Genomic DNA, 46,026 nt, shown 5'->3' on the forward strand with positions numbered 1-46,026 from the left:
TATCTCGACGGCGTTCCCGACGAACTCTAAGCGCGCGGTGAGCTCGTCAGATTGCTTAAGACATAAGGTCTGTTGACCTGTATTTGGTCCGGTCAGTTTCGGCCGCCACTTGCGCTGGGGGCGCGCCAACCAGCTGCTCGTAGAGGCTGGGATCGGTCGCGCCCTCGGTATTAACTAGGAATACCCGTGCATCTTGACCAAGGCCAATCCTGCCACGCAATGTGCGGTCCGAAGCAACCCTGCAAGACCAACACCGCCACTTTCTCCTGCAACAATAGCGGGGTCTCCATCTCTGGGGTTTGCAAGGCGCTTCATAACATTTATTGCGTCCTCCTCGTCGACAGTCATGAAGGCGTCCGCTGCACGCGAAAGGATGCGCCAAGCGACGAGCGAAGGTTCATAGCACTCGAGCATCGCCATCACCGTCGGCCGCTCATGAGGCACCTTGACCAGACGGCCAGCTCGAGCGCTCTCGAAGAGGCACGCTGCACGCGAGGGATCGACAACCGTAAAGAACGGGCGGTTGTTGCCGAATAGAACCGAAAGATGTCCCGCTACGGCTGCGGCGATTCCGCCAACCCCGGCCTGGACGAAGACATGGGTCGGGATTTTGGCGAGCTGGCGCAGTGCTTCACTCAAGAGTGCGGTATATCCCTGCATTACAAATCCGGGGATACGCTTATAGCCCTGCCAGGACGTATCAGAGACCGTGATCCAACCCTTTTCTGCGCCAACTCGGGATGCTTCTGCGACCGAGTCGTCATAGTTGCCGTTGACCCGGATCATCTGCGCACCAAAACGGGCGATTGCGTTGATACGTTGGTCGCTGACGCCCGAGTGAACGAATATGGCACATTTCGCGCCAACGAGTCGGGCGCCTTGCGCGACTGACCTGCCATGATTTCCATCCGTGGCGCAGGATACCGTCATCTCCCGAGCCACGGCCATCACGTCAGGTGTCTGAAGCTCAGAGACGTCAACAGCTCGGCCGAGCCGCCGAGTTGCTTCCTCCAAGACCAGCCGGATCACGGCATAGGATCCACCCAAGGCTTTGAAACTGCCAAGACCGAGCCGATGGCCCTCGTCTTTTATGTGGATCGAGGCCACGCCGATCTCACAAGCAAGACCCGGCAGAGAGACGAGTGGAGTCTCTTTGTGACCAGCGCGATGCCGGAGAAACCGCTCCACTTCGCGAGCGGCTTCGACGCTCAATATTTCTGCATCCGATGCAGCCAACGAGGTGCGGTGTTCAGTGTGCTGATTGAGAAGCAACATGGTTCGACTTTCTTGCTCGCTCGCACCATATCTGCCTTCAGGTTGTCCACTGGGAAATGCCGATGCCCGGCAGCATGATGCGCTGCTGCTACCGGGTCTGGCCGTAGTGCCGATACTCGGACTAGCCCTAAGGAGATTCGACGACGGCCTCAGCAGGTCAACCGTCTCCTGCAGCTCCGCGGCTTCCTGTGCTCGCAAGTGCAGGCGGCCACGAGTGCAGTAAATCGATTTGCAAACAAGCTCTACATGTTCTCAGCGTCCAGTTCGGAGAGGTCGGAGAGAGCCTTGCTGCGTTTCTTGTCCCGCACGCATTTATAGGCAAACAGGTCTCTCCCTGATCCTGCGATGACGGCCCACCGTTGTGTAATTCATGTTACCTCGTTCTAGAAGTGAGATCTGGAACGGACGCGAAACGTGCAGGATATCCACTGCCTGCTGCGTGTTCAGCATCTCATGCAGGGGCCCAAGCGTCACCATCGCCACGCGGGATATGCCGCAAGGATTCCATCAGCATGCCCGATAGGCCTTGGGGCAGGGTGATCTCAGTAGACTTCTTGTGCTCGTCCTTGAGCACGCGCAGCTTGACGCCGCCATCAGCATGGACGCCAGGATCTGACGAAGCTGGTTGGCGGCCGCCTTCTCGCTGGCGGAGGCAGCCGGTCCACCCCTTCTTCCTGGGTATAGGCTCGCATTGGGCGGTATCGAAGCACCATTCGAAGCAGACGCAATAAGCGCAATAAGCGAAAATATTTGTCCCTCGAGGGGGCCGAGGGGCTGTTGTTTCAACACCTGGCTTGCACGTTCGATTGAACTGTTGAAACTATTGATATTTAAGGATAAATACAGTTTCAACAGTGAGGTCTAAAATCAATTGGGGTCGTCGAAACCACGGATTTTCAAGAGCTTAACAATGACCAGCGCCGAGAGGTGATCAATAGTCAGCAACGGTTCCAGGCCCTACGGGACGCAAAGGAGGCCTACAATGCTCATCGGGGTTCCCTGACTTGGGCGGAGTCGAAAGGCCGCCAGTACCTCGTCCGGAGCTACTACAACAACGCAGGCATCCGGAAGCAGGCCTCGCTGGGCGCGCGTTCCCCCGAAACTGAAAAGACGAAGGCGGACTTCGAAGCGCAACGTGCTGCTGCAGAAGACAGGGTGAAGAATTTGCGCGATACCCTGGAACGGCAAGCCGCGGTCAATCGTGCGCTCGGCTTGGGCCGCGTGCCGTTGTTGGGAGCTCGGATCATGCGCGCTCTCGGCGGCTTCGGAATTCTGGGTTCCGGAATTAGGATTCTTGGGACGAACGCGATCTACGGTTATGAGGCCTCTTCCGGCGTCAGACTCGATCCAGGCTTGGCTACGACGGAAGACCTCGATCTGCTGTTCGATGCACGCGGCGGCCTTACGTTCGTCGCAGACGACGACGTCTCTGAATCATCGCTCATGAAGATACTCAAGCGAGTGGACACCAGCTTCGAACGTGCCAAGCAGACGTTCCGTGCCGTAAACCGGGATGGCTATCTCGTCGATTTGATCAAGCCAATGCAGAGCCCATCTTGGAAGAAGGCTCCAGACAAGATCGGCCTAGACCCGGAAGATTTAGCCGCTGTGCAGATCGAAGGCCTCGATTGGCTGCAGAATGCCCCCGCGTTCGAGGCGGTGGCGATCGACGAAAAGGGCGAACCGGTGCGTATCGTGGCTCCCGACCCGCGGGTTTGGGCCGCCCATAAACCATGGCTGTCGCGTCGGCCGGATAGGGAGGCGCTAAAGCGCCAACGAGATGCAGCGCAGGCTGGAGCCGTAGGCGCTCTGGTGGCAAACTATCTCACTCTCCTCCCGTTCGACGCAGAGCAGTTGAGGATGCTTCCGAAAGAGGTGCTCGACAGCGCGGCGCCTCTGTTCGCCAAAAAAGATAGCTCTGCCCGAGCCTAGCAGCCAGGTCGGCAGCAATGGTACCGGTATATCCCGCGCATCATCAGCAGCACCATGATGCTCAGCATGTTGCTGCTCATTGCATGCCCGTGATGATGATGCCGGCAGATTTTTGGTGGGCAGGCCCCGGAAGTGGGGCCGCATCCGATCTGCGAACGTACGAGCGAGCTTCAAGGACGTGGGCCTGGGCGGTGCGGTCGCAAGATAGATCTGCGCATCCGCTGCGTTGAGATGGGGGAAAGTTTAAATGAAGACGCAACGCAGCGCGGCAGTTCTTGGGTTCCCGTTCGGGTCAACCTCTGCCGTATGATAACCGTTCCTGCCGGGCCCTATAACATCGGTTCGAACTGGCAGTGCACGAGCATCTCGGAGACCGACGCATTGTTCGGCATCATGAGCGCAGTTTCCACCAAGCGTGCGATGTCGCCCGGCTGGCTCATCTCGTGGCGCGGAATCTCGTCGTCATTCAGCGTCATGTCCGTGGCAACGTAACCCGGGCAGACGACCGTCGCCCGAATTCCCGCCGCGCGTCCTTCGCGGCGAATGCCGTGGGTGAGTGCAACCACGGCGAACTTGGTCATCGCGTAACCAACGTTGCTTCCGACGCGCTTGCCAGCTAGCGATCCCAGATTGACGACCCGGCCATGACCGCACACGGCCAGATGGGGGAGGGTGGCTCTGACGAGGCGCAGGGGACCCTTGACGTTCACGCGCCACATCTCATCCAGCTCGTTCTCGCCCTCATCAGAGACACGGACCTTCGGATTGATGCCGGCCGCGTTGACCATGGCATCGACGCCGCCCCACCGCGCGACCGTTGCGTTGACCCAGGAGATCGGGCTCTTGGCGTCTTCGGCGTCATAGCAGTGCGTCATGAGCCTCTCGCTCTCGACGAGGCGGCTCGGATCGCGAAGCCCCGCCGATACGCGAAAGCCCGACTCCAGCAGCCGGTCGACGACGGCGCGTCCGATGCCGCGCGAAGCCCCGGAGACCATGACGATCCGATTGCCGACTTCCAACACTAGTCCGTCTCCCATGAGTGAGCGAAGCGCATCGCAAAATGTAAGGGGATGGGCGCGGCGACGAGTAAGAGAAATTCACGCTGCCTGCATTGGGTGTGCTTATGGCTCGCGCGCCGGACTTTCGGCCGGGGATATTGGATGTCCTTATGAGGGCAGAACAAATCCGCTGTATGCGGGTGCCAATCCCTGCACGTAGCTTCCGCCGCTCTGGCTGACGGCAAGCGAGCCTTGCGAATGGGATTTTCAAACTACCGAACGGCGTTGGTGACGGGCGCGTCCTCCGGTATCGGGGCTGCGACGGTTCGTCGCCTCCGCGCCGAGGGGCTCGAGGTCCACGCACTGGCGCGTGACGTTCGCCGGTTGGCCAGCCTGTCAGCTGAGACCGGATGTCACGCGTGCGCGGTGGATGTCAACGATCTCGACGCTTTGACGCGCCTTGCGAGCGCGGCCGAATTCGATGTTCTCGTCAACAATGCCGGCCAGTCGCGGCGCGGCACCATCCTGGATACTGCGCCTGACGATGTCGACAAGCTGGTCGACGTCAATCTGCGCGCGGTTTTGCACCTGACGCGGATGATCGCACCAAGTATGGCGCGGCGCAACCGCGTCCACGTGGTCAATGTCTCGTCGATCGCCGGCCACTATGCCTTCGGCGAGAACGCTACGACATTCAACTCATCTGTGGCCTATCACGCGACGAAGGCCGGCGTTCATTCGCTATCGCAGCAATTGCGCGTCGATCTCTACGGCACCTGCGTTCGTGTCACCGAAGTCTCACCCGGGCGTGTGGCGACGAGCATCTTCCAGAACCAGAACGATGCCGACAATCCGGATGCCCGCTTCGTCGGGGCGTTCGAAACACTTCAATCCGAAGACATCGCCGATGCCATTGCGTTCGCGGTCGGATCGCCGGCGCGGATGAACGTCGCGACGATCGAGGTCGTACCCACGTTCCAGGTCGTCGGCGAATTGCGATTTGCGAGCCGATCCGAGGCCGCACGTTTGAAAGAGATGAGAAGTGGAGCTGACAATGCCTGAACTCGCAACCCGCCTCAAGACTGTGAAGGTGTCGGCCTCGGCGGCGATGACGGACAAGGCGCGCGAGCTCCGGGACGCCGGTGTCAAGATCGTGGGCCTGTCGTCCGGCGAGCCCGATTTTCCGACGCCGCCGCACGCGATCGAGGCGGCACACCGGGCCGCCCTTGCAGGCGATACCAAGTATCCGGCGCAGCCGGGAACCGTCGCGCTGCGGACCGCGGTCCAGCGCAAGTTCAAACGCGAGAACAAGCTCGACTACGCCCTCGACGAGATCCTGATCGCCAACGGCGGCAAACAGATCATCTTCAATGCGTTGTTTGCGACCTGCAATCCCGGCGACGAGGTGGTCATTCCCGCACCGGGCTGGATCACCTATGCCGATATCGTTCTCCTTGCGGAGGCGGCACCCGTCGCGGTGCCTTGCCCGGAGAACAACCAGTTCAAGCTCCGCCCCGCGGATCTGGAGGCGGCCATCACGCCTAAAACGAAGTGGTTGATCCTGAATTTTCCCAACAACCCGACCGGGGCTGCCTGCACGCGCGAAGAGATGCGCGCGATCGCCGACGTCATGCTGAAGCACCCCGATGTCTGGATTCTCACCGACGACATCTATGAGCATCTCACCTATGATGGTTTCGAGTTCTGCACCATCGCAGAGGTCGAGCCGAAGCTGAAGAATCGCGTCGTGACAGTGAACGGCGCGTCCAAGGTCTACGCCATGACCGGCTGGCGGGTCGGCTATTGTGGCGGTCCCAAGGACCTGATTGCGGCGATGAACAACGTCCACGGTCAGGCGACCGGTGGAATCTGCACGGTGAGCCAGGCGGCGGCCGTCGCGGTCCTGGACGGACCGCAGGACTACCTGAAGGACCGCGCTGACATCTATCGCGACCGGCGTGATCTGGTGGTCAAGCTGCTCAATCAGATTTCGGGTATCACCTGCCACAAGCCGCAAGGCGCCTTCTACGTGTTTCCGAACATCGCGGGCTGCATCGGCAAGACCACGAAGGCCGGCCGACGGCTGGATACCGATGCCGACTTCATTGCGGCTCTGCTGGAAGAACATCATGTCGCGGCTGTCCCGGGCAGCGCCTATGGCATGAGCCCGTACTTCCGGATTTCGTACGCGACCGATACCGAATCACTCAAGGAGGGCTGCCGACGCATCGCCAGTTTTTGCGAAAGCCTGCGCTGACCGCGCATCGGGATGGCGGCTCGCCTGGTGCACTGCGAAAGATGCATCACGCGGCATTCATCGGCCAAGATCGGAGCAGTATGCCGAACCAATTGTCATAATCCATCCTGATGCCCCTAAACGAAGATGTTCTTGGTCCTGTAGGATGCCGACGCATAAGCTTTGTGCAGCAGAGGGGTATGCCTTGGTATCGCGCAGTCGAGGACGGCCAGCGATGACCACCAGCAACGATGCGGTGGCAGTCTTAGGTGTTCAAGCTCCACCGGCAAGCGGGCGGGCATCGCGGTGGCGTCTGGCTCTGCCGGTCGGGCTTCTCGCCATCCCGATGCTGGCGTTCCTCACGTACTTCTTCTTCTATCCGGCGCTAGGGCTGCTGCTCTCAAGCATCCAGAGCCAGGACAGCCGCGGTATCATCGGCCGTCCGTTCACGCTCGCGCACTACGCCCGTCTGGTCAACGTCGAGCTCTACGCGCGCGTCCTCTGGACGACGCTGCGTATCAGCATCATCACCTCGTTGCTTGCGACGGTGCTCGCCTATCCCGTCGCCCTCGTGATGGTCAAGAGCCGTCCGATGGTCACCCGCATCATCACCCTGATCGTCATCGCGCCCCTGATCGTCAGCGTAGTCGTGCGCGGATACGGCTGGCAATTGGTGCTTCAGAACGGTCCGAAGGGCATGTTGAACTGGATCCTGATGACGCTGCACGTCGTCGACGCACCGATATCGGTCCTCTACACCGAGGCCGCCGTCGTCATCGGATCGCTGCACGTGTTCTTCCCGATGATGGTTCTGCCGCTGGCCTCGGCGCTCGGCAAGATCGATCCCAACCTCGAAGATGCAGCCCGGATGCTGGGCGCGCCATGGTGGAAGGTGTTCCTCCGCGTGACGCTGCCGCTGAGCATGCCCGGTTTCGTCGCGGGCTTTACCCTGGTCTTTTCACTCACCGCCGGCTCCTTCGTCATTCCGGCGATCCTGGGCGGCGCCTCGGCGGTCATGCTCGGCAATCTGATCGAGCAGCAGATCTTCGTCGTTTACGACTGGCCGTTCGGGGCTGCGATCGCCGTCGTTCTCGTCGGCCTGGTCCTCGCGGTGAACGGCGTCTCGATGTGGCTTCTGGAAGGCCGGCGTCTCAGGAGGGCCGAGTGATGGACGAGCGGTTTTCCGGCTTCGGCGCCTTTATTCTCTACACCATCACCGCCGGCATGATGCTGTTCATCCTGGCGCCGCTGCTCCTCGTCATGGCGGTGTCAGTCTCTGATTCCTATTTCGTGACGTTCCCGCCGCAGGGCTTCACGCTGAAATGGTATGCCAAGGTTCTCCAGGACCGCGACTTCCTCGAGGCGATGAGGCTGAGCATCCTGCTTGCGCTCGGCACGACGGCGGGCTCGCTGCTGCTGGGCGTGCCGGCGTCCTTCGCGCTGGTGCGCGGCAAGTTCTTTGGTCTGGCCGCGATCAAGGGGTTCTTGCTGTCGCCGCTGATCTTCCCGGCCTTGGTCACCGGCCTGGCGCTGCTTCAGGTCCTCACCAGGCTCGGCTCGCAGGATGCGCGCCTCAACCTCCTGATCGGCCATGTGGTCGTGACGTCGCCATATGTCATCCGTACCGTGGTCACCAGCCTCCAGCTCGTGGATGAGAACCTGGAGGACGCCGCGCGCACCCTCGGCGCGAACCGGCTGACCACCTTCTGGCGCGTGACGCTGCCGCAGATCGCCTCGGGCGTCGCCGCCGGCGGGCTGTTCGCCTTCATGGTGTCCTTCGACAATTACCCGGTCACGATGTGGCTGGCGAACTCCGAATACTCGCCCGTGCCGCTCGTCCTGATGCGGCAACTGGTCAACGTCTTTGACCCTTCCGTGCCGGCGATGTCGACGATCATCATCCTGATGGCGATCGTCGGCGTGCTGCTGCTGGAGAAACTGGTCGGCCTTCGCCGCGCGCTGGCTGCCTGATGTGCATTGGTTAGATGGAGATTGGACCCATGAAGCTGACACGCAGGACTCTCATTAAGGCCGGTGCATCCGCGGTTGCTTTCCCGACGATCATCAGCCGGTCGTGGGCGCAGGACGCCAAGCAACTGCACGTCGGCGTCTACAACTCCGCGCTGGGCAAGCTTATCCAGAAGGAGGTCATTCCGAAGTTCGAGGCCGAGTTCAAGTGCCGCGTCTTCACGATCGAAGGCGCGACGCTCTCCAACATCGCCGCTCTGCGCGCGACCCGCGACACGCCGCGCTTCAGCATGATGATGATGGACGATGTCGGCATCCCCCAGGCCAAGCAGGAAGGGCTGATCGACAAGCTCGATGCCGGGAAAATTCCCAACCTCGAGAAGGTCTATAAGCGCTACCTGTTCGAGGATGGCTACGGCGTCGGCTTCTCGATCTCGAGCGCGGCCATGTTCATCAATCCGCAGGTGACGAAGCCCCTCGAGAGCTATGAGCAGATCTTCGACGCGAAATATCGCAAGCAGATCCTTTTGAACACGCCCAAGAACACCCAGAGCGTGTTGATGCTCATCGTGGCGACGGCGCTCACGACAGGCAAGCCGCTGCAGGAAGCGCAGTACCTGGTCGACAGCGGCTGGGACAAGCTCGCCGCTCTCAAGCCCAATGTCCTGACGATCTACGACAGCGAGGCACAGGTGCTCCAGGTGGCCCAGGGCCAGGCGACGGTCGGCGGCATCGAATATTCGAAGGCGATCTATCCGCACACGGCCAAGGGCATGCCGATCGACATGACCTTCCCGAAGGAAGGCGCCTTCACCGGCATCAACAGCATGACTCTGGTCAAGAATGCGCCCGAGCCCGAGCTCGCCTGTGCCCTGATCAACCGCATTCTGGAGCCCTCGGTCGCCAAGATGCTGTCCGAGCAGACGCTCAGCGCGCCCTCGGTCGGCGGCATCGACTTCAAGCCGGAGACGGCCAAGTTCCTGGCCTATCCCGACACCAAGGCGACCGATCTCGGACTGTTCACGCCGGATTGGAAGTTCATCGTTCCGCGCCGCGGCCCATGGCTGGAGCGCTATAATCAGGTGTTTACGAGCTAGGACAGGTGCCATGAGGTCTTCCGAAGTCAGGCTTGACCGCCTCAGCAAGGAATATAACCGCACCGTTGCGGTCGAGGACGTCTCGCTCATGATCGAGCCCGGCCATATGGTCGCGCTGCTCGGTCCGAGCGGGTGCGGCAAGACGACCTGCCTGCGCATGATCGCGGGGCTGATCCGCCCGACATCCGGCGACGTCTTCGTGAACGACAAGAGGATAACGGATGTTCCCGTGCATCGACGAAACCTCGGAATGCTGTTCCAGAACTACGCGCTGTTTCCTCATCTGACCGTCGAGGAGAACATCGCCTTCGGCCTCGAGATGCGCGGCATATCCAGGGCCGACGCCGCAAGGAAGGTGGGTGAAGCCCTCAATCTGGTCCAGCTTTCCAGCTTCGGGAAGCGCTATCCGGCGCAGCTCTCCGGTGGCCAACAACAGCGCGTCGCGTTGGGGCGGGCCCTGGTGATCGAGCCGGCGATGCTGCTGCTCGACGAACCACTCGGCGCGCTCGACAAGGGGCTGCGCGAGAGCATGCAGGTCGAGCTGCGCGCCCTTCAGCGCAGGCTCGGCCTGACCACAATCATGGTGACCCACGACCAGGACGAGGCCCTGACGATGGCCGACAAGATCGTGGTGATGCGCGACGGCAAGCTCGAACAGGTCGGCTCGGCGACGGAAATCTACCAGCGTCCGGCCTCGAAATTCGTCGCGCAGTTCATCGGCGCGTCAAATCTGTTTCATGGGCCGGTCGAGCAGCGCAACGGGAGCGGGGCGGTTGTTCGCGTCTCGCCCGAACTCAGCCTTCAGGTTGATCAGATCCCGTCGTCGGCCAGCGACGTGATGGTTTCGATCAGGCCCGAGGCGATCGTGGTCGAGCGCGTTGGCCAGAGCCTGGCGGCGCAACGCGCCAATAGCGTGACGGCGCGCGTCGACCAGGCCATCTATCGGGGATTCGTCAGTCACTACTATCTCAAGACACCGAGTGGCGGCCAGATTATCGTATTCGAGCAGAACCAGTCGCAGCAGGCTGGACTCCGATACGCCGTGGGCGAGGAGGTCGTGGCGCGGTGGGAGTCGCCCAGCAATCATGTCATTCCGCGTCACTGAAATCGGAGACGGGCGCGACGTCTTGCCGGCAATCGACATCCCTTATGCCCGCAGACGAACATCGTCTTGGATCGGCTTGCGCCGCTTGGCTAAATTTGAGGGTGGCAGCGCCACGGGCGTTCGACCAGGCGAGGCCCTTTTGTCGCTTAATCAGCCCAAAGCTCCTTTTGTCGGCGCGATCGAGAAAAGCCCAAAGATCAGCCTGATCGGCACGCTTGCGATGCTGGTCGAGGCGCCGGGTGATTTCGACCTGATGCAGCAGGGCCGCATCTGGGCCCTTGCGGATGCGGTTTCCACCTGGCCGAACGTCCAGGAGGCCGTCATTGGCGTCACCAATGTGATGCTCGTCTTCGAGCAGCCGCCGTCGGATATCGGTATGCTCAGTGCTTCGATCGTCGAGCTGTGGCATCGTTTGCCGGGCCGCAAGGCCGACGGCAAGCTCATCGAGATTCCCGTGGTTTATGGCGGCGAACTCGGCTTCGATTTGCCGGCAGTTGCGAGCCGCGCCGGACTGTCCGAGCGCGACGTCATCAGGATCCACAGCGAAGGCGAATACACCGTCTGTGCGGTCGCGAGCTCGCCGGGGTTCGGCTATCTCCACGGCCTCGATCCGCGCATCTACATGCCGCGCAAATCCGTGCCCTCGCTCAACATGCGGGCAGGCTCGGTGACCATCGGCGGGATGCAGACAGGCGTCGCGGTGCTGACAAGTCCGAATGGATGGAATGCCATCGGCTGGGCCTCGATCGCCATGTTCGATCCGCTGTCCGAACAGCCCTCGCTCATGCTTCCGGGCGACCGTGTCAAATTCAGGATCGATCGGATCGAGCTGTGATCGAGATCCTGACCAGCCCCGCCTTCAACACCATCCAGGACCTGGGCCGCCACGGCGCGCGTCGTTTTGGGGTCAGCGCGTCGGGCGCCATGGATCCCGTCGCGCTCGCCGCCGGCAATGCGCTGCTCGGCAACGACGACAATGCGGCCGGCATCGAGATCCAGACCTTTCCGTTCCGCCTGCGCTTTTCGGCCGACACCGCATTTGCGCTCACCGGCGCCGATCACGACGCGACGCTGGCGGGATCGGCCGTCCGGCCGTGGTGGTGCATGCAGGCGAAGGCGGGCGACGTTCTCGCGATCACCGCGCCGCGGCGCGGCGCGCGGGTCTACACGACGTTCGGCGGCGGCATCGACGTTCCGCGCGTGCTGGGCTCGCGCAGCACGCATGTACGCGGCGGCTTCGGCGGGCTCGAGGGCCGTACCTTGCAGGCGGGCGACGTCGTGCCGATCGGGAGTTCGTCGCGCAGCAGCGAGGGCCGCTGCGACTTCGGCGTCGCGCCGCCGGATGTCGCGATCACCGGCGCCGCGCCAGCGGATGACCGTGTGCTGCGGATACGCGTCATGCGGGCCCGCGAGTACGACCTGTTTTCGAAGGCGATGCAGGCGACGTTCTGGTCCACGACATGGAAGATCAGCGCCCAGAGCGACCGGGGCGGCTACCGTCTCGCCGGCGGCAAGCTGACATTGGATGCGCCGGTCGAGATGCGCTCGCATGGCGTCGTGGCCGGCGTCGTGCAGGTGCCGCCGGCCGGCGAGCCGATCATCCAGATGAGCGATGCCAATACGGCCGGTGGCTATCCGAAGATGGCGGCCGTGATCCAGGCCGATCTCTGGCGTCTCGGCCAGGCGACGCCGGGATCGGTCATCGCCTTCAGTGAGGTGAGCTATCAGGACGCGGTCGCGGCCATGGCTCCCGTCAACGACTACCTCGTGAAGTTGCGTGCGACCGCGGACCTCTATCGCGCGCTTTGAGTGGACGTCAACAATAACAAGAGCAGGGTACGAACATGAAAATCGGCATCAATTCGGACATGGGCGAAGGCTTCGGCAATTATCGCATCTGCGACGACGAGGCGCTGATGGGCATCATCTCGTCGGCCAATGTGGCGTGCGGTTTTCACGCCGGCGATCCCATCATCATGGATCGCATGGTTCGCCTGGCGAAGCAGAAGGGGGTCGAGGTCGGCGCTCATCCGGGCCTGCCTGACCTTCTCGGATTTGGACGCCGCGTGATCCAGATGGACGCCGCCGAGCTCGAGAAGCACATGGTCTATCAGATCGGCGCGTTGCAGGCGATCGCGGCCAACGTGGGCCACCGCGTGACCCATGTCAGCTTCCACGCCGCGATGGGTAACATGGTCAATGCCGATCCCGACATGGCCGATGTCGTCGCCCGTGCGATTGCGACCATCAACCGCGACTTCATCGTGTTCTCGCAGCCTGACGCCGAGATCGTGCGCGCCGCGCGCAAGGTGGGCCTGCGCATCCTGACGCTGTTCCTCGCTGATCGCGCCTATGACGAGCACGGCCACCTGGTGTCCCGCAAGCTTCCCAACTCGGTCATCACCTCGACCGAGGCGGTGGCCGAGCGGGTCAAGCGCTTCCTCGACAGCGGCACTGTGCAGACGATCGAGGGCAAGTCGATCAAGGTCGAAGCGCGCTCGATCCTGATCCACAGCGACACGCCCGGATCGGTCAATCTTGCCGCTACCGTGCGCCGCGTGATCGAGCGGGGCGGCGGCGAAGTCACGCCCGCAACCGTTCTCCTCAATTGAGCGGACGGATGCGCACAACCGGTGTGCCGTAGCCGACCGTTGCCCCGGGCTCCGCGATCACGGCGTCGACGGTGCCGGCGGCCGGCGCCACGATGGGCGCATACAACAGCCCGATCTTGACGAGGCCGACGAGCGCGCCGGCCTCGATGCGCTGGCCCGGTGTGACGAACGGCTTGTCCCGCCAGGGGTGAGCCGCAAGGAAATGCCCTGCGACATCGGCTTTAGCGATGACGGAGTGGTCCTCTGCGGGAGTGGTAAGCGTCGGTGCCGCAGCCATTCGCGCGCTCGTGTCGACGACGAGTTTCAGGGACTGGCCGGGTTCCTCGATTTCGACCGTGTCGACGCCGGACGTTTCGAGGATCCGCGCCAGACGCGCGATGTCGGTCAGCTCGATCGGCATGTTCTGGGCTCCTCGACAAGGCGCACATTGGTCCTGAGCCGCTCGAGATAGGCCGACATCTCGGCTTCGGCTGCCAGCGCATCGGTATAGGCGGTTTGCTCGAATCGCAGCTCGCTGCCGAGCCGCGCCTGCCCGACGCGCCACAGATCGGCACCGATCACGGTTGCAATCTTCGGGTAGCCGCCGGACGTCTGCGCGTCGCGCATTTGGATGATCGGCTGTCCGTTCGGCGGAATCTGGATGACGCCCGGGACGATGCCGTGCGAGCGCTTCTCGATCGGCGCCTTCGGCTTCACCGCGGGGCCTTGCAGGCGGTAGCCGTAACGGTTGCTCTGCGGCGTGATCTTCCAGCTGCTGGACCAGAACAGCGCCTGCGTGGCGGCGTCGAACCCGTCGTACTCGCCGGCAATCACGACCCTGACGATGGTCTCGTCCGCGGCGGCGTTCGGCCGTGCCAGCGTGATCTCCGCCGGCTCGACCCCGAGCTCCCCGATCCTCGCGCTCGAGGCGGCGCAGGGCAGGACGTCGCCCACCTGAAGCGGCCGTCCATGCCAGCCGCCGAACTCGCCGCGAAACTGCGTGCTGCGCGAGCCCAGCACCATCGGCACATCGATGCCCCCGCCAACGGTCAGGTAGAGTCGTGCACCGCGGGACATTGCCCTGATGGTCAAGATATCGCCGGCCCGCGCGTGCGAACGCCACCATGGTGGAATCACGCGTCCTGCGATCTCGGCGACGACATCTGCGCCGGTGGTCGCAAAAACTATGTCGCGGTCGAAACGAAGCTTGAACGGCAGCATCGGGATTTCGATGCCGGCGGCATTCTCGTCGTTGCCGAGAAGGATGTTGCCGGCGCGCAGCGCGACATCGTCCATCGCACCAGACGTGCCGACCCCGAAGCGATACTGGTCGAAGCGGCCGAGATCCTGGACGCTGGCCGGCCCCGTGACGGACAGGATCTCGATCACCGGATCACCCGTTCGATCTGGAATCGGATCGTATCGCCCGGTGCGAGCGCGGCAGGCGTCGGCCAGGACGGATCGAAGAAGGTCCAGCTCGTGTGTCCGATGGCGTGCCAGCCGCTAGGGCCGGGCGATGCGGAGACGCCGGTCTGCGATCCGCCGATCGACACCGAGCCGCTTGCGGAGCGTTGCAGCGGCTTCTGCCGGCGCGGCATGGTGATGCGCGGGTCCATGCCTCCCAGATAGCAATAGCCGGGATGGCTGCCGAGTGCGAACACGGTGTAGAGCGGGGCGGCATGGATCGAGACCACATCGTCGACCGACAGGCCGCAATGATCGGCGACGGATTGCAGCTGCGACCCGATCTCGCCGCCGTAGGTGACAGGCAGCCTGATCTCGCGGCCGCCGATCGCGAGCCCCTCCGCCGTGTCCCAGCCGTCGTTGAGCGCGCCGATCAGGGGGGCAAGCTCGCGAGGAGGAGACTCGAATGTCAGCATCAAATTGGTGATGCCGGGAATGGCCTCGCGGATTCCCGGCCATTTCGATGCCATCGCGGCCAGTGCCCAGATACGCCGCTGGTGCGGCAGGTCGAATGCCCCTGGGGCCTCGAACAGCAGAGCCGATGTGCCGAGCAGGCTGATCCGCGGCCGGTCGGACGCCGTCATTGCGCGGCCACCTTCGCGTTCATCCAGTGCTCGAGATGGTGGATGTCGTAGCCGCCCCGGCAGAAGGTCGGATCGGTGAGAATCGCCTGATGCAGCGGCACATTGGTTCGGATGCCTTCGGCGCGCAGCTCAGACAAGGCGACGCGCGCACGCGCCATGGCCTCGTCGCGGGTGACGCCGTGGGCGATCAGCTTGCCAATCAGTGAGTCATAGTGCCGGGGAACGGTGGCGCCGGCGGTGATATGCGAATCGACGCGGATGCCGATGCCGCCGGGAACATCCCAGCGCGTCACCGTGCCGGGCGAGGGCGCGAAAGTGGCGGGGTCCTCGGCATTGATGCGGAATTCAATGGCATGGCCGAGACGGGCGATGTCGCCTTGTGCGATGCCCAAGACTTCGCCTTGCGCGATCCGGATCTGCGCCTTGACGATATCGATGCCCGTCGTCATCTCGGTGACGGGATGCTCCACCTGGACGCGCGTGTTCATCTCGATGAAGAAGAACTGGCCGTCTTCGTAGAGGAATTCGAAGGTGCCGGCGCCGCGATAGCCGATCCGCCGGCAGGCTTCGACGCAGCTTGCACCCACCCGCTCGATCAGCGCGCGATCGATACCGGGCGCGGGAGCTTCCTCGACTACTTTTTGGTTCCTGCGCTGGAGCGAGCAGTCGCGGTCGCCGAGCCAGAGATGGTTGTCGTGCTGGTCGCACAGCACCTGGATCTCGATATGGCGCGGCTTTTCAAGGAATTTCTCGATATAGACCGCAGCGTTTTTGAAGACCTTGCTGGCTTCCGCACGGGTCAGCGCCAACGCCTCGTCCAGCGCGGCCTCGCTGCGCATGATCCGCATGCCGCGTCCGCCGCCGCCGCCGGCGGCCTTGATGATGACGGGGTATCCAATGTCGCGCGCGATCGCGCGCACCTCGGCCGGATCATCCGGCAGGGCGCTGTCCGGCCCGGGCACGCAAGGCACGCCCGCCAGCCGCATCGCGCGCTTGGCCGCGACCTTGTCGCCCATGATCCGGATACAATCGGCCGGCGGACCGATGAAGGTGAGGCCGGCGCGCGCGACCCGATCGGCGAACTCTGCACTCTCCGAGAGGAATCCGTAGCCAGGGTGGATCGCCTCGGCCCCGCTGGCCTCGGCTGCGAGCAGGATCGCCGCCATGTTGAGATACGTGTTGCTTGCCGGTGCGGGCCCGATGCAAAGTGCCTCATCGGCGAGCGCGACATAGCGCGCGTCCCGGTCCGCCTCCGAATGAATGACGACCGTCTTGAGCCCAATCGCCCGACAGGCGCGCTGGATACGAAGCGCGATCTCGCCGCGATTGGCGATCAGGACCTTGTCGAACATCAGGATGAACCCGCAGGACCGATCCGGAAGAGGGCCTGCCCCGCCGCGATCTCCTCACCGTTCTCTGCGAGGACCGCAAGCACCACGCCGGGTGCCTCGGCCGCGATGTCAATGAAGGTCTTCATCGCCTCGATGATGCAAATCTTCTGCCCGGCCTCGATCCGCGCGCCGACCTCGACCAGCGGCGGCTCGTCCGGCGCCGCAGCTCGGTAGAAGATGCCATGCATCGGTGCGGGCACGACGACGTCGGTGACAGCATCGGGAGCAGGGCTTGCCTGGTGATTGAGCGCGGGAGTCTCAACGCTGATCACGCTCGCAGGCGGCGCCGGGAGCGCAGATGCTCCTGCAGACACGCGCTTGAGGATGCGGATGCGGGTGCCCTCCTGCGTGAGGTCCAGCTCCGCGATCGAGGAGCGCGTAACGAGATCGACGAGTTGTTCGATTTTGGCGAGGTCCACAGTCACGTTCCGCGTTCACGGCCTGTCGAGTTCGGGTGTTCAAGCGTCACTCCGCAGGCGGCCGGCTCTTCTGTGCAAAATTGAGGCCGCCGACGACCTGCTGGGTCGGCAGGACTTCCATGAAGGCGACATTCATGCGGGCCGGCGATCCAACCGCGAATGCGATCGAATTGGCGATGTCCTCGGGCTGAAGCGAGTCATAGTCATCGAAGAAGCGCCGCTTGGCTTCGGCGAGGTCACCGAGCAGCCGGCCGAAAACCTCGGTCTCGACCCGCGCGGGCGATATTTCGGTGACGCGAACCTTGGTTCCGTAAAGATCGACACGCAGTTGCTGCGACAGCGAGTGAATGCCGGCCTTCGTGGCGTGATACACGGTGTTGCCGCCGCCGAATGCGTAGTGGCCGGCGATCGAGGAGATGTTGACGACGTGGCCGCGGTCGCGGCGCGCCATGCCGGGCACGATCAGCCGCGTCAGATGCAGGACCGCGCGCAGATTGACGTCGATCAGGGCATCGACATCCTCGGGCGTAGTGTCCAGGATATTGCCGCGCCGGGATTGGCCGGCACTGTTGACCAGGACGTCGAACTCGGCCGACTTCGCCAAGGCCGCAAGCGCGTCGAGGTCGCTGATGTCGACGGAGCAGGGGCGGCATCCGGTCTCTGCCGACAGGGCGCTCAGGCGAGTGGAGTCGCGGGCGACGGCGTAGACTTGAAGCCCTTCCGCACTCAGGCGGCGAACCGTCGCAGCCCCTATTCCGGAGGATGCGCCCGTGACCAGGGCCGTCCGATAGTCCGAAAATCCCATCCGCGAGGGCTCCTCTGCTACGTCCAACCCGCTGGTGGCGTCGGCTGCAACGCGAGCGGCGGACGAGTTCAGCACTAGCTATAGGCCCGTCAGGTTCCCAGTGGTAAGAACAATTCCTTCTGATCCCATAGCTTCAGCCTATTGCTGCTGCGTTGCTCCCTGACTGCATATCCGGAGACGCCGTATTGGATACGAAACGTTTGGAGGCCTTTATCAAGGTCGTGGATCTCGGCAGCATGACGAGCGCCGCGAAAGTGCTGAATGTCGCACAGCCGGCCCTGAGTCAGCACATTGCGAGCCTGGAGGCGGATTTCAAGTGCAAGCTGCTCGACCGCAGCGCCCGTGGGGTCAAGCCCACTGAGGCCGGACGAATCCTCTACCGCTACGCCAAGTCGATCCAGCGGCAGATCGAAGAAGCCAGGCGCACCATTCTGAACAACAAGCCGGAGCTGACCGGCAACGTCACGATCGGTCTGGCCCCGCTCAGCTCAGCGGCATTGCTGGCGACCCCGCTGCTCAAGCAGATACGCGAACGCTACCCCGGCATCGTGCCGCACATCTACGACAGCTCCGGGGTCATGCTCAGCGAGATGATGCTGAAGGGGAGCATGGATATGGCCGTCCTCTACGGCGAACGCCCCGTGACCGGTCTCGATTACAAGCCGCTGATGCGCGAGTACTTCTATCTCGTCGCGCCCCGCAGCATGTATCCGGAGCAGGTGCCTTCGGAGGACGTTTCGGCCGCGGAGGTCGCGCAATTCGACCTCCTTCTGCCATATCGGGAATCCTTCCTGCGGCAGACGGTGGAACGGGTCTGCGCCGAGGTCGGGCTCCGGCCGCGCATCGTCGCCGAGATCCATTCCCAATCGACCCTTTCTTCGGCGATTGCCGCCGGAGTGGGGGCGGCAGTGCTGCCCATGTCGATCGCACGGGAGTTGCCGAACCTCGACGAACTCTGCATCCGGCGGATCAACGCGCCGTCGGCCTCGCAGCAGATGTCGCTCTGCATCTCCGACAGCGCCCCGCTGTCCGACGCAGCATTCGCCGTCTACAAGATCCTGCTCGAGATCATCGTCAAGGCCTGGGGGCCGTTCGATGCCCAGCCCGGCTCGGCTGCGATTGCCACGGGTGGCCCGACGCCGCCTCTGGACGCGCCGAAGGACGAGCCATAACGAAACACGATGTGGCAATCCCAAATTCTGAATTTGCCGCCTCAAGGCCGTTGGTTATGGAGGTGTAACGGAGATCGCGCTCGTAAGGAGGTTTTCATGGTGCATGTGATCAGGACATTCGATCGGCCCGCCGCCGAGCTTGTCGAGCGCATCAAGAAGTTTCCTTCGCCCACCCTGCACGAGGCTCAGGGGCGATCGGGCGCGCTGACCTCCCGCATCAAGCCGATCTATTCCGGCATGCGCGCCTGCGGACCGGCGCTGACGGTGAGCTGCCACCCCGGCGACAACATAATGCTGATCACAGCGATTTCGCTGGCCAAGCCAGGCGACGTGCTCGTGGTCAGCGCGGGCGATCATCCCGAGCAGGGTGGCTTCGGCGAGGTGCTGGCGACGGCCTGCGTCGCCAGGGGCATCGTCGGCCTGGTCACGGATGCCGGCGTTCGCGACGGCCTTGCGGTGCGTGACACCGGCTTCAACGTCTTCTCCTACGGCCTCTGCATGAAGGGCACCGTCAAGGAGACCCTCGGCACCATCAATCAGCCGATCGTCATCGGCGGCATCGCCGTCCGCCCCGGCGACATCGTCAGCGCCGATGACGACGGCGTCGTGATCGTGCCGAAGGAGAACATCGCCGATGTCTGCGTCAAGTCGGCGGCGCGCGAGGACAAGGAAGCCGGCGTGATGAAGGCCCTCAAGGCCGGTGGCGATATCCTCGAGCTCTCCGGCATCGGAAAGGTGCTCGAATCCAAGGGCTGCACCTTCGCCTGAGCGAGCAAGCGCCGCAGCACGCAGTTATGGGAAATCAGGTGTTAGCCATTCTCGGCTCGGGCGAGCATCGCTATCGCGTCATCGACAATTGGGCGAAGCTGCCGGACGGCTGGCAGCTCACCGATGTCGCCTCTGTCGCGGTTGACAGCAAGGATCGCATCTACGTCTTCAACCGCGGTGCCCATCCGATGGTGGTGTTCGACCGCAACGGCAATTTCCTGCGCGGCTGGGGCGAGGGGCTTTTCTCCCGCGCCCACGGCCTGCATATCGATGCCGACGACAAGCTCTATTGCACCGACGACGGCGACCACACCGTGCGCAAATGCACCACCGATGGCAAGGTGCTGCTGACGATCGGCATTCCCAAGAAGCCCGCACCGTTCATGAGCGGTGATCCCTTCCATCGCTGCACGCACACGGCTTTGTCGCCGAAGGGCGAGATCTACGTCTCCGACGGCTATGGCAACGCCCGCATCCACAAATTCACGCCGGATGGCAAGCTGATCAGAAGCTGGGGCGCGCCCGGCACCGATCCCGGCCAGTTCAACATCGTGCACAATATCGCCGCTGATGCCGATGGCTGGGTCTATGTCGCCGACCGCGAGAACCATCGCGTGCAGGTGTTCGACGGCAACGGCAAATACGAGGCGCAGTGGAATAACCTCCACCGGCCGTGTGCGCTGTGCCGCTGCGGCGGGGCTAAGAACCCGACCTTCGTCATCGGCGAACTCGGTCCCGCCATGCCGGTCAACCGCAAAGTGCCCAATCTCGGCCCGCGGCTGTCGATCGTGGACGCCAAGGGCAAGCGCATCGCGCGGCTCGGCGGCGAGGATGGCCCCGGTCTTGCGAGCGGCAAGTTCCTCGCGCCGCATGGGATCGCGCTAGACTCCAGAGGCGACATGTATGTTGGCGAGGTCGGCGTCACCGACTGGAAGACGAACTTCCCGGACGAGGAGATGCCGGCCGTGGTCCGGACTTCGCGTTGCCTGCAGAAGCTGGAGAAAGTGACCGACGTTCCGCGCTAGATCGTGTCACTATCCGATATCGCGTGCTGAATCGTCAACGCTTAGAGCTTCAGATCGATCGTTGCTCCACTTGGGTAACGGTTCGCACCATATCCTGCCTCCTACCGGAAATCGCGCCGATTCGCGCGCCGGTACGCACCTCTCCCGAGCCAACCTGCAATTCGTGATCTTGAGCAATCGTTGCGGAACTCGCGATTAAGATGAACGAATCCGACCCGCTGACTTTCGTCGATACTGGTTCGGCCTTCATGGCTAGAGAATAAGGCGGCGGAATGGTAGCAAATACCATGACCATTACCAAGCTCGTGAACCAGTCCAAGAAGGCCGGGCAGCCGCTAAAGATGATCATGGTGCTGCAGCCGATCGGATTCGGCATGAAGTAGGGCGATCCGGCGCTGCTCGAGAAGATCAACGAGATCCTACTCGCGATGCACCAGGCCGGCGAGATCAACCAACTTTTGGACAAGTGGCTCTGTTCGAGCACCGAGTTTAAGATGACGTGCACCGACAAGGTCTCGCCCCTCAGCGAGTTCACGCCGCTCCCATGATTTTTGAGTTGGTGCCATTCACATCGATAGGAGCAGGCTCTATCCCGAGCTAGGGCCCGTCGCTGCTCTTTCGCCGGCGTGTGTACTATCGAACGTGGTGCGAAGAACTTCAGCGCCGGGGAATGGTATTTTCGCCTTCGAGTTGCGCCATGACCCAATCTGCAAAGGCCCGCACTGCCGATCTCTGGCGGCTAGCGCGCGGGTAGATCAGACGGTGACCGATATATCGGATATCGTTAGCGCGTCCAGCCAGCGGTGCAACTAATCGCCCGCTCGCCAGTTCACGTTCGGCCAGTAGCGTTGATTCTAGCGCGACTCCCAATCCCTCCGCTGCGGTTGCGATCGCCAGAAAGCTGCGATCAAACCTCATGCCGTGGAGGGCAGGGGCTTCCAATCCGTTCGCCGTGAACCATTGGTGCCACTGAACCTGCTTCACGTCAGAGCGGATTAGTGTCTGATCGAGGAGATCAGCGGGCTTTCTGATCCCTTTGGCGAGAACAGGGGAGCACAGCGGGGTGACCGTCTCCTCCGGCAGGGGAATAACCTCCACGCCCTCCGCGCGCGGCGGACCGTAGACGATGTCGATATCAAAATCATCGTTGCTGAAGCGCGCATAGTCCGTACTCGCAGCGAGCCGAACTTCGAGCTTCGGATAAGCGGCGAGAAACTGTGCAAGCCGTGGTGCAAGCCACTGCGCGGCAAAACTGGGTGCCGAATGGACGCGCACCAATTGCGGTCCGCGCGCGGCGACTTCCTCAAGGCCACGGCGAAGCTGATCAAATGCCGCTCCCGTGTGTCGCATCAGATTTTCGCCGGCTGGCGTGAGCCGCACCGATCGCGCGCTGCGCTCGAACAGAACGGTGCGAAGCGTGTCCTCCAGCTTGCGGATGGCATGACTGACCGCACTCGGCGTCAGGTGAAGCTCATTCGCCGCATCGCGGAATGATCCCGTGCGAGCAGCGGCTTCAAAGGCGCGAATTGCCGATATCGGGACATTAGACAGCATTCCATAAGTGAACCAGATTCATCGATCCGTGACAACTGTGCGTTTGTCTGTTGCGCGTCCCGGGTGCATTCCTAGCCTTGCCGAGAAAAGACAATCTAGGGGAGGAACTGATGCTGCTCAGCGGCAAGACGGCCATCATTTCGGGCGCGGCATCGCCGCGCGGCATCGGGCTTGCCACGGCACGGCGGTTCGCCGCCGAGGGCGCCCGGGTCGGCATTCTCGACATTGACGCCGGCGCGGCGGCGGACGCCGCGGCATCGCTTGGCAAGTCCCACATTGGGCTGCAATGCGATGTCGCCGACAAATCATCCTGCGAGCAGGCCGTCGCTCGCGTGATCGAATCCTTCGCAAGCATCGATATTCTCATCAACAACGCCGGCATCACCCAGCCGGTCAAGTTCCTGGATATCTCGCCGGCTGATTGGGATCGCATTCAGGACGTCAATCTGAAGGGCATTCTGTTCCTCTCCCAGGCGGTGATCCCGCACATGCGCGCGCGCAAGTCCGGATCGATCGCCTGCATGTCGTCGGTTTCGGCCCAGCGCGGCGGCGGAATTTTTGGCGGTCCGCACTATTCGGCCGCGAAGGCTGGCGTGCTCGGTCTCGCCAAGGCGATGGCCCGTGAGTTCGGACCGGACGGCATCCGCGTCAATTGCGTGACGCCCGGCCTGATCGGCACCGATATCACCGCGGGCAAGCTGACCGACGAGATGAGGACGAAGATCCTGGAAGGCATTCCGCTCAATCGTCTCGGCACGGCGGAAGATGTCGCCGGCATCTACACCTTCCTGGCCTCGGATCTCTCCGCCTACGTCACCGGCGCCGTGATCGACGTCAACGGCGGCATGCTCATCCACTGAACCAGCAAGACAAGGTCTACATCGATGGAAGCGCCGACCAACACGCTTAGCAACGCGCCCAAGCTGGCAGACCGCGCCTACAACATTCGCCGCAATGCGCTGCGCATGGGCGAGGTTCAGGGCCAAGGCTATATCGCACAGGCGCTGGACATCTCCGATGTCCTCGCCGTGGCCTATTTTCATGCGATGCGCTACCGGCCGGAAGATCCCTCCTGGGAAGACCGCGATCGCTTCCTGCTCTCGAACGGGCACTACGCCATCGCGCTTTATGCGGCTTTGATCGAGGCGGGGATCGTTCCCGAAGACGAGCTCGAAACCTATGGCAGCGACGAAAGCCGCCTGCCGATGTCGGGCATGGCCTCCTACACGCCTGGAATGGAAATGTCGGGCGGCTCGCTCGGGCTTGGGCTCAGCATCGCCGTCGGCATGGGCTTGGGGCTGAAGCGCAAGAACTCCGAGGTGCGGGTGTACACGTTGTTCTCCGACGGCGAGCTCGATGAGGGCTCGGTCTGGGAGGCCATCCAGTCGGCGGGCCATTACAAGCTCGACAATCTGATCGGCATTGTCGACGTCAACAATCAGCAGGCGGATGGTCCCTCGACACAGGTGATGGCGTTCGAGCCGCTGGTCGACAAGCTTCAGGCTTTCGGCTGGTTCGTGCAGCGGATCGACGGCAATGATCTCAAGGCCGTTGTTGCCGCGTTCGATGCCGCCAAGTCTCATCCCGCGCCCAAGCCGCGGATGATCGTCGCCGACACGCTGATGGGCAAGGGCGTTCCCTTCTTGGAGCAGCGTGAGAAGAACCATTTCATCCGCGTCGAGCAGCACGAATGGCAGCTCGCGCTGGCCGCGCTGGACGCCGGGAGGCAGGCATGAAAACTGTCAGATCAGCACCACAGCCGGGCAAGCCGCGCCTGACCACCTCGGCCATGATCGCCTCGATCGCGTCTGAGGGACAGAAAACGAAACCGGCGCCGTTTGGACACGCGCTCGTCGATCTCGCGCGCAGCCGTCCCGATGTGGTCGGCATGACGGCCGATCTTGGCAAATACACCGACCTGCACATCTTTGCGAAGGAGTTTCCGGACCGTTACTATCAGATGGGCATGGCCGAGCAGCTTCTGTTCGGCGCCGCTTCGGGCCTCGCCGCGGAAGGCTTCATGCCGTTCGCGACCACCTATGCCGTGTTCGCCTCACGGCGCGCCTACGACTTCATTCACCAGACGATCGCGGAGGAAGACCGCAACGTGAAGATTGTCTGCGCACTGCCGGGCCTGACTTCGGGCTATGGCCCAAGCCATCAGGCCGCCGAGGACCTCGCACTGTTTCGCGCCATGCCGAACATGACCGTCATCGATCCCTGCGATGCGCATGAAATCGAGCAGCTGGTGCCCGCGATCGCGGCGCATCATGGGCCGGTCTACATGCGCCTGCTGCGTGGCCAGGTGCCGGTCGTGCTGGACGAATACGACTACAAGTTCGAGCTCGGCAAGGCCAAGCTGATCCGCGACGGGAAGGATGTCCTGATCGTCTCGTCCGGCATCATGACGATGCGTGCGCTCGAGGCTGTGCAAGTTCTTAAAAACGATGGCGTCGATGCTGCAGTGCTCCACGTTCCGACCATCAAGCCGCTCGATGCCGAGACAATACTGCGCGAAGCCGGCAAGTCAGGCCGCTTGGTCGTCGTTGCCGAAAACCATACGACGATTGGCGGTCTCGGCGAGGCCGTCGCCGCACTCCTGATGCGTTCAGGCGTCCATCCGCCTTTCCGCCAGATTGCATTGCCGGACGAATTTCTTGACGCCGGCGCACTACCGACACTGCACGACCGCTACGGCATCTCCACCGCCGAGGTCGCAAGGCAGATCAAGCGGTGGCTTTAGCGCACCGGCACTAAGCGTCCGTCAGGCCAAATCCGAGTGAAGAGTTCCACCCGCTGCATGTTGCGGCGGGCGAGCGAAGGCTGTTGCCTGAGTGCGGGCGGTCGAAGAGCCGGACAGCTGAAAACAGCGCAGGCTCATGCAGCCGGCACAACGTCAATACAGGACCAGGAGGAAAACATGACTGTCTCGAAGCCCGGACGCATCAGCCGCCGTTCGCTATTAATCGCGGCGAGCGCGGTACCTCTCTGCGGGATTCTGACCCGTCCAGCGTCTGCCGCCGAGTTCGTCCACAAGTTCGCAACCGGACAGGATCCGACCCATCCGGTGAACATCCGCGCGCAAGAGGCGATCGACCGCATCCGCGAAGCGACCAGCGGACGGCTGGAGATCAGGCTGTTCCCGGCCAATCAGCTCGGCTCCGACACCGAGCTGCTGACCCAGGTTCGCAGCGGCGGCGTCGAGTTCTTTAACCAATCCTCCTCGATCCTTGCCACCCTGGTGCCAAGCGCCGGCATCGTGAACACCGGCTTCGCATTCACCGATTACGACAGCGTGTGGAAGGCGATGGACGGCGACCTCGGCACCTACATCCGTGCGCAGATCGCCAAGACACCGATCATGGCGGTGTCAAAAGCCTGGGACAACGGCTTTCGCCAGGTGACCTCGTCCGGCCGCGAGGTGCGGACGCCGGATGATCTGAAGAATTTCCAGATCCGCGTTCCGCCCGCGCCGCTGCTGACCTCGCTCTTCAAGGCGCTGGGCGCCGGGCCGACGCCGATCAACTTCAACGAGGTCTATTCCGCGCTGCAGACCAAGGTCGTCGACGGCCAGGAGAATCCGTTGCCCATCATTGCGACCGCCCGTCTCTATGAAGTGCAGAGCACGTGCAGCCTGACGGGGCACGTCTGGGACGGCTACTGGATCCTCGGCAACAAGCGCGCTTTCGAGCGCCTGCCGAAGGACGTGCAGGCGATCGTGACGCGAGAGCTCGACCGCTCGGCGGTCGATCAGCGCGCCGACATCGCGAAGCTCAGCCAGTCACTGCGCGCCGATCTTTCGGCCAAGGGCCTCAAATTCATCGACGTCGATCGCGCCGCCTTCCGCCAGGCCTTGTCCAAAACCAGCTTCTACGCCGACTGGAAAGCCAAGTTTGGCGAGGAGGCATGGTCGCAGCTCGAAAAAGCCGCAGGCCAGTTATCATGACCAGCGTGAGCCATCCGCCCCACGTCGATGCCGGTGTGGCGGCCAGCGCTCCGCAGGCGGGCCGGCGCAGTTGGGTGATAACGGCGAACACGGTGCTTGGCCATGTCGTGGCGATCCCGGCAGCACTGCTCGTGCTGGCGGAGATTGCGGTGCTGTCTGCCGGCATCGTGGGTCGATACGTGTTCCGCTCGCCAATTATCTGGTCCGACGAGCTTGCCGGCATTCTCTTCCTATGGCTCGCCATGTTCGGTTCCGTGATCGCGTTCCAGCGCGGCGAACACATGCGGATGACGGCTATCGTTGGCGTTCTCAGCGCGGAGCTTCGCGCGTTCCTGGATGTCGTCGCGGCCGCAGCATCGCTGGCATTTCTTGCGCTCGTTGTCTGGCCGGCCTATGAATTTGCGGCCGACGAGGCCTTCATCACGACACCGGCGCTCGAGATCGTCAACAGCTGGCGCGCGGCGGCGTTGCCGATCGGCATCAGCTTGATGCTGACCGCAGCGGTCCTCCGGCTGATCCGGATCGCGAGCCTGCGCAGCCTGCTGGGTTCGGTCGCGATGGTTGCAGGCATCATTGCGGCGTTCATTCTGCTCGCCCCCGTCTTGAAGCCGCTCGGCAACGTGAATCTGCTGATCTTCTTCGTTTTCGTTGTGGGGGCGATGGTCTTCGCGGCCGTGCCGATCGCGTTCGCATTTGGTCTTGCCACGGTCGGCTATCTCGCCCTGACCACCAGCACGCCCGACGTGGTGATGATCGGACGAATGGACGAGGGCATGAGCCACCTGATCCTGCTCGCCGTGCCGCTCTTCGTCTTTCTCGGCCTTCTGATCGAGATGACGGGCATGGCGCGCGCCATGGTCAGCTTCCTGGCGAGCCTCCTGGGCCACGTGCGCGGCGGATTGCACTACGTGCTGGTCGGGGCGATGTATCTGGTCTCGGGCATTTCCGGTTCCAAGGCGGCGGACATGGCTGCGGTGGCTCCTGTCCTGTTTCCGGAGATGCGGCAGCGCGGGGCCAAACCGGGCGACCTCGTTGCGCTTCTGGCGGCGACCGGCGCGCAGACCGAGACGATTCCGCCCTCGCTGGTCCTGATCACGATCGGCTCGGTGACCGGCGTGTCGATCTCGGCGCTCTTCACTGGCGGGTTGCTCCCGGGCGTGGTGCTCGCGGTCATGCTCGCAGCCGTCGTCTGGTGGCGATACCGCCGGGAAGACCTGTCTCACGTCAAGCGGGCTAGCGGCCGGCAAATCGGGCGGGCCTTCGTGATCGCGATACCTGCTATCGCACTGCCGTTCGTGATCCGCACGGCGGTCGTCGAGGGCGTTGCGACGGCAACGGAAGTCTCGACGATCGGCATCCTGTACTCGGTCTGCGCGGGTCTGTTCATCTACCGCCAGTTCGACTGGCGTCGCATCTACCCGATGCTGGTTGAGACAGCCTCCCTATCAGGGGCGATTCTGCTTATCATCGGCGCGGCGACAGGCATGGCCTGGGCGCTGACCCAGTCGGGATTTTCGGCCTCTCTCGCCAAGTTCATGACCAGCCTTCCGGGCGGGGTACCGGTCTTCCTAGCGGTGACGATCGTGACGTTCGTGATCCTCGGCAGCGTGCTGGAGGGAATCCCGGCCATCGTCCTGTTCGGTCCGCTGCTGTTCCCGATCGCGCGGCAGGTTGGGGTGCACGATGTCCACTACGCGATGGTGGTCGTCCTCGCCATGGGCATTGGCCTGTTCGCGCCGCCGTTCGGCGTCGGTTACTACGCGGCCTGCGCGATCAGCCGCATCAATCCGGACGAGGGCATGAAGCCGATCGTGGGCTATATGATCGCGCTTCTCATCGGCACGGTGATCGTTGCCGCCGTGCCCTGGTTGTCGATCGGCTTCCTTTGACGAGCTTGGCAGGAGCCTCGCGGAAACCCGAGTCTCCTGCTCAGGCGAATTTCGGCAGATGCAGCGGGAGGCCTTCGCAAGGCATGTCGATCTCCTCGACCCGGCCCTTGCCGACCTCCGTCACCCGGAGCTTCTTGCCTCCGAGCGTGAAGGCACAATTCGTCGGCTGAGGCCCATCAAGGATCAGCCGATCGACCACTTCGCCCCGCCGGTCTAGCACCGTAACGTTCTTCTGGTTGTAGACCGTGCAGTAAAGCCGACCGTCCGTTCCGAAAGCCATCCCGTCCGGCCCTTTGAAATCCGGATTGGAATCCGGCTGCAGCACGTTGCCGAAGACGATGCGTTTCGGGGCTGGCTCGGCGAGCACGTCATATCGGTAGATCTCGCCGGTGAACGATGCGTTGGCGTAGAGGTGGTTGTCGGGACCGAAGGCAATGCCGTTGGTGAAGCGGATCTTGCGATCGATCACACGGAGCACCTTCATGGCTGCCGGATCGATCTCATACACACGGCCGTCCCAGTCGAGGTCCATATAACCGTCGACAAAGGCCTGGCCGTTGATGAAATCCTCGGCGGCCATCCCGGAATCGGTCATGTACAGCAATCCGTTCGGACCGAAGCAGAGGTCGTTTGGAAATAGAAACCGGTCCGCGCCTTCGCCCTGCATGCGCCGGATCTCGTTTCCGCCCTCGTCGATGCAGATCAGCGCCCGCAAACCAGCTTCCGCGATCCAGATGCGGCCGTGGCCGTCGGTCGTCAGTCCATTTGGACGGCCGCCCGTCGCTCGGATCACGCGGCGGTTGCCGCGGGGATCGAGCCGCGTGACACAAAGGGTCGACGCGGACATCTCCGTGACATACATCGAGCCATCAGGTAGGCACACCGGCCCCTCCGGCGCGCCAATTCCCCTTGCAAACAATGTCGACGCCATTCATCCCTCCCGTTTTCGAATGTTGCTCTCGTTATGCGATAACCAGGCCGCTGGCCGGGTCGATCAGCACCACGCGATTGAGGTCGATGGCGAGATCAATTCGCTCGCCATGGCTGCTGACGTCATGGGCCTGCAGTTCGGCAACGGCATCGGTGCCGCCGATCTTGATGGTGGTGAAGGTGCGTGTCCCCGTCGGCTGAATGAGATCGGCAATGGCCGAATAGGGCACCACGCCTTCGCGCAACGGCCCGCCGGCTCGACTGAAGTGCTGGGGCCGAATGCCGACGAGAATGTCTCGTCCATCCATACCGGCCAGCGGCCTCGCCTTCGCGCTCGGAAGCGTCAGTTCACCGCCGGTCTGAAACACCACGGCTGCCCCGGGACCGTTTGTCCTGAGGGTCGCCGGGATGAGGTTGATCGAGGGAGAGCCGAGAAAGCCGGCGACGAACCCCGTACGGGGCTGCTCGAACAACTCGAGCGGTGCGCCCTGCTGCTCGATCTGGCCGTCGCGCAGCAGCACGATGCGGTCGGCCAGCGTCATCGCCTCGACCTGGTCATGGGTCACATAGATCATGGTCGTCGTGATCTCGTGATGCAGGCGCTTGATCTCGGTGCGCATCTCGTCGCGCAACTGAGCGTCCAGATTCGAGAGCGGCTCGTCGAACAGGAACAGGTCGGCCTTGCGGACGATGGCGCGGCCGATCGCGACGCGCTGACGCTGTCCACCGGAGAGCTGCCGCGGATAGCGCCGCAGGAAATTGCCGATGCCGAGCATCTCGGCGGCTTCACTGACGCGCTTCCTGATCTCGATCTCGGGAGTCTTGCGGGCGCGCAGGCCGAAGGCGATGTTCTCGCTGACGGTCAGATAGGGGTAGAGCGCATAGTTCTGAAACACCATCGCGATATTGCGCTCGCGCGGGCGCAGATCGTTGACCACCTCGCCGCCGATGGTGATCGTTCCACCATCCGGATCCTCGAGACCCGCGATCGTTCGCAACAGCGTGCTCTTGCCGCAGCCCGACGGCCCCACCAGCACGGCGAATTCGCCATCGGCGATGGTGAGATCCACCCCGCGGACCGCATGCACACTGCCGTAATATTTGTGCACGCCGGACAACTTGACGTCAGCCACTCCGCTCTCCCTAACCCTTGACTGCGCCCAGCGAGATGCCGCGCACGAGATAGCGCTGCATCACCGAGACCGCGACGAAGATCGGCAACGTCCCCAGGACCGACATCGCCGCGATCTTCGCCCAGAAATTCGATTGGCCGCCGAAATAGTGCGTCAGCATGACTGGAAAGGTGATGACCTCGGTGCGCGTGAGCACGAGTGCGAACAGAAAGTCGTTCCAGGCGAACACGAAGGTGAAGACCGACGTCGCCATCAGGCCGGGGCGAACCATCGGAAAAACGACCTTCCAGATCACCTCCCATCGATTGAGGCCATCGACCAGCGCGCTCTCCTCGAGCTCCAGCGGAACGTCGACGATGTAGCCGCGCATCATCCAGATCACGTAGGGGAGATTGAATGCGGTGTAGAGGAGGATCAGCCCGAAATAGCCGTCGACGAGGCCAAAATACACGTAGATCAGGAAGATCGGGAAGATGACAGCGATCGGCGGAATCATGCGCTGGGAGATGATCCACATCGCGAGGTTCTCGCCGCCGGTGCCGAACCTGGCGAGGCTGTAGGCGCAGAGCGTCCCGAGAACGATTGCGACGCCGGAGCTGACGCCGGCGACGATCAGGCTGTTCAGGATCGCAACGACGTCGCCATCCCTAAACAGGACATAATAGTTCGAGAACTGGATCTGTCCGGGAATCCACAACGGCGGAACGTGATAGATCTCGTCCGGTGTCTTGAACGAAATCATGAACAACCAGTAGACCGGAAACAGGAACAGCAGGGTCACGATGCAGGCGCCGAGATAGCGGACGGCGAGAATGCGGGCCTTTCTGGCCGGAAGCCTGCCGGTCCTCATCGCGCAAGCTCCATGCGCTTGAGGACCAGCGTGGTGATGACCGTGAGCAGCGCAATCACCAGGAAGGAAATCGCGGCGGTGTAGCTGGTCTCGAATTGCGAGAAGCCCTGCACATAGGTGTAGAGCGAGATGGTTTCGGTCATCGAGCCCGGCCCGCCTTCGGTAAGGGCCCAGATGATGTCGAAGATGCGGACGAGATCGAGGCCGCGGATCAGGCAGGCGACGGCGATCACGGGCGCGATCGCCGGCAGAACGATCGCGCGAAGCACGCGCAGGTACGACGCCCCATCGATCTCCGCAGCCTCGAGCTGCGACTGGTCCACATTCGACAGCGCGGCGAGCAGCAGCAGGAACATAAACGGCGACCACTGCCAGACCTCGCAGATGATGATCGCCGGATAGACGTAGGCAGGATTGACCGTCCACAGGATCCGGACCGGTTCTCCAGCGAAGAAGCTCAGAATCTGGCCAATCGGGCCGAAGCGGACGTCGAACATCAGACGCCACGTCGCGCCCGCGACGATCGGAGAGATCACTGTCGGAAGCACCAGCAGCGCGACGAAGATCTGTCGGCCCGGCATGCGATCGATGAAGAGCTGCGCCATCAGGAAGCCGACCAGCAGCTCCAAGGGGAGGGCGATCGCGGTGATGATGGCGGTATGACCGAGCGAAGCCCAGAGGCGGGCATCCCTGAACAGCTCCGCATAGTTGAAGAGGCCAACGAAGGAGGTGTCGTTCTCGGTCATCGTGATGCGCTGGAAGCTCACGATCAGCGAGTAGATCAGAGGGAACAGGCCGACCAGGAGAAGAATCAGAATGGCCGGCGCAACGATGAGATAGGGCAGGCGGTCTTCGAGCATGCGCCCGAAGCGGCTGGGGCGGCGCTGCTCCGCGCCATTGAGGCTCACAGAAACTGTCATCATCAGTCCGGAAAACGGCACCGCACGGGAGGGCGAGGCCTCCCGTGCGATATCCAGCCAATTATTGCGGGTAGGCGCCGGGCTTTGCGGCCCAGACCTTGTAGACGGCTTTCTGGTTCTCGATGCCGACCTTCTCGGTGATCGCGTCGAATTGTTGCGCCATGCGGTCGAGAATGGCTTTGGGGTCTTCGCCGGCCCACAGGCTCGAGATCGCTTTGGTCATCGCCTCGTCGTACTTGTCCTGTTGCAGCAAGGAGAGATCGAGCAGGCCCTTCTCGCCCGACGTCTTGATCGTGTCGAGATAGGCTGGAGCATCGGGCCAGAGCGCACGGTATTTCTCGCTCGCGTAGTGCGAGAGGCGGAATGGATCGCGCAGCGTATAGGGCAGCTGGACACGCTCGAGGCTGGTCTTCTTGCTGTTCAGCCACTGGATGAAGAGATACGCGGCCTCCTTGTTCTTGCTGGTGGCCGAGACCGACAGGTCGAAGCCGACGCCGAGCTCGGGACGGCCGAGAGGGGTGAGCGCGTAGCCGACTTTGCCGGCGACCTGCGATTTCGGCACCCACTTCAAAGCTTGCTCGCCCGAGCCATATCCCGCGGCCCAGCGGCCGTAGGGCGGCCAGGAGATCGTCATGGCGGTCGTGCCCTGAAGGAATGCAGCGAGATTGTCGACGAAATTCCACTGCTCGACGCCGGGCGGCATGAACTTGTTTTCCGCCAGCATCTGCTTGAACACCTTGAGGCCGACCTCGCCATTCACCGTCGCCTTCATGGTGTCCGCATTGAAGAACTTGCCGCCCTCCATGCGAAAGCGCTCCTGGAACATGTATTGCGGGTAGGGCGCGGTGCGGAAGAATCCCGCGCCGTAGACCTTGGGCGCCATCTTGTCGGTGATGAATTGGCCGATCTCGTCGAACTGCTTCCAGTCCTTTGGCGGCGCCAGCTCGTAGCCGAACTTGGTTTTGAACTCCTCCTTCATCTTCGGATCCTCGAAGATGTCCTTCCGGTAGTAGAGCAGCATCACGTCGCCATCGTCCGGAAAGCCGTAGATCTTCCCGTCATACTGCATCTGGTTGTCGCGGTAGGCGGCCGCGATATCCTGCAGCTCGTCGCGATAGCCGAACTTGTCGACATACTTGTCGAGAGGCTCGAGCGCGCCTGCACGCGCAAGATCCGGCATCCAGGACGGAATGACGTTCAGCGCGTCATACGCTCCGGCGCCCGATTTGAAATCCTGCATGATCTTGGTGAACATCTGGTCGGTCGGCACCTCGACCACCTTCACCTTGATGCCGGTGAGCTTCTCCCATTGCGGGCCCGAATAGTTCCGCGGATCGAGTGATTGGAGACCGGCCTCCCACACGATGCTGATCGTTGTACCTGCGTACTTCTTCGCGGCCTCGACCGCAGTGTCGGCCGCATCCTTGTCGGCAGCCGGCGCTAAGCCGGCAGCGAGCACTAGGACAGCGACCGCGCCGAGAAACGTCCTGAACTTCATCCCGTCTTCCTCCTCTTGGGCGTCCGGAGTCCGGCGGAGCCGGCTTCGGAGCGCTTCTCACGTCATCCCTGCCTGGTTAGCCAGCCTTGGGCGTGAACGGACGCTGTCGGCGGCGACCGGACCGAAAGAAACAAATTCATCTATGTCGAGGATTTGCAGCGCAGGCGCATCGCGGGTCCGGGCTTACCGCCCGCAACCTGAATGGACGCCAGTTGGCGTTGTAGAAGCACGCATCCTCCCCAAAACGCTCGAGAGCGTTGACTTTGGGGCTAGTCTGCGTCGAGGCGGAACCGGCCGACAAATGAGAACTTTGCAAGCATCGATGAACCGCAGTCACCTATCTGCTGAGGTTTCTGAGAAGCAAAACGAGTCGATCAAGCGTTGCTCGGATCGGGCTGGTGAACAAGCTTTGCCCCACGACCAAACCGTAGTGCACGCGCAGGGTGGTGCCGGTGTAATTGTAGCGGAACAGGGTGCGCTTCAGGACAGTGGTCGCGGGCGCGGCGCCATTTCCGAATCGAGAATCAGTCGACCATCGAGTCGGCCATCCAGCCGCTTCACGTATTCTGAAGCTTCCTCCATGTGCGCTTTCATGAGCGCGCGCACGCGCTCGCTGTCGCGCGCGCGGGCGGCCTTGGCGATCTCCGTGTGAATCTTGACGTTGGCGCATCCGAATCTCGTGTGCTCTTCAGGAGGCGTCTGGGTGCTGAAAACAACCAGCCGACGAAGCATCTCGTTGATGAGCTCGCATGCGAAGCGCAGAAAAGGATTGGGGTTTGCTGCAGCCAGGATGTCGTGAAAGTCGAGATCCGCCTGGCGTTGACGAACCAGAAGAGACGGCTCCTGCGAGGTCGGCTGGCACGTTTCGATGTTGTGCTCCAGCGCATCGAGCTGCTCGTTCGACAGAAACGGCACCGAGCCGGCAGCCAATTCCGGCTCCAGCAGCCGCCGCGCCGCATAGATGTCCTCCATGCTGACTTCTTTGAAGAACAGGTAGTTCTGCAACAGCTGAAAGGTGCGCTCGAGCGGGACCTCCATGATCGTTGCCCCGCCAGTCGGCCCGGTGCTGATGGTGATCAGTCCCTGCACCTCGAGGGACTTGAGCGCCTCGCGGATCGTGCTCTTGCTGACCGAAAACAGCCGCTGAAGCTCCTTCTCCATGGGAAGCTTGTCGCCCGGACGAAGGTTCTTCTGCGTGATCAGCTGCTTGATCTCTTCGGTAACGAGATCGGCCCGCTTTTGAATTTTCAGCCGCGCCCCCGGCCGCGGCAATTTTTCCAATTCGACCGCCATCCCGAATTCTCCAAAGCTACCAATGAGTTCCAAGGCCGATTCCGTCGCGAATTGGCATGGGCCTGAGAAAACACCGACTCCTTGATTGACACTTCTCCCATAACAGGCATATTCATGCAAATCCGGTTTATCATGATAAATAGAATAGACCGGTTCGTTCAAGGGAGCGGACATGGCGATCGGACAGAACATTCCGGAAATCTGGGCGGCGATTCACACGCCCTTCGATTCATCTGGTGCCATCGACGAGGCCGGCGTTCGCCGGAACGTCCGCCACTACATCGCAACCGGATTGGCGGGCGTGTTTTGCAACGGGCTGATCGGCGAAGTCTGGTCGCTCACGCTGCAGGAGAGAAAGCGTGTCATCGAGGTCATTACGGACGAGGCGGGGGGACGCGTTGGGATTTCCGTGGTGATCTCCGGTCCCTCGGTGGAAGAAACCATCGATCTCGGCGAGCATGCACGTCGGCTCGGCGTCAGCCATGCCGTGCTCATGGTCCCAACCTCCGGTCCGCGATCGCCTGCGCAGCAATTCGCCTATCTGCACGATATCTGTGCCCGCTTGGAGATGCCGATCGTCATCTTCAACGCGCGAACCGCCGCGGGCATTCCACTGGATCCCGGCGTTTTCACGCAGCTCTGCTCGCTACCCAACCTGAAGCTCCTGAAGACGACAGGCAACGCAGCCGAGAACGCGGCGCTTCGCCTGGCTGCGCGAAACGGCGTCCTGGTGTCGGACCCGCTGGAAGAGAACTTCTTCGCCAACATGCAGGCCGAGGGGCAGTCGATCCTCTATGCCGACCCCGAGCCCTATCTCTATCAACGCGGCGAGTTTCGCCCGATCGCGGAATACGTGGCTCTGTTGACGGCCGGACGGACGGAAGAAGCAGCACGCATCTATGCTTCACTCGCGCCGCAACGGATCATCTTCAACAAGTGGATCATGGACCCGCTGAAGCGCGGTCACATGCCGAACGCAGCGGTCAAGCATTGGTGCGATCTGATCGGCCTTGCCGGCGGCGCCGTGCGCTCGCCGGTCACGCCGCTATCCGCTGCTGAAAGACGAGAGCTGGAAGCCGATCTCATCGCATGTGGTGCGCCCGGTCTGCTGTCGGCTGCCGAACGAATTTGGTCGTGACTGGTGATTGCAATCTTCAACGGAGGGGAACATGACTTTGAAGCCTGTTGATCGTCGCTCGGTGCTCCAGATGCTAGCCGCTGCCGGCTCCGCACCATTCGTTCTCAAGAGTACTGTTGCCCGTGCGGAGACGCCGCTGACCGTTGGAGTTCTCTACTCCGGCTCCAAGCAGGATTATGGCTTCAACCAGTCCCACGCACAGGCCGCCGCGGCCCTGAAGAAGCTGCCCGGCATCAAGGTGATCGAAGAGGAGCGCGTTCCGGAAACGATCGCGGCCCAACGCAGCATGGAAGGCATGATCCGCCAGGACGGCGCTCAACTTATCCTGGCGACGTCCTTTGGCTACTTCAAGCCCCACGTTCTGGAGATGGCGGCCAAGTATCCGGATGTCACCTTCGCTCACACCGGCGGCGTGTGGACGGCGGGCATGCCCGAGAACATCGGCACGTTCTACGCCTACATCTTCGAGGCGCAGTACATTTCGGGAATCGTCGCCGGCCACATGACGAAGACCAAGAAGCTCGGCCTCGTTGCTGCAAAGCCGACGCCCAATCTTCTGCGCAGCATCAACGCTTTTACGATCGGCGCGCGTTCAGTCGATCCGGCCATTCAGGTGCAGGTCATCTTCACGGGCGACTGGGTTCTTCCTGTGCGCGAGGCGGAGGCGACGAACACGCTGGTCGACCAGGGGGCCGACGTCATCGCCGCCCAGGTCGATAGCCCGAAGGTCGTGATCGAGACGGCGGAGAAGCGCGGCGTCATGTCATGCGGCTACCACTCGAGTCAGGCCGACGTGGCTCCCAACGGCTATCTCACGGGGGCCGAGTGGAACTGGATCACGCCTTATCTTGTCTATGCCGGCAGCGTGCGTGGCGGCAAGAAGCCCGAGCACTATCTCCGTGCCGGCCTTGGCGATCATTTCGTCAAGAACAGCCCGTTCGGGAAACTCGTTACGCCTGAGGCGCGCGCAGCGGCCGAGACGGCGCGCGCAGACCTCATCGGCGGCACGCGCGTGATCTACAGTGGCCCGCTCAAGGACAACAAGGGCAACGTTGTCATTCCTGCTGGCGTCATGCAGAGCAGCAACGACCGTGCGCTCGACGGCATCAACTATCTCGTCGAAGGCATCATCGGCCAAGTCTAGGAGGCGCTCTTGTCTTCGATCTCCGGAATCGAACCCGTGCCTCCGAAGCCGCTGGTAACCACAGCTCAACTGAGTGTGGCCTTGCCTGTCCTGGCGGTGCTGCTCGCCTCCGCCATCTTTGCGGCGTTCGTGGCCTTGTATGGACAGAACCCCGCCACGGTGTTCGCTCTGATCGTCCAGGGCGGCTTCGGTAGCAGCTTCGCCTGGCAGGATACCTTGTCGCGCGCCGCTCCTTTGGTCCTCGTGGGGCTCGCGGTTGCGATCCCCGCGCAAGCGGGGCTCGTGATTATCGGCGGCGAGGGAGCCTTGGTGCTCGGCGGGCTCGCAGGTGCCGTTGTGACGTTGCCGTTCGCGGGAGCGCACGCGCTTCCCATGCAGCTCCTGATGTTGCTGGCCGGCGGCTTGATCGGAGGGCTCTGGTTCGGTCTGGCGGGTGTGCTCCGCCAATATCGCGGCCTCAACGAAACGATCTCGAGCTTGCTGCTGTCCTACATCGGAATCGCGGTCTTCCACCACCTGACCGAAGGCATGTTGCGCGATCCGGCAAGTCTCGACAAGCCGTCGACCCACCCTATCGAACCCTCCTACATGCTGCCGACGTTGCCAGGTGTGGGCGTTCACGCTGGCCTTGCCGTCAGTCTCTTGCTGGCGATCGCCGCACATGTCGTGCTCCGCTACACCCGCTGGGGCTTTGCGCTGCGGGTGGTCGGCGGAAGTGCCGGGGTCGCGAGGATGATCGGTCTTGCGGTGAATCGCTGGATCATCGGCGCCTCGGTCGTGGCAGGCGGCATGGCGGGCATTGCCGGCGCGATCGAGGTGGCTGCAGTGCAGGGGACGGCCAACTCCTCGCTCATCGTCGGCTATGGCTATAGCGGAATCCTCGTCGCCTTCCTGGCGCGGCACCAGCCGCTTGCGATTGTCGCCGTCGCGCTGTTGATCGGCGGCATGCAGGCGAGCGCCAGTTTGCTGCAACGGCGTCTCGGACTTCCGGATGCGACAATGCTGGTGTTCCAGGGCCTGATTTTCGTCTGCGTTCTCGTCGCGGATGCAATTGCGCAACAACTCCGAGAAACGACGCGGAGGTAAGACATGGACGCTACATCAATCGGTTGGCTTGCGCTGCCGCTCGCGATCCTGGGTGGGGCGATCCGTGTGTCGACACCCTTCATTTTCGTGAGCATCGGTGAGCTGATCACCGAGAAATCGGGCCGTATCAATCTGGGCCTCGAAGGCACGCTGATGCTCGGTGCCATGGCGGGATACGCGATCTCCTACCTGTCCGGCTCGCCTTGGCTCGGCGTGCTTTCCGCGGGACTCGCCGGAATGGCCTTCGGACTCCTGCATGGCCTGCTGTGCAGTGTGAAGCGCGTCAACGACACCGCGATCGGCATCAGCCTGATCGTGCTCGGTACGGGGCTCGCGTTCTTCCTGGGCAAACCCTTGATCGAGCCCAAAGCGCCGCCGCTTCCCTCGATCGCACTCGGATTCTGGTCGAGCGTACCGCAGGTGCGAGCTGCGCTGGACGTCAACGCACTGTTCTTCGTCGGAATTGCACTGGCTTTTGCGGTCTACGTCTTCCTGAACAGGACCGGCTGGGGGCTGATGCTGCGTACGGTGGGAGATAGCGAGGATGCCGCACGCGCGCTTGGCTTTCCCGTACTGCGGGTACGAACCATCGCGACCATGGCGGGCGGCTTTCTCGCCGGCATCGGCGGCAGCTTCCTGTCGCTTTCGTATCCTGGAAGCTGGAGTGAAGGGCTGTCGAGTGGCCAAGGCATCATGGCGGTCGCGCTCGTCATCTTTGCGCGCTGGCGCTCCATCAACGCCCTCGGCGCATCGCTGCTGTTCGGCGGGGCGGGCGCTCTTGGTCCTGCGCTCCAGGGCATTGGCGTGACCGGCTATTACTACCTGTTCAATGCGGCCCCCTACATCCTGACGCTGGCGATCATGGTGGCTTCGACGTCGCGCGCCGCTCCGTTCGCCGATGCGCCGGGCGAGCTCAAGCTGCACCGGTGAGAAGCGCCGTGACGGGAATTCATCCTCGGAGGATAGTACGATGACCGCTCCGCAAGTCGAGCTCAGGAACATGACGAAGCGTTTCGGAGCGAATCTCGCTTTGAACAACGTGTCGCTACTGATCCGCTCGGGCACCGTCCACGCGCTGCTCGGGGAGAATGGCGCCGGCAAGAGCACGTTGGTCAAATGCCTCGTCGGCTTTTACCATCCGGACGAGGGTCACATCGAGGTGGATGGGCGCGAGCATCGGCTGAGCTCGCCGAAGGATGCCGACGCGCTCGGCATCGGCATGGTGTATCAGCATTTCACTCTCGTGCCGTCGATGACGGTGGCGCAGAATCTCGTCGTCAGCGGAGCGAGATTGCCGGCCTATATCAACTGGCAAAACGAGCTAAGGCGGCTGACCGAAGTTACAAAGAAGCTTCCGTTTCACGTGTCACTCGACGTACGCGTCTCGCAGCTCTCGGCGGGCGAGAAGCAGAAGGCCGAGATCGTCAAGCAGCTCTATCTCGGGCGCAAGCTCCTCATCCTGGACGAACCGACGTCGGTGCTGACGCCGGCAGAAGCCGATGAAGTGCTCGGCCATGTTCGTAGCCTGACACGGACGGGCGAACTCAGCGCCATCCTGATTAGCCACAAGTTCCATGAAGTGCGCCGATTCGCCGACGACGTGACGGTGTTGCGTCGAGGCGCGTCGGTGCGAACGGGCGCCGTCGCCGATTTGACGGATGACGCTCTGGCAGAAGCGATGATCGGCGAGCCCATCAGCAAGATGGTGCAGCACGCGCCGAAATCACCGCCGAAGTCCGATATTATTCTCTCCATCAGCGACCTCCGCGTGAACGGCGACAATGGTCTTCCCGCCGTGAAAGATCTCTCGCTCGTGGTGCGGGCAGGCGAGATTGTCGGAATTGCCGGGGTATCCGGAAATGGACAGTTGGAGTTGGTCGAGGCCCTGATGGGACAGCGGGATCGCAGCGGAACGATGACCGTGTCCGGCTCATCGTTCAACGGGACGCGACAGGAAATCGCTCGCCTCGGCGTCTACGGACTGCCGCAAGAGCCCCTGAAGAACGCCTGCATCGATCGCATGTCGCTGGCCGAGAACCTTGCCCTGCGCAATTTCGATCGGGTGCCGCTCTGCCGTGGTATCGCAATGAACTACGGCGCGCTCGCAGAGCAGGCTGAGAGGCTGGTGGCGCAATTCCGTGTCAAGGCGCCTGGCCTGACCGCAAGCATGAGCACGCTGTCCGGTGGCAACGTGCAACGGGCCGTACTGGCGCGGGAGCTCACGCAGGACGTCCGATTGCTGGTCGCGTCCAACCCGACGTTCGGTCTCGATTTCGTTGCGTGCGAAGAAACGTACCGTCGGATCCTCGAGGCCCGGAACGGCGGAGCCGCAGTGCTGCTCATCTCGGAGGATCTCGACGAGTTGCTTGGCTTGGTCGACAGGGTCCTCGTCATGAGCGCGGGTCGCATCGTCCATGAAGTGTTAGCCGAGCGCGCCGACAAGCGCGTGATCGGAAAATACATGGCGGGAATGAAAGCGGCCTGATTTGAGGGCGCGGGTCTGATCAGAAACAAGATGGAGACGTTCGTGGTCACGCAGATCAATCATTTCATCAATGGCAAGCAGGTCCCGGGCGGCAGCGAACGCAGCTTGCCGGTCTTCAACCCGGCAACGGGCGAGCAGACCGGCCGTGTTGTGGCCGCCAACGCGGTCGTGGTGGCCGACGCGGTGTCCGCCGCCAGCAGGGCGGCCGAGGGTTGGGCCGAAACGACGCCTCTACGTCGTGCGCGCGTTCTCAATCGATTTCTGCGCATCCTTGAGGATCGCGCAAGTCAGCTTGCCGACGTGATCGTCTCCGAGCACGGCAAGGTTCACTCCGACGCTCTGGGCGAAGTTCAGCGCGGAATGGAGGTGGTCGAGTTTGCCACGGCCGCTCCGCAGCTCCTCAAGGGCGAACTCACCGAGAATGTCGGTACCCGTGTCGACAGCTATTCTATTCGCCAGCCGCTCGGTGTTGTCGCCGGAATCACGCCCTTTAATTTCCCGGTCATGGTTCCGATGTGGATGTTCCCGGTCGCTCTCGCCTGCGGAAATGCGTTCATTCTGAAGCCATCTGAGCGCGACCCGTCGGCGTCGCTCATCATGGCGGAGTGGCTGAAGGAAGCCGGTCTGCCGGACGGTGTGTTCAACGTGGTGCAAGGCGACAAGGAAGCTGTCGATGCGCTGCTCCATCACCCAGATATTTCGGCGATCAGCTTCGTGGGCTCCACACCGATCGCGCAGTATATTTATTCGACAGCCGCGCACAGCGGGAAGCGCTGCCAGGCGCTCGGCGGCGCCAAGAACCACATGATCGTGATGCCCGATGCCGACATGGATCAGGCGGTCGATGCGTTGATGGGAGCCGCCTACGGCTCCGCCGGCGAACGCTGCATGGCAATCTCGGTTGCCGTGCCGGTCGGCGAGGGGACCGCGGACAGGCTGATCTCCGCGCTCGAACCCAAGGTCCGAGGCCTGAAGGTCGGGCCGGGTACCGACCGCGAAGCGGAGATGGGGCCTCTCGTCACGAGGCAGCACCTGGAGAAGGTAAGGAGCTATATCGATGCCGGTGTCGCCGAGGGCGCAAAGTTGCTGGTCGACGGACGCAAGTTCAGGATGCAGGGCTACGAGAATGGTTTCTTCGTGGGCGGAAGCCTGTTCGACCATGTCAAGCCGAACATGAAGATCTATACGGAAGAGATCTTCGGACCGGTGCTGTCAGTCGTTCGAGCGCCGGACTACGCGACAGCCGCGCGCATGATCAATGAACACGAATTTGGCAATGGTACCGCCATCTTCACGCGTGATGGCGATGCCGCGCGTGAATTCGCCCACCAGATCAAGGTTGGAATGGTCGGTATCAACGTTCCGATTCCGGTGCCGATGGCCTTTCACTCCTTCGGTGGATGGAAAGCATCGATCTTCGGCGACCACCACATGCACGGCCCTGAAGGCGTCCGCTTCAATACGCGAATGAAGACCGTGACCAGCCGCTGGCCGACAGGAATACGAGCAGGTGCTGAATTTGTCATGCCAACCATGTCATGACGGCGAGCTGCATGTTTCTCTTTCTCCCCAACTGCGAGGGCCCTCGGCCCTCGTTCTTTTTCGGGCCATTTCATTGGCCGCAGTCTTAGAGAAATGATCGAGTCTGCGCAGACAGTAGTGCAAGCGCAGTGCGGACATGAGTGCGATTTTTCTCCAGATTGCTTACTCGCTCGAATATGGCGAAGCTGAAGTTTCGATACGGGCGCGATATCGCATTGTACAACCTAGGGAATTGGCGCACCCGGCACCGGTTCGAACGTGTGACCTTTGCCTTCGGAGCAATTTAACCCGACTGCTTACGTGGTGCTTACGCGAGAACGGGTGTTCTGTCGGGAGAATGCCCACGGCTAGGCTCACGAAGAGATGCCGCTGAGCCGAGCGACAAGGACTATGTCATCTGGGATGAAGAGCTCCCTGGTTGCGTCTGCGCGTCTCCATTTCTGGCTCGTAGCTACGTCATCCAATACAGATCACTATGCCACTCGCGCTGCTACACCATCGGCTTGCATGGCGTCTGGACCGCCGAAAGCGCGAGGCAGGAGGCGAAGGTCCAGTTGGGGCGCGAAGCACAGGGTGACAATCCCGCGAGGAACGCCAGCTCGCTCACAAGGCGATCACCATCAAGGAGCTCTGCACGCTTAACTTCAACGATCTGAACGCCGGCCTTGTCTTGGGAAAGGGTGGACGCCCCAAGAACCCCACTACCATCATCACCGATACCGCCCGCATCGAGCGCCATATCATTCCGCTTCTCGGCACGCGGCGCGTGAAGGACCTAACCAAGGCCGACATCAACGAGGTCCTGAAGGATATCATGGCCGGCAAGACGCGAGCCTCGGTCAAGACGAAAAAGCTACGCGAGAAAGCGATCGTCGCGGTGGCGCGGGAACGGCGACGCGGACCTTCGGGATTCTCGGCGGCATTCTCACGTACGCACGTCGAGGCGGGAATCTCCACCAATCCTCCCCATGGTCTGAGAAAGCCGAAGGACAACGTGCGGAGCCGCCGGCTCGCAGAAGCCGAATATCGGACACTTGGCGAGATACTGCGAAATGCCGAGAAGAAGGACGAAAAGTACGTCACGACGGCCGACATCATTCGCAGATAGCACTAACCGGCTGCCGGCGGAGCGAGGTGATTGGTCTGATGTCGACCGAGGCCGATAGAATCGCGGATGCTTGGACAACACCAACGACGTCCTCAAGACTCGGAAGGTTGTCCTGAGCGATCCCGATGTCGTGCGCGATCCAGGCCCGTTGCAGTCGCTCCGCCTGCGGCATGAAATGCGGGATTGGCCCACACATCGCTCTGCGATTCTCGCTATATCGATAACATTTTCTATGGTCCAGACTCAATTGAGCCAATATGCGACGGGAGCGTTCGAGATGAGCAGCCAGGAAATTCCGAGCAAGCTTATCGTATCGGGTGGCGATGCGTCCGAAGTCCTTGAGCCTGCAGAAGCTGCGCTCGATGACATTTGGGCCTTTGTAGGCCCGTTTGTTGAAGCGATGGATGACGAGTGCGGTTGGATGTGTTGGGGATTACGGGTTTAGCGCCGCAACTAACGATCTTCGGCGCGAAAGCCGTCCCCATCATAGCCTTTGTCGGCGATGAGTGCGCGCATGTATGCGCGAGCGCCAGAACATCGGGTGCAACAGTCATATCGGCATCTTGGCCCGGGGTCAGATGAAGGACGACCGGCCGGCAGAGTGGATCGCTCAGCGCATGGATTTTGTCATGCGACCGCCGCCCGAGCGGCCGATCGCCTGATTTTGCCCCCTTTTTCCGCCGGAGGCACAACGATGAGCTTTGACCGAGCTCGAGACGAGCGACAGCGCGACGGAATCTTTGGCGAGCTTGGCCAGCGCTTCAAAAATTACGCACCATCGTCCGCGCTTGGCCCAACGATTGAAGCGATTGTAGACGGTCGTGTAAGGGCCATATTCACGCGGACAATCGCGCCATCGCGCGCCCGATTGCAGCATGTAAACGATGCCGCTGACGATGCGCCGATCGTCGTCCCGCTCCGGCCCCGTTCAGCAAATGAGGTCGCGCCTATTGCTTGTCATTCAGCCAAAACAGACCCTCACGCATTCTCTCGCCCCAAATCAACCACACAGGCCAGAGAATCACGTGATGCTAATCAGGTGCAGACCCTAGTATGTTCATGAAAACTACTGAATGGCGGCGGGCAACATGGTAAGTTCATCCTGCCCTACCGCCACGATCTTATCAACCGAAAACCCGTTAAATCGCGCCATATCCGTATAGGCGCCCACATGCTGGAATTCAATCCAATCGCCTTCGCTCAAATCGCGTGGCAGTGAATACGAGAATCCAAGCCTGTCCATGCTGTCGCAAGTTGGGCCAAAGATGATGAAGTCCTGCCACTCCTCAGTCTGGATCGGTTGTCCCCCACGCCAAGCGCGGGCGGGGAGCAGAAAACATTGTCGGGAAGGTGAGAGCCCGCTGTAGATGCCCGCGCCGCAATAGAGCGCCTCGCCTTTTCTTAAGATCACGCGGCAAAACAAAGAGATGCTATCATGAACCAGTGCTCGTCCGGGCTCACACAACAGTTCAACACGCTTTAGTGCATCCGTTCCGCGCACCAGTTTCGTGATCTCGGAGAGCATGCGCAAGGGCGAGAGATAGGGGACGTTCAGATAATGGCCGGGAAAGCCGCCACCGATATCGAGCGCTGTGGGGGCCGGAAAAACAGCTTGTATAATGTCGACGGCCGCCCGAATGCCATGCAGATAGGGATCGACAACGATCGTTTGGGAACCTGGGTGAAAGGACAACCCCGTGGTCCAGCGCGATTGCGCGTTGACGAGATCCAGCAGACGGCTCGCTTCGGCGGGCGAGGCACCAAACTTGCCGTTTAAGTCTATGATGGCGCACGTCGCGCTACACTTGAACCGGACGTAGATTCGTATTTCCGGATCATGCGACGGCAAGACTTCGAGGAGCTTTCGCAGCTCGGCTTCGCAATCGATGACATAATCGCGAACCCCCAGATCGCGGAACGTCCGTTCGATATCGCGACGGGATTTCACGGGATTCATGAACCATGAACGGGCCCTGGGAATAGTGGAATGTACAAGGTGGGCTTCGGCCAGCGACGCCACGTCGAATCCGGCCACTCCGCCGCGAGAGACCGCCTGAAGAATTTTGGGCAACGGATTCGCCTTCACCGCATACAGTACGCGTCCTGAGAAATGCTCGGTGAATTCGCGCGTGACGGATGCAAGACGCCCCTCATTGAGCGTATAGAAGGCGTCAACTTCTTCCCTTTCCAATGACCTTACCAAACTCATATGGGACCATTCCTCTCGCGCCAGACGCGGAGTAGCCAGCGCCGTTCTTGCCTGCTGCGCGAGCAATGACCATGCCAGCGCTCCTCGCGCATCAAACCGCCTGGTTACTCTTTGAACAGTTTGTCATGCGCCGCGGCGCGCGATGTCTTGGATCTTACAGCTTTTGTAGCTGTGAAAAATCAGACAAAGATCGGGGGGCCGACGCATCCGGATGTGCATCACGGCCTTAGTCTCTGGTTGAAGTTCGCTCTGGCCTAAGACAAGGACCAGGCTATAAACCGGGGCAGCGGCCGTCAGTTTGAGGCCAACTAGACCAAGGTCGGGCTCAATTGATCCGCCAAGTGGGGGCGGCTGCCGGTGGGGAGAGCCGAATGGATACCCACAAGAATGTGCCTCTGACGCCGAAAGGTCGAGAGGCAATGGTGCGGAGCGTGAGCGAAGGCGACTCTTGCTCTTGGTGCGGACTCGATA

40 protein-coding genes and 3 pseudogenes are annotated in these 46,026 nt (G+C 62.1%); 25 read left to right on the forward strand and 18 right to left on the reverse strand.

From position 1 onward, the window contains the following. Positions 1-55 precede the first annotated feature (55 nt). A pseudogene (locus tag XF30_RS12025) lies at positions 56-1,275 on the reverse strand (diaminopropionate ammonia-lyase). 927 nt (positions 1,276-2,202) lie between these two features. Here XF30_RS12025 and XF30_RS12035 point away from each other — a divergent pair. Beyond that, entirely contained in the window at positions 2,203-3,207 is a 1,005-nt protein-coding gene (locus XF30_RS12035; protein ID WP_244608934.1) for a GSU2403 family nucleotidyltransferase fold protein, read from the forward strand. Positions 3,208-3,536: 329 nt separating this feature from the next. Here the strand turns inward: XF30_RS12035 and XF30_RS12040 are convergent, their stop codons facing one another. Further along, positions 3,537-4,229 carry an SDR family NAD(P)-dependent oxidoreductase gene (locus XF30_RS12040; protein ID WP_109142819.1) on the reverse strand — a complete coding sequence of 231 codons (693 nt, stop codon included), beginning with the start codon at positions 4,227-4,229 and terminating at the stop codon, positions 3,537-3,539. Positions 4,230-4,463: 234 nt separating this feature from the next. On the opposite strand from XF30_RS12040, the gene XF30_RS38460 reads away from it, so the two are divergent. The 9 genes from XF30_RS38460 (at position 4,464) to XF30_RS12085 (ending at position 13,223) form a co-directional block, all read left to right on the forward strand. Then, the gene (locus XF30_RS38460) at positions 4,464-5,267 is read left to right on the forward strand and encodes an SDR family oxidoreductase (RefSeq protein WP_192893109.1); all 804 of its coding nucleotides are present in this window, start codon (positions 4,464-4,466) and stop codon (positions 5,265-5,267) included. Then, positions 5,260-6,462 carry a pyridoxal phosphate-dependent aminotransferase gene (locus tag XF30_RS38465; protein ID WP_109142820.1) on the forward strand — a complete coding sequence of 401 codons (1,203 nt, stop codon included), beginning with the start codon at positions 5,260-5,262 and terminating at the stop codon, positions 6,460-6,462. The genes XF30_RS38460 and XF30_RS38465 overlap by 8 nt, the downstream gene beginning before the upstream one ends. A gap of 214 nt (positions 6,463-6,676) precedes the next feature. Then, positions 6,677-7,609 (forward strand): ABC transporter permease, encoded by a 933-nt coding sequence (locus tag XF30_RS12055; protein ID WP_244608935.1) that lies wholly within the window; start codon positions 6,677-6,679, stop codon positions 7,607-7,609. Continuing rightward, entirely contained in the window at positions 7,609-8,412 is an 804-nt protein-coding gene (locus tag XF30_RS12060; RefSeq protein ID WP_192893110.1) for an ABC transporter permease, read from the forward strand. The genes XF30_RS12055 and XF30_RS12060 overlap by 1 nt, the downstream gene beginning before the upstream one ends. 29 nt (positions 8,413-8,441) lie before the next feature. After that, positions 8,442-9,506 carry an extracellular solute-binding protein gene (locus XF30_RS12065; protein ID WP_244608936.1) on the forward strand — a complete coding sequence of 355 codons (1,065 nt, stop codon included), beginning with the start codon at positions 8,442-8,444 and terminating at the stop codon, positions 9,504-9,506. 10 nt (positions 9,507-9,516) lie between these two features. Next, a complete protein-coding gene (locus XF30_RS12070) occupies positions 9,517-10,611 on the forward strand; it encodes an ABC transporter ATP-binding protein (protein WP_109142824.1) in 1,095 nt (364 codons plus the stop codon). A gap of 139 nt (positions 10,612-10,750) precedes the next feature. Then, positions 10,751-11,446, forward strand: coding sequence for a 5-oxoprolinase subunit PxpB (gene pxpB / locus XF30_RS12075; protein WP_192893111.1), 696 nt, complete (start codon positions 10,751-10,753; stop codon positions 11,444-11,446). Further along, positions 11,443-12,420, forward strand: coding sequence for a 5-oxoprolinase subunit C family protein (locus XF30_RS12080; protein ID WP_109142826.1), 978 nt, complete (start codon positions 11,443-11,445; stop codon positions 12,418-12,420). The genes pxpB (XF30_RS12075) and XF30_RS12080 overlap by 4 nt, the downstream gene beginning before the upstream one ends. Positions 12,421-12,455: 35 nt before the next feature. Beyond that, on the forward strand, positions 12,456-13,223 hold the full coding sequence (locus XF30_RS12085; RefSeq protein WP_109142827.1) for a LamB/YcsF family protein: 768 nt from the start codon (positions 12,456-12,458) through the stop codon (positions 13,221-13,223). Here the strand turns inward: XF30_RS12085 and XF30_RS12090 are convergent. From XF30_RS12090 to XF30_RS12115, 6 genes are read right to left on the reverse strand one after another with little or no spacing between them, the layout of a single operon-like run. Next, entirely contained in the window at positions 13,216-13,623 is a 408-nt protein-coding gene (locus tag XF30_RS12090; protein ID WP_109142828.1) for an acetyl-CoA carboxylase biotin carboxyl carrier protein, read from the reverse strand. The genes XF30_RS12085 and XF30_RS12090 overlap by 8 nt on opposite strands. Next, a complete protein-coding gene (locus XF30_RS12095; protein WP_109142829.1) occupies positions 13,608-14,591 on the reverse strand; it encodes a 5-oxoprolinase subunit C family protein in 984 nt (327 codons plus the stop codon). The genes XF30_RS12090 and XF30_RS12095 overlap by 16 nt, the downstream gene beginning before the upstream one ends. Continuing rightward, positions 14,588-15,250, reverse strand: a complete 663-nt coding sequence (gene pxpB / locus XF30_RS12100) for a 5-oxoprolinase subunit PxpB (RefSeq protein ID WP_109142830.1) — start codon at positions 15,248-15,250, stop codon at positions 14,588-14,590. The genes XF30_RS12095 and pxpB (XF30_RS12100) overlap by 4 nt, the downstream gene beginning before the upstream one ends. Continuing rightward, complete coding sequence (gene accC / locus XF30_RS12105) at positions 15,247-16,602, reverse strand: acetyl-CoA carboxylase biotin carboxylase subunit (protein ID WP_109142831.1); 1,356 nt, start codon at positions 16,600-16,602, stop codon at positions 15,247-15,249. Before accC ends, pxpB (XF30_RS12100) begins: the two co-directional genes overlap by 4 nt. Then, positions 16,602-17,060 (reverse strand): acetyl-CoA carboxylase biotin carboxyl carrier protein, encoded by a 459-nt coding sequence (locus tag XF30_RS12110; protein WP_109145682.1) that lies wholly within the window; start codon positions 17,058-17,060, stop codon positions 16,602-16,604. The genes accC and XF30_RS12110 overlap by 1 nt, the downstream gene beginning before the upstream one ends. Before the next feature lie 46 nt (positions 17,061-17,106). Continuing rightward, positions 17,107-17,865: an SDR family oxidoreductase gene (locus tag XF30_RS12115; protein ID WP_109142832.1), complete on the reverse strand. Its 759-nt coding sequence runs from the start codon at positions 17,863-17,865 to the stop codon at positions 17,107-17,109. A gap of 185 nt (positions 17,866-18,050) precedes the next feature. Here XF30_RS12115 and nac point away from each other — a divergent pair, with 185 nt between their 5' ends. The 3 genes from nac (at position 18,051) to XF30_RS38065 (ending at position 20,830) form a co-directional block, all read left to right on the forward strand. Then, positions 18,051-19,037: a nitrogen assimilation transcriptional regulator NAC gene (gene nac / locus XF30_RS12120; RefSeq protein WP_192893112.1), complete on the forward strand. Its 987-nt coding sequence runs from the start codon at positions 18,051-18,053 to the stop codon at positions 19,035-19,037. 96 nt (positions 19,038-19,133) lie between these two features. Beyond that, positions 19,134-19,805 carry a 4-carboxy-4-hydroxy-2-oxoadipate aldolase/oxaloacetate decarboxylase gene (locus XF30_RS12125; RefSeq protein ID WP_109142833.1) on the forward strand — a complete coding sequence of 224 codons (672 nt, stop codon included), beginning with the start codon at positions 19,134-19,136 and terminating at the stop codon, positions 19,803-19,805. A 38-nt stretch (positions 19,806-19,843) separates the two neighbouring features. After that, positions 19,844-20,830 (forward strand): peptidyl-alpha-hydroxyglycine alpha-amidating lyase family protein, encoded by a 987-nt coding sequence (locus tag XF30_RS38065; protein ID WP_192893113.1) that lies wholly within the window; start codon positions 19,844-19,846, stop codon positions 20,828-20,830. Positions 20,831-20,879: 49 nt separating this feature from the next. Here the strand turns inward: XF30_RS38065 and XF30_RS38070 are convergent, their stop codons facing one another. Together XF30_RS38070 and XF30_RS12145 are read right to left on the reverse strand one after the other, a co-directional pair. After that, complete coding sequence (locus XF30_RS38070; protein ID WP_158284362.1) at positions 20,880-21,365, reverse strand: hypothetical protein; 486 nt, start codon at positions 21,363-21,365, stop codon at positions 20,880-20,882. Between the two features lie 122 nt (positions 21,366-21,487). Continuing rightward, positions 21,488-22,384, reverse strand: a complete 897-nt coding sequence (locus XF30_RS12145) for a LysR substrate-binding domain-containing protein (RefSeq protein ID WP_109142835.1) — start codon at positions 22,382-22,384, stop codon at positions 21,488-21,490. Between the two features lie 110 nt (positions 22,385-22,494). Here XF30_RS12145 and XF30_RS12150 point away from each other — a divergent pair, with 110 nt between their 5' ends. From XF30_RS12150 to XF30_RS12170, 5 genes are all read left to right on the forward strand, one after another. After that, complete coding sequence (locus XF30_RS12150) at positions 22,495-23,244, forward strand: SDR family NAD(P)-dependent oxidoreductase (RefSeq protein ID WP_109142836.1); 750 nt, start codon at positions 22,495-22,497, stop codon at positions 23,242-23,244. Positions 23,245-23,268: 24 nt separating this feature from the next. Then, complete coding sequence (locus XF30_RS12155; protein WP_109142837.1) at positions 23,269-24,120, forward strand: transketolase; 852 nt, start codon at positions 23,269-23,271, stop codon at positions 24,118-24,120. Further along, positions 24,117-25,127 (forward strand): transketolase family protein, encoded by a 1,011-nt coding sequence (locus XF30_RS12160; protein ID WP_192893114.1) that lies wholly within the window; start codon positions 24,117-24,119, stop codon positions 25,125-25,127. The genes XF30_RS12155 and XF30_RS12160 overlap by 4 nt, the downstream gene beginning before the upstream one ends. Positions 25,128-25,304: 177 nt before the next feature. Next, positions 25,305-26,330: a TRAP transporter substrate-binding protein gene (locus XF30_RS12165; protein WP_109142839.1), complete on the forward strand. Its 1,026-nt coding sequence runs from the start codon at positions 25,305-25,307 to the stop codon at positions 26,328-26,330. Next, entirely contained in the window at positions 26,327-28,219 is a 1,893-nt protein-coding gene (locus tag XF30_RS12170; protein ID WP_109142840.1) for a TRAP transporter large permease, read from the forward strand. Before XF30_RS12165 ends, XF30_RS12170 begins: the two co-directional genes overlap by 4 nt. 40 nt (positions 28,220-28,259) lie before the next feature. On the opposite strand, the gene XF30_RS12175 is transcribed toward XF30_RS12170, so the two are convergent. From XF30_RS12175 to XF30_RS12200, 6 genes are all read right to left on the reverse strand, one after another. After that, entirely contained in the window at positions 28,260-29,150 is an 891-nt protein-coding gene (locus tag XF30_RS12175) for an SMP-30/gluconolactonase/LRE family protein (protein WP_109142841.1), read from the reverse strand. 31 nt (positions 29,151-29,181) lie between these two features. Beyond that, positions 29,182-30,282, reverse strand: coding sequence for an ABC transporter ATP-binding protein (locus XF30_RS12180; protein ID WP_109142842.1), 1,101 nt, complete (start codon positions 30,280-30,282; stop codon positions 29,182-29,184). Between the two features lie 10 nt (positions 30,283-30,292). After that, positions 30,293-31,132: a carbohydrate ABC transporter permease gene (locus tag XF30_RS12185; protein ID WP_109142843.1), complete on the reverse strand. Its 840-nt coding sequence runs from the start codon at positions 31,130-31,132 to the stop codon at positions 30,293-30,295. Beyond that, positions 31,129-32,052, reverse strand: a complete 924-nt coding sequence (locus XF30_RS12190; RefSeq protein WP_204524502.1) for a carbohydrate ABC transporter permease — start codon at positions 32,050-32,052, stop codon at positions 31,129-31,131. The genes XF30_RS12185 and XF30_RS12190 overlap by 4 nt, the downstream gene beginning before the upstream one ends. 61 nt (positions 32,053-32,113) lie before the next feature. Then, positions 32,114-33,550, reverse strand: coding sequence for an ABC transporter substrate-binding protein (locus XF30_RS12195; protein WP_109142845.1), 1,437 nt, complete (start codon positions 33,548-33,550; stop codon positions 32,114-32,116). 480 nt (positions 33,551-34,030) lie between these two features. Then, positions 34,031-34,843, reverse strand: a complete 813-nt coding sequence (locus tag XF30_RS12200; RefSeq protein WP_109142846.1) for a FadR/GntR family transcriptional regulator — start codon at positions 34,841-34,843, stop codon at positions 34,031-34,033. A 172-nt stretch (positions 34,844-35,015) separates the two neighbouring features. On the opposite strand from XF30_RS12200, the gene XF30_RS12205 reads away from it, so the two are divergent. The 7 genes and pseudogenes from XF30_RS12205 to XF30_RS12235 form a co-directional block, all read left to right on the forward strand. Beyond that, the gene (locus XF30_RS12205; protein WP_109142847.1) at positions 35,016-35,981 is read left to right on the forward strand and encodes a dihydrodipicolinate synthase family protein; all 966 of its coding nucleotides are present in this window, start codon (positions 35,016-35,018) and stop codon (positions 35,979-35,981) included. 31 nt (positions 35,982-36,012) lie between these two features. After that, entirely contained in the window at positions 36,013-37,125 is a 1,113-nt protein-coding gene (locus tag XF30_RS12210; protein ID WP_204524503.1) for a BMP family ABC transporter substrate-binding protein, read from the forward strand. Positions 37,126-37,200: 75 nt separating this feature from the next. Next, positions 37,201-38,211, forward strand: a complete 1,011-nt coding sequence (locus tag XF30_RS12215) for an ABC transporter permease (RefSeq protein WP_502696164.1) — start codon at positions 37,201-37,203, stop codon at positions 38,209-38,211. A 3-nt stretch (positions 38,212-38,214) separates the two neighbouring features. Further along, positions 38,215-39,141, forward strand: coding sequence for an ABC transporter permease (locus XF30_RS12220; RefSeq protein WP_109142849.1), 927 nt, complete (start codon positions 38,215-38,217; stop codon positions 39,139-39,141). A gap of 40 nt (positions 39,142-39,181) precedes the next feature. Beyond that, on the forward strand, positions 39,182-40,696 hold the full coding sequence (locus XF30_RS12225; protein ID WP_109142850.1) for an ABC transporter ATP-binding protein: 1,515 nt from the start codon (positions 39,182-39,184) through the stop codon (positions 40,694-40,696). Positions 40,697-40,726: 30 nt separating this feature from the next. Beyond that, positions 40,727-42,238, forward strand: coding sequence for a CoA-acylating methylmalonate-semialdehyde dehydrogenase (locus tag XF30_RS12230; protein WP_109142851.1), 1,512 nt, complete (start codon positions 40,727-40,729; stop codon positions 42,236-42,238). A gap of 326 nt (positions 42,239-42,564) precedes the next feature. Continuing rightward, a pseudogene (locus tag XF30_RS12235) lies at positions 42,565-43,402 on the forward strand (tyrosine-type recombinase/integrase); the annotation flags it as partial. Between the two features lie 187 nt (positions 43,403-43,589). On the opposite strand, the pseudogene XF30_RS12240 reads toward XF30_RS12235, so the two are convergent. Beyond that, positions 43,590-44,332, reverse strand: a pseudogene (locus XF30_RS12240) (IS5 family transposase). An 80-nt stretch (positions 44,333-44,412) separates the two neighbouring features. Then, positions 44,413-45,621, reverse strand: coding sequence for a type III PLP-dependent enzyme domain-containing protein (locus XF30_RS12245; RefSeq protein ID WP_109142852.1), 1,209 nt, complete (start codon positions 45,619-45,621; stop codon positions 44,413-44,415). Between the last annotated feature and the right edge of the window lie 405 nt (positions 45,622-46,026).

Origin of the sequence: Bradyrhizobium sp. SUTN9-2 (genome assembly GCF_003122645.1) — a bacterium.
GTDB lineage: Bacteria > Pseudomonadota > Alphaproteobacteria > Rhizobiales > Xanthobacteraceae > Bradyrhizobium > Bradyrhizobium yuanmingense.

Bases quoted from the DNA above. Each gene is read 5' to 3' on its own strand.
- XF30_RS12145 (WP_109142835.1), bottom strand. From the start codon at position 22,384: ATGCTGTCTAATGTCCCGATATCGGCAATTCGCGCCTTTGAAGCCGCT.
- XF30_RS12085 (WP_109142827.1), top strand. From the start codon at position 12,456: ATGAAAATCGGCATCAATTCGGACATGGGCGAAGGCTTCGGCAATTAT.
- XF30_RS12115 (WP_109142832.1), bottom strand. From the start codon at position 17,865: ATGGGATTTTCGGACTATCGGACGGCCCTGGTCACGGGCGCATCCTCC.
- XF30_RS12200 (WP_109142846.1), bottom strand. From the start codon at position 34,843: ATGGCGGTCGAATTGGAAAAATTGCCGCGGCCGGGGGCGCGGCTGAAA.
- XF30_RS12070 (WP_109142824.1), top strand. From the start codon at position 9,517: ATGAGGTCTTCCGAAGTCAGGCTTGACCGCCTCAGCAAGGAATATAAC.
- XF30_RS12190 (WP_204524502.1), bottom strand. From the start codon at position 32,052: ATGACAGTTTCTGTGAGCCTCAATGGCGCGGAGCAGCGCCGCCCCAGC.
- pxpB (WP_109142830.1), bottom strand. From the start codon at position 15,250: ATGACGGCGTCCGACCGGCCGCGGATCAGCCTGCTCGGCACATCGGCT.
- XF30_RS12220 (WP_109142849.1), top strand. From the start codon at position 38,215: ATGGACGCTACATCAATCGGTTGGCTTGCGCTGCCGCTCGCGATCCTG.
- XF30_RS38460 (WP_192893109.1), top strand. From the start codon at position 4,464: ATGGGATTTTCAAACTACCGAACGGCGTTGGTGACGGGCGCGTCCTCC.
- XF30_RS38465 (WP_109142820.1), top strand. From the start codon at position 5,260: ATGCCTGAACTCGCAACCCGCCTCAAGACTGTGAAGGTGTCGGCCTCG.
- XF30_RS12195 (WP_109142845.1), bottom strand. From the start codon at position 33,550: ATGAAGTTCAGGACGTTTCTCGGCGCGGTCGCTGTCCTAGTGCTCGCT.
- XF30_RS12125 (WP_109142833.1), top strand. From the start codon at position 19,134: ATGGTGCATGTGATCAGGACATTCGATCGGCCCGCCGCCGAGCTTGTC.
- accC (WP_109142831.1), bottom strand. From the start codon at position 16,602: ATGTTCGACAAGGTCCTGATCGCCAATCGCGGCGAGATCGCGCTTCGT.
- XF30_RS12185 (WP_109142843.1), bottom strand. From the start codon at position 31,132: ATGAGGACCGGCAGGCTTCCGGCCAGAAAGGCCCGCATTCTCGCCGTC.
- XF30_RS12165 (WP_109142839.1), top strand. From the start codon at position 25,305: ATGACTGTCTCGAAGCCCGGACGCATCAGCCGCCGTTCGCTATTAATC.
- XF30_RS12065 (WP_244608936.1), top strand. From the start codon at position 8,442: ATGAAGCTGACACGCAGGACTCTCATTAAGGCCGGTGCATCCGCGGTT.
- XF30_RS12090 (WP_109142828.1), bottom strand. From the start codon at position 13,623: ATGCCGATCGAGCTGACCGACATCGCGCGTCTGGCGCGGATCCTCGAA.
- XF30_RS12205 (WP_109142847.1), top strand. From the start codon at position 35,016: ATGGCGATCGGACAGAACATTCCGGAAATCTGGGCGGCGATTCACACG.
- XF30_RS12225 (WP_109142850.1), top strand. From the start codon at position 39,182: ATGACCGCTCCGCAAGTCGAGCTCAGGAACATGACGAAGCGTTTCGGA.
- XF30_RS12150 (WP_109142836.1), top strand. From the start codon at position 22,495: ATGCTGCTCAGCGGCAAGACGGCCATCATTTCGGGCGCGGCATCGCCG.
- XF30_RS12160 (WP_192893114.1), top strand. From the start codon at position 24,117: ATGAAAACTGTCAGATCAGCACCACAGCCGGGCAAGCCGCGCCTGACC.
- XF30_RS12155 (WP_109142837.1), top strand. From the start codon at position 23,269: ATGGAAGCGCCGACCAACACGCTTAGCAACGCGCCCAAGCTGGCAGAC.
- XF30_RS12230 (WP_109142851.1), top strand. From the start codon at position 40,727: ATGGAGACGTTCGTGGTCACGCAGATCAATCATTTCATCAATGGCAAG.
- XF30_RS12055 (WP_244608935.1), top strand. From the start codon at position 6,677: ATGACCACCAGCAACGATGCGGTGGCAGTCTTAGGTGTTCAAGCTCCA.
- XF30_RS12175 (WP_109142841.1), bottom strand. From the start codon at position 29,150: ATGGCGTCGACATTGTTTGCAAGGGGAATTGGCGCGCCGGAGGGGCCG.
- XF30_RS12210 (WP_204524503.1), top strand. From the start codon at position 36,013: ATGACTTTGAAGCCTGTTGATCGTCGCTCGGTGCTCCAGATGCTAGCC.
- XF30_RS12170 (WP_109142840.1), top strand. From the start codon at position 26,327: ATGACCAGCGTGAGCCATCCGCCCCACGTCGATGCCGGTGTGGCGGCC.
- XF30_RS12060 (WP_192893110.1), top strand. From the start codon at position 7,609: ATGGACGAGCGGTTTTCCGGCTTCGGCGCCTTTATTCTCTACACCATC.